This window comes from Nocardia sp. NPDC004340 (genome assembly GCF_053602575.1).
This window is the reverse complement of record NZ_JBSGDW010000004.1, coordinates 799,304-854,646: the sequence shown is the minus strand read 5'-3', so window position 1 is coordinate 854,646 and position 55,343 is coordinate 799,304. Positions and strand designations below refer to the sequence as shown.

Here is a 55,343-nt window from a genome sequence, read left to right as displayed (position 1 = left end):
CTACGATCGAACGATGCCGGCGTCGCAGGAGCGCTCGACCATGATCGAGGGCCGGGTCGTGCACAAGCTGAACAACGCCCTGGAGATCACCTTCAGTGTGGGGCCCGAGGACGCGCTCGCCACCGGGGTGCAGGGCGCGGGCAACGGGCTCGGGGCCAAGGCCGCCATCCTGTTCGGCTTCAAGAACGGCGGCACCGGCAGGCATCGCATCACCTACGCCGACGGATCGGTGGTGTGGGTGGAGTCCAAGGAGTCCGCGCCAACCGTCATCAGCCGCGGTGACGGCACCTCCATCGGCTCGATCCAGCGCGCCGACACCTCCACCGCCGTCGGATCCACGGCGGGAACGCTTTTCCATTTCGTGCCCGACCCGGACGAGCCCCGCACACCCGAACTGTTCCGGCTGCTCGTACTCGACCGCATGGGTGTGGAAGTCGGCCGGCTCGACGTGGTGCGCACCGCGGGCGGCTGGACCGTGGGGCGGCTGGTGAACGACCTCTACAACGAGTCGTTCTGGTGGGATCGAGCGGGCCAGCCGCTGCCGGTACCCATCCTGGGCACCCGGCTGTGGCTGAAACACCCGCTCGACCCCGTGGAACGCGATGTGCTGCTGGGGGTGTGCGTGGACATCGCGCTCGGGCTGCGGCCCTACATCAGCGCCATGCGCTAGGTGTCAGTCCGCGACCTTGATGATCAGCTTGCCGACGTTCTTGCCGGTGAGCAGACCCTGGAACGCCTCGACCGCGTTCTCCAGGCCGTCGACGATGTCCTCGAGGTAGGTGAGCTTGCCCTCGGCGATCCACTGCGCCGCGGTCGGCTGGAACGCGCCGATCTGATCCCAGAACTCCGACACGATGAAGCCGCGCACGGTCAGGCTCTTGCGCAGGATGTTCGAGGTGAGCAGCGGCAGCCGGTCCGGGCCGGGCGGCAGATCGGTGTCGTTGTAGTTGGCGACCAAGCCGCACAACGGAACCCGGGCATAGGTGTTCAGCCGCGGCAGCACCGCGTCGAACACCGCGCCGCCGACGTTCTCGAAGTACACGTCGATGCCGTCCGGGGTGGCGGCGGCCAGCTGCTCGGCGAAATCGGGTGCGCGATGGTCGATCGCGGCGTCGAAGCCGAAGCGGTCCCGCAGCAGCGCCACCTTCTCCGGACCGCCCGCGATGCCGACGGCCCGCGCGCCCTGGATCTTCGCGATCTGGCCGACCGTCGCGCCGACCGGGCCGGTGGCGGCCGCGACCACCACCGTCTCGCCCGGCTTCGGACGGCCGATGGTGAGCAGGCCGGTGTAGGCGGTCAGACCCGGCATGCCGAGCACGCCGAGCGCGGTGGTGAGCGGCACGGCGGCCGGATCCAGCTTCTGCAAGGCCTGCACGTTCTCCACCGAATGGGTCTGCCATCCGGCCCAGCCGAGCACGATATCGCCGGGTTGCAGTGCCGGATCGGTGGATTCGATCACCCGTGACACCGCGCCGCCGCACATGGTGTCGCCGACCTCGACCGGCGGCGCGTAGGACGGCGCGTCGCTCATCCGCCCGCGCATGTAGGGGTCCAGCGACAGATACAGCGTCTGCAACAGCGCCTCGCCCGGCCGCGGCGGCTCGAGCTCCACGGTCTCGGTCCGGAAGTTCTCCTGCTCGGGCATCCCGACCGGGCGGGAGGCGAGCACTATGCGGGTGGATTTCATGCCTACATTGTGGCGATTTCGTGGGGATTCGCGCCCGGGTTCCGCGTGCCCGTCCTCGTCACCGGGATTCGCCAGCATGATGGGTGGCATGGCTGAACAGATGAACACATGCGCGGACTGCTGATCCTGCTGGTCGTGCTGGCGATCGCGCTGATCGTCGGCGACCGCGTCGCGGTCGGCATGGCCCAGAACGAGATCGCCCGCCAGATCGCCGCCGACTACAAGCTGCCCGAGCAGCCCAAGGTCACCATCGGCGGATTCCCCTTCCTCACCCAGGCCGTGGATGGGACCTACTCCGACATCGGCATTCGGATCGGCGACTGGAGTGACCCCGACATCTCCGTCCGCGACCTGGACGTCAAGCTCACCAATGTCTCGGCGCCGCTGGGCGACGTCGTCAACAAGCGCACCGAGAACCTCACCGCCGAGACCGCCACCGCCACGGCCCGCGTCCCCTACGACACGGTCCAGCGCTACGCCCCGGCGGGCGTCGAGTCCATCTCCGACAGCCCCGAGGGCCTCCGCGTCGCCGGAACCTTCACCGTGGCCGGTATCCCGGTTCCCGCAACGGTCTTCGTCACCGTGGCTCTCGCCGACAACGGCATCGTCGTGACCCCGACGTCCATCCAAGCGGCGGCGGGTGGCCCCACCCTGTCCCTGGCGGCGCTCAGCGAATCCCTGACCTTCACCATCCCGCTGGAGAAGCTGCCCCTGGGCGCCCGCCTGACGTCGATCACGCCCGCTTCGGACGGCCTGCACGTCACCGCCGTCGCTCGCACCGTCCACTTCTCCGACCTGTCCTGAGCCGCTGCCCGGACCGGCCGGAGTCACCGGCTCAGCGGCCGAACAGCTTGTTCACCCACGCCGGAGCGTTCAGCTCCGGGGTAGGTCGGCCCAGTCCGGCGGGAGGATTTCGCAGGACACGTCGGCGATTTCGCCGAGGCGGGCTGCGGGGACGCCGATCCGGCTCAGCTGGATGAGGCCCTGGGTGGTCATGATGACGCTGGCGCCGAGGGCTGAGAGCAGGGCCTCGTCGGGCTGGGGCATGGCCGGGCGGAGCCGGTCGGCCACAGCGGTTTCCATGGCCGTGGTGGTGCGGGTGGCGATGGTGGCCACCTCGGGAATGCGAGTGGCGAGGTGGGCGATGCTGTTGATCATCAGGCAGCCGCGGTGGTCGGGGTGGGCGGCGCAGTCGTCGATGACCGCACGGCACAGGGTGCGGACGGCGTCGCGCGCGGAGCCGGGAGCCGACTCGACGGTCTCGCGCACGAAGTGGGCGCGCTGCTCGCAGTAGTGCTCGAAGGCGGCCAGGAACAGCCCGCGCTTGCTGGTGTAGGCGGCATAGATGCTGCCGTTGCCGATACCGGTCGCGCGCGAGACGTCTTCGACCGACGTGGTGTCGAAACCCTTCGCCCAGAAGAGTTCCACCGCGGCGGCGAGCAATGCCTGCTCGTCGAACTGCCGTGGTCTGCCCATGGGGTCACCGTATCAATATCGATCTGCGATCTCGCACACTCGACTTGTTCTGGAGGCTGGCCTCCAGAATACTAGTGGACATGTCAGCCAAATCTTCCGATACGAACCGCCGCAGGGTGGGGATCCTCGTCTTCGATGGTGTGAAGATGCTCGACTTCGCCGGTCCCGCCGAGGTCTTCATGGAGGCCAATCAGGCGGTGCACGGCTACGACGTGGTCTTACTGTCCCCGGACGGGCGGGAGGTGCAGACCTCGATCGGTGCGAAGGTGGCGGTGAACGGGGCCGCGGCCGAGGCTGGAACCTTCGACACCGTGGTGATTCCGGGCAGTGAGCTGCCCGCCTCGGTGTTCGTGACGCCGGAACTGCGGGCGGCGGCCCGGCATCTGTCCGTGCGCACCCGGCGGCTGGTGTCGATCTGCAGCGGGACCGCGGTGCTGGCCGAACTGGGCCTGCTGGACGGGCGACGGGTGACCACGCACTGGAAGTTCGCACCGGACCTGGCCCGCCGATACCCGGCGGTCGAGGTGGACGCCGACGCCATCTTCGTGCGCGACGGAAACCTGTACAGCTCGGCCGGAGTCGCCGCGGGCGTGGATCTGGCGCTCGCGCTGGTGGAGGAGGATCACGGCGCGGATGTGGCGCGGCGGACGGCGCAACTGCTCGTGGTCTACATGCAGCGGGCGGGCGGACAGTCGCAGTTCTCGGCCTCGCTGACCGGTCCGGTGCCGCGCAGCCCGCTGGTGCGCCGGGTCGTCGATCTGATCTGCGCGGATCCGGCCTTCCCGCACACCGTGCAGACCCTGGCCGCGCACGCGCAGGTCAGTGTCCGGCATCTGACCCGGCTGTTCCGGACCGAACTCGAACGCTCCCCGGCCGAATACGTGTCCTTCATCCGCTTCGGCGTCGCCCGCGATCTGCTGCACGCCGGGTCCACGGTGACCGAAGCGGCCATGATCGCGGGCTACGGCAGTGGTGAGGCGCTGCGCCGGGCCTTCGTTGCGCGCCTGGGCGTTTCGCCGCGCAGTTACCAGCAGCGGTTCCGGACGACCGGGTCCGCTAGCTGGGCGGATGACCAGGAATCGGCGGTCGCGGCCGTGTCCTGAATCGTGGATTTCGCGGCCGGTAGGGCGGGGCGGCGCGAGGTGTTTCCGGACGAAAATGACTAGCAGTGGCGCCTGCCCCCATTCCCGGCGTCGCGGAAAGGATCATCATGTCCGGAAACCCGCACCACCTCTCGCTCGAACCGGCCGCCCAGGAGTTCGTGGACGCCACCTCCCAGCCGCCGTTCCTGTACCAGCTGCCCCCGGAGGAGGGCCGCAAAGCCGTTGACTCGGTGCAGGATTCGCCCATCTTCAAGCCCGAGATCGACGAGGAGTGGATCACCGTCGAGGGCGGTCCCACCGGGTCGGTGCGCGCCCGCATCGTCAAGCCGCAGGGCGTGACCGAGCCGCTGCCGGTCATCGTCTACACCCATGGCGCGGGCTGGGTCTTCGGCGACGCGCACACCCACGACCGGCTGGTGCGCGACCTCGCGGTCGGCGCGCGGGCGGCCGTCGTGTTCCCCGAATACGATCGCTCGCCGGACGTGAAGTACCCGGTCGCCAACGAGCAGTCGTATCGAATCGCGCAGTGGGTCACCACCGATGGCGCGAGCAAGGGTCTCGACGCCACCCGGATCGCCGTCGCCGGCGACTCGGTCGGCGGCAATATGGCCATCGCGCTGACCCTCATGGCCAAGGAACGCGGCGACGTCACCTTCGCCCAGCAGGTGCTGTTCTACCCGGTCACCGACGCCAACTTCGACACCGGCTCCTACCAGCAGTTCGCCGAGGGCTACTTCCTGACCCTCGACGGCATGAAGTGGTTCTGGAACCAGTACACGACCAGCGCCGAGGACCGCGCCCGCATCGACGTCTCGCCGCGTCGCGCCACCGCCGACCAGCTCGCCGGACTGCCGCCCGCCCTGGTCATCACCGCCGAGGCCGACGTGCTGCGCGACGAGGGCGAGGCGTACGCCGCGAACCTGCGCGCCGCCGGCGTCCCCGTCACCCAGGTTCGCTACGGCGGCATCATCCACGACTTCGTCATGGTCAACGCCCTGCACGACACGCACGCCGCGAAAGCCGCTGTGGCCCAGGCCGTCGCGACCTTGCGCGCGGCGCTGTACCCGGCCTGACCATCGACCTGAGCTCAGGAGCACACCGAATGACCACAACCCCGACCGTCGTCCTGGTGCACGGGGCGTTCGCCGATTCCTCCAGCTGGAACGGCGTCATCGATACCCTTGCCGCCGAGGGCATCCCGGTCCTCGCGGCCGCCAACCCCCTGCGCGGACTCACCTCCGACGCCGACTACATCGCCTCGGTCGTCGACAGCGTCGACGGCCCGGTGGTGCTGGCCGGGCATTCCTACGGCGGCAGTGTCATCAGCGTTGCCGCCCAAGGGAAGTCGCAGGTCACCGCGCTCGTCTACGTGGCGGCCTTCATTCCCGAGATCGGTGAGAGCGCACTGGAACTGACCGGCAAGTTCCCGGGCTCCACCCTCGGCCCGACCACCCGCCCCGCGACCTATCACCGGGCCGACGGCAGCGAAGCCACCGAACTCTACATCCGCCGGGAAGAGTTCCCCCAGCAGTTCGCCGCCGACGTCCCCGCCGCCGCCACCATGGCGGTGACCCAGCGCCCGGTCGCCGTCGCCGCCCTGGAGGAACCGGCCGCGGCCGCCGCCTGGCGAACCATCCCGGCCTTCGCCCTGCTCACCACCGCCGACAAGAACATCCCCGTCGAGGCTCAGCGTTTCATGGCCGAACGCGCCGGGGCCGACACCACCGAGGTCGACGCCTCCCACGCCGTCAGCGTCTCCCGCCCCGACGTGGTCGCCGACCTCATCCTGCGCGCGGTCCGCCACCACCGCTGAGCCCCCTTCCCGACACGAAGCCTGCCTACACTGGGCCCGGTGTCAGCACCCACCTTGTTCGATACTCCGGTCCTGCATCGTCTACGGGACTGCGAGCGGGTTCTGATCGCCGGGGCCGGTGGGGGTTTCGACGTGCTCAGCGGGTTACCGATCGCGCTGTCCCTGATCGAACGAGGGTGCACGGTATTCCTCGCGAATCTGACCTTCACCGCCGCGAAGCGCACCTCGGCGGTGGAGGTCGGACCGGGTGTTTTCGAAGCGCGCCCGGATTCCGATGGGCCGCAGTCCTATTTCCCGGAGAAGCACCTCGCCGCCTGGTTGGCGGAGCGGGGGAATGGGGACCGGGTGTACATGATCAAGAAGGGTGGGACCAAGGCGGTCCGGGCCGCCTATCGCTGGCTGGCAGACGAATTGGGCGTCGACGGGGTCGTCTTGGTCGATGGGGGAACCGATCTGCTGATGACCGGGGACGAGGCCGGGCTGGGGACGCCGGTCGAGGACATCACCAGCCTGCTGGCGGTGCAAGCCCTGGATGTGCCGGTGAAGACCGTGGCGTGTGTCGGTTTCGGGGTGGACGCGCATCACGGGCTGTGCCACGCGCATTTCCTCGAGAACGTGGCGGCGCTGGCCCGAATGGGCGCCTACCATGGGGTTTTCGCTTTGACGCCGGGGATTCGGGCCGTGGACGAGTGGCTCGAGGCGGTGACGTACGTGCAGGGGAACACGCCCGATCGGGAGAGCATCGTGTGTGCGTCGATCACCGATGCGGCGCGCGGCGAGTTCGGAGATCACCGGTCGGTGCCGCGGACCCGGAGCGGGGACTACGAGTTGTTCATCAACCCGCTCATGTCGATGGTGTGGGGGTTCGACCTGGACGCGGTCGCGGGACGGGTGTTGTACCGCAACGAGATCGAGGACGCGGCGACTCCGTACGAGGTCGCGGCCGCCATCGAGGCGTTTCGGGATCAGATTCCGCTACGGGCCCGGCGCGCGATTCCCGGCTGAACGACGCGGGGGTCACGGCTGTGGTCGGTCCGGTTGGCGGTCGCTGCGGGCGCGCCGGGCGCGGAGCCAGCGCCTGGCTCGGAAAGCCAACCAGCCCAGGAAGATGAGCAGCAGCAGGATGGCGGCGAAGGCGAGGACGGGGACGGCCAGGGCCAGGACGGTCAGCAGCAGGGAGGTGCCGTCCTCGGCGGTGGAGACCACCGGGTTGCCCACGCCCGCAGTGGTTCCCGTGACGAAGGGGCGCGCCACGGTGCGGCCCGCGTGGACGCTGCCGGCGGTGACCGCGCCGAGAATGGCGGCGACGGCGGGCGGGAGGTTGGAGGAGATGCTGGTCTCGGCGGTGAAGAGGATCGCGCCGGAGGCGGGGGCCACGAGGGTGCCGATGGCGTGCAGGACCGAGTCGATGGCGGGGATCTTGTCACCGATGAGGTCGAAGACCAGCAGCAGGGCGATCACGATCAAGGCGGGGGTGGAGGAGAGCCAGCCGTAGGAGGAGCCCAGGTCGATCCAGCCCATGCGGTCGGCGGCCCCCACGACCAGCAGGGGGAGCCAGGCATTGAGCCCCGCCGCGCCCGACAATCCGAACGCGCCGAGGATCGCTCCGACGGCCGATGTGATCTCCATAGGACCAGTGTGCAGGCACCCGGGGAAGGCGGCCGGTATTTGGGGGCGGTCGCGGGTCCGGTTGCGGGACTGCGCGGTTCATTTGAACGGGGCGTTACGGTTTCCCCCAACCGGGCGGGATCGGGTGGCGGGGTGGGTGGTGCGGCGAGAGAATTTCGTCGTCGACCCGGGGTGCGCGGTCGGGGAGAGAGGGACCGCCATGGCGGATCGGCGACACCTGGGTGGCGCGTTGGTCGGACGCGTGCGGGCGAAGGTGGCCGAGGACGGGCTGCTGTCGGTCCTGCGGGACATCGGGTTCGTCAGTCTCGGGAAGTACGGGCAGTTCCTGGTGACCGCGGTGACGGTGCCGCTGACCGCGCGGACGCTCGGGGTGAGCGGCGTCGGGCTGCTGGCCATCGGGATGTCGGCGTACTTCCTCGGATCGCTGGTCGTGGATCTCGGGATCAACACCTTCATGGCCGCGCTGCTCGGGGACGACGGACTCGACGAACTGCGGGGAAGTTACCTCGCGGTGCGGGCGGCCGGGCTCGGCGCACTCGGGGTGGCCCTCGCGGCGGGACTGTCTTTCGAGGCCGGGGCGCACCTGCGGATGATCCTGCTCGGATTGTTCGTGGGCGGGTTCCTGTCGATGTCCGAGGACTGGCTGCTGGTGGGGCAGGCCAGATTCGGGGCCTCGATGTCGTATCAGATCGCCGGGCGGGTGGTGTATCTCATGCTGCTGGTCGGGGTATTGCCGCGGCTGCCGCACGCCGAGATGGTGCTGGTGTGCCTGCTGCTGTCGTCCGTCGTCACGGTCGCGCTGACCTGGTGGGATGCGAACAAGCGGTTCGGGAAGCCGGGGCGGCCGAGCAAGGTGGTGATGATCCTGCGCAAGGGCGCGCCCGTGCTCGCCTCACGGCTGCTGGTCACCAGTTACGGGCAGGGGACGGCCACCGTGTACTCGTCGGTGCTCGACGCCGCCTCGCTCGGGTTGTATTCGGCGGGTGACAAACTCGTGCGCGCCACCCAGTCGCTGCTGGATCCGATCGGGCTGGCGCTGCTGCCCCGGATGGCGCGCGAGCGCACCGATCCCGGCTTCTGGCGGCACGAGCTGCGCGCCCTGGCCGCCTGCGTGATCGTGGCGGCCGTCGCGGTGGCGGGGATCTGGATCGCCGCGCCGCTCGCGGTGCAGGTCATCTACGACGACGAGTTCCGCGCGGTGGTGCCGATGCTGCGGGTCGAGGTGTGCATCCTGGTCGCGACCGCCACCACCTCGTTCGTCACCACCGCGATCCTGCCGGTCCGCCAGGACACCGTCGGCATCATGATCGGCGCGGTGATCGGGACCGCGGTGGCGGCCACCGCCCTGCTGCTCACCCTGCGCACCCACTCGGTGTGGACGCTGGTGTGGGGCACGGTGGCCGCCGAATTCTGTGTCGCGGCCTGGTATCTCGCGCGCACCGGGCAACTGGCCGCGCGCGAGCGGCGTCAGCCGGCGCTACCGGCCAGCCACTGATCCCACGGCAGCGTCCAGTCGCCGTTCTGCCACACCTCGAGCTGCGCGCCGCCGGTATTGCGCACCTCGACCACATCCCCGGGCTGCGCGAAGTTGAAGAACCACTGCGCGTTCTCGAGATTGAGGTTGAGGCAGCCGTGCGAGAGGTTGGTATTGCCCTGCGCCCACACGGTGGAGTCGAGCTGATGCAGGTAGATGCCGTCGGTGCTGATGCGGGTCGCCCAGCCGATGGTCTCCTTGTACCCGAGCCGCGAGTTGATCGGCAGCCCGTAGGACGAGGAGTCCATGATCACCGGGTTGGCCTTGTCCATCACCGTGTAGGTGCCGGGCATGGTCCAGAACGTGAACGTCTTGCCCGCCACGGTCTCGGAGCCGCCGCGGCCCATGGAGGTGGGCATGGTGCGGATCAGCTGACCGTTCTCGAACACCTGCACCTGTTTGGTGTTGTCGTCGGCGATGGACACGTGCGAGGGCCCGATCACGAAGCGCGACTTCGCGTCCTCCTGCCCGAACAGCCCGTTGCCGACCTCCACGCCGTACAGGTTGGCCGCCACGTTCACCTTGGTGCCGGTCTTCCAGTACTCCTTGGGCCGCCAGTGCGCATTGCGGTTGTCCAGCCAGTACCAGGAGCCCTCCACCGGCGGATCGGTGGTGACGACCAGTCGCTTCTGCGCGGCCGCCCGGTCCGGGATGTCCTCGTCGAAGTGCGCGACGATGACCATGCCCACGCCGTAGCTGTTGCCGTCGACGATGGCCTGCCCGCCCGTGGTGTTCAGGTACACCTTGGTCTGGTTCTTCGGGTTGATGGTGGTGAAGGTGGAGGTGACCGGCCCGGTTGGACCGGTCACATCGACACCGGAAGCCTTCAGCGTGTAGGTGCGGCCGTAGCCGAGCTGGTCGTTGGGCTTCCACGCGGTCTTGTCCGGCGTGTAGGTGCCCTCGATGACCTTGCCGTCCTCATTGCTGAGCACGACGTCGGTCAGCACGCCCCCGGTGGTGCTCACCTTCACCGGCGCCGACGGATCCACCTTGTCCGAGCCCGGCGCGGGCGACACCACGATGGACTGCTCGACCGGCGTGCGCGGACCGACCTTCCCGCTCGGGAGATTGGACGAGCAGGCCGCAAGCACCAGCGTGAGCGTGACCAATACGCTCGCTGCGGCGTTCGTCCGAAAACGGCGGGGTGGCATGGCTTCCCTCCTGTAATCGCCGTGCGCCGCATCGCTGCACAGCATCTTGTTACTGCCCAGCGTAGTAGATTACTCGCCGCTTTCGATCTTCCATCACCAGGTCATCCCTGAGAAATGACACCGATGTGAGACCCGCGAGCGACACGCCGGTCGGCAGTGGTCATTTCAGCGTCTGTTCCTTGATAGCGAGTTGCTGTTGCCCCTTCTGGAAGGTCACCTCGCGAATTCCCAGCGCCTCGTGCAGCTTGCCCGCGGGCAGGGTCACCGGTTTGGGCGCGGGCCCGTCGCCGGGCTTGGGCAGGGGATAGGCGGTGGTGGTGCCGCTGTAGAAGGTGACATTGCCCTCGGTCTTCGTGAACAGCTGGTGCACATGGCCGTTGAGGCAGGTGACCGATGAGAACCGTTTCAGGTAGCTGAGCGCCTGTGTGGCATCGTCTGTGCCCCATCCCCATTGGGGGTACATGGCGAACAGCGGGATGTGGCTGAACACGATGATCGGTGTGTCACTGGACAACCCGGCCACATCCTTCTGGACGAAGTCGAGCTGATCCTGCCCGAGATGGCCGAGGTTCTTCAGGTTGAGCGTATTGACCAATCCGATCACGTGCACGCCCGCGATGTCGAAGCTGTACCAGCCGTCGCCGCGCGTGCCATTACCGAAGACCGACCGGTATCGCGAGCCGCCGTCATCACTCGAATCATGTTCTCCTGGAACGGTGAACACGTGCGGCGTCGACAGCCCGCCCATCATCTGCTTGACCTGATCGAACTGCTCCGCCGTGGCCAGGTGGGTCAGATCGCCGGTGTGGATCACGAAATCGGGCTGATAGCCCAGCGAATTCACCTGCGAGACGGCCTCGGAGAAGGTGTCGGTGACACTGGTGTTCGCGGTCCCGGTGAACCCGATATGGCTGTCGCTGACCTGTGCGAACCGCAGCGTGGGCCGGGCCGGGGCGGCCGGCGCGCTGCCGGCCACGTGCGACACCACCTCGCCGCCCACCACCGCCAGGCCCACCGCCGCGCCGAACCAGGCGCTGTGACGCATGAGCTGGCGGCGGGTCATCCGCTGCGGATCGCGGGAGTCTGCCTCGTAGTCGTCAGCGGGAAGATCGGTGCTCACGGCGTCACCACCACGGTCGCGTGCATGAACGGATGGATCGAGCAGACGTAGGCGAAGGTGCCCGGCTTGGGGAATGTGAACGTGTAGGTCGCGCCCGTCCCCAGCGTCGGCGACCGGAAGCTCCCGTCGTTCGCCACGACGGTGTGCGGCTCCTCGTCCTTGTTGGTCCAGGTCACGGTGGTGCCGGCCGTGACGGTCAGCGAGCCGGGACCGAACGCGAAATTGTCGATGGCGACGGCATCGGGCCCGGCCGGCACCGCGGGCGCCCCGGCGGCGGAGGTGCCCGCCGCCGAGGTCATCCCGGGCATGGCCGGGCCCCCGCCGTCCGGCACCATGCCGGGCGTGGCGGTGCCGGAAACGAAGGTGAATCCGGGCGCGGCCGGATCCGCGGCTTCTCCGCCGCCGGTGGAGCCGCACGCGGTCGCCGTGAGCAGGGCCGTCGTGGCGACCCCGACGGCGACGGCTACGCGTCGCGGGCTACGGGTGGGTCTCATGAATCCGGTCCTCCGTCCGGGATGGGTCCGTTCGCTGCTGCGAACCGGTCATCCATGGATAGGGGAGCGGGTTACACGGGAACCGTTGTGCCCGAACGCTATTGATCGTCAGGCGGGCTCGGTGGGTGCGAACACCTCGATGGTGCCGTTGTTCTCGCGCACCTGGACCAGCGGCAGCGGCGCGGGCGCCACCGGCAGCTGATGGGTGACCACCTGACCCTCGATCGAGAACGACGTCGAATGGCAGGGGCAGCGCAGCCGTTCGGCCGGGGCGTCCAGCCACAGTTTGCAGCCCTGATGCGTGCACACGCCCGAGACCGCGACGGGATTCCCCTTGTCGCGGCGCACGAATCCGTTCACCGTCCCCACGTCGAAGGCCACTGTCGCGCCCTCCGGCAGATCCGCGGACCGCGCGATCGGCAGCCACGCACCGGAATTGGGCGACAGCGGCGTCTGCCGCGCGGCGGGCGGCGCACCCTCCTGACCGTGCCCGAGCAGGGTCCGATCCACGACCGCGCCGACCGTGGCGGCGGCCGCGGCGGCGGAGGTGCCGATCAGCAGATTGCGGCGGCGATACCCGGTGGGCGACGCCGATTCCGGCTCCGGCTCCGTCATCTCGGCGGCAAGCCGCCGGTGCAGGCCGCTCAGGAACTCCTCGCTGGGCGCGTCACTGCCCAGCCGGGCGGCGCGCAATTCGATGGCCGCGCGCATCTCCTCGGCCTCGGCCTCGTCGGGGGTGAATCCCGTGGACCGCTTGCCCGCCAGTAGTTCGTCGACGAACCGCCGCACATCCCGCCCGCTCACCGCACACCTCGCTCATTCAGCTGGGCCGCCATCCGCACCGCCCGATGCTGCAACACCTTCGCATTCGCCACCGTCACCCCGAGGGTCTGCGCCGATTCCCGGATCGAGAGACCTTGCAGGAAACGCAGTTCCAGGATCCGGCGGTAGCGGTCCGGGAGTTCGGACAACACCGCCTTCGCGCGCGCCTCGGCGCCAGAGTCGTGGAACTCCTCCGGCGGATCGTCGGCGATGTCGCCCTCGATCGTGGTGATCTCCCGGCCCATGCGGGCCTTCCAGTGCGCGGCCAGCACGGTGCGGGCGGTGGCCCGCAGGTAGGCCCGCACCTCGGGGACGCTGGCCGTCATGCGCAGCGGTTTCAATGCCGCGGTGAACACCTCGGCGGTCAGATCCTCGGCGTCGGGCCGGTTGCCGACCTTGCCGAACATCAACGCGTACACCCAGGTGGCGTTGTCCCGGTACACCGCTTCCCAGCCGGGGTAGCTGTCACCGGACACCAGCCGCAACTCCCGACCCGCGCCGGAACTCGCGTCCGGCTGCGTCCGGCGCTCGGATTCGACCCGTCGCACCATGAACCGCCGCTTCCCGCATCCATCGAAGAACTCGACGCGTGTCCACGTCTGTCAGTACATAGCGGGCGGGGTTACAGCGCGGCCTTTTCGACCGCATCGGGCACGATCGGGCCGGACCGTGCCCTAGTGGGCGGGCCGCAGCAGCTCGCCCAGCACCAGCCCGCGGACGGTCTTCGCGGCCACGACCAGCCAGGCGGCGACCAGCAGCGCGTACAGGGCCACCGCGGTGACCGCGAACAGATCCGCGCCGGTGTGGCCGTAGAGGGCGGTGCTGCCGGTGACACAGCAGCCGAGCGGGAAGGTGAAGCCCCACCAGGTCAGGTTGAACGGCATCGAGGTGCGGGCGTGCCAGGTGACCGCGACCGCCAGGGCCAGCCACAGCATGGCGAATCCCCAGGTGGGAACACCGAACAGCACGGTGAAGACATCCATGCCGGCGGCGGTGCGCTCATCCACCACGCCGGGGGCGACCGCGGCCAGCGCGCTCGCGGCGGTCACCGACTGGCCCAGCGGGCCCAGCACCAGCCACACGGTCGCGACCATCCCGGCGGGCGGCAGCCCGTGATGCAGCAGCCGTGACCAGATCAGGGTGGTGGTGACCAGCGAGGCGATCAGGCTCAGGCCGAACATGGCCAGGCACGCCACGAACATGGTCAGCCGGGCCTGCCCGGCGGGAGTGTGCGGCACCAGCAGCGCGCCCAGCGCCGCCGACACCATGGGCGGCACCACCGGCATGAGCCAGCCGCCGAACGCCGAATCGGGATCGAATTGGTGCCGGGTGATCATCCGATAGGGGATGCTCGCCGCGGTCAGCAGCCCGAGAACCGTTCCCGCCGACCACAACACCCAGTCCACGGTCACGGCGGCCGACAAGCCGATGACGTCCTTGCCCAACAGCAGGGTGCCCGCGCCGACGGTCATCAACGCCATGGGCGCGGCGCCGTAGAACTGCATCATCACCGGGTGCATCCCGTGGCCGCGGGCCTCCTCGGGATAGCGCCGCCAGTGCAGCACCCACGCCCCGGCCAGGACGATCAGGATCAGCGAGGCCAACGCCCACGCGACGGTCGCGGCGCCCCGCAATCCGGGGAACTGCGTCGGCAGGGTGGCCGCCGCGTTCCCGATGATCCCGGTCCCCATCACCACGGCGAACCAGTTCGGAGCCAGGTACCGCAGCGGCTCCCGGCCACCGGAATGTTCCGCGGTCGCCGTACCCACGCGGGCGGCGGTCGCGGCGGGAACGGTTCGGCGGAAGGTCACTGTGGTCATGCCTCAACCTTGGCCCGACCGCACTTCCGCCGGTAGCGGCCACATTCCGATGGATGCATAGACTCGGTCTATGCCCTGGTTCAGTGAACCGATGGGGCCGCCTTGCGCAGGACCTCCAGGAACGCGCGCATCCACTGCGGATGGTCGGGCCAGGCGCGGCCGGTGACCAGATTGCCGTCGACGTGATCCGGGCTGTCGACCCAGCGGCCGCCCGCGGCGGCGATATCCGGTTCCAGCGCCGGGTAGGCGCTCGACGAGCGGTCGCGCAGCACCCCGGCCGCGGCGAGGATGAGCGGGCCGTGGCACAGGGCGGCGATCGGTTTGTCGGCCTGCGCGAAGTGCTGGACGATGCGACGGCAGTCCGGATCGCCGCGTAGATACTCCGGCGCGCGGCCGCCGGGCACGACCAGGGCGGCGTACTCGGCCGGATCGACCTCGCCGAACGCCAGGTCGGCGGGCCAGGTGCGGCCGAGCTTCTCGGTATAGGTGTCGAAGCCCGCGGTGAAATCGTGGACCACGAACTGGAGTTGTTTGCGTGCGGGAGCCGCGATATCGACCTCGTACCCCTCCTCCAGCAGCCGCTGGTAGGGGTACATGACTTCGAGGTCTTCGGCGGCATCGCCGGTGATCAAGAGCACCTTCGTCACGGCGCACCTCCCAGTCGATGGTATCGGGATCGGCTGCGCGCCTACGGGTTTTCGGTTCAGCCGACGATCCGGGCGCGCCGATCGTTCGGCGCCGGCCGCAGGTGGCGCACCACCGCCAGGTCGGCAGGATCGGCCTGGCGGGTGTCGTAGCGGTCGAACACCGCGGCCAGTTCCGGTGACCAGCGGGCGAATTCGGCGCGGATCGGGCCCTCGGTCTCCAGCTGGCACACCACGCCCAGCGCGGTGAGGAAGCAGCGCGCGAAGGGGGTGAAGTAGGCGGGCATGTCCAGTTGGCGGTGGACGTTCGAGAGCCGGGGCGCCAGCACCGAGCGGACGTGGCCGCGCAGCCAGGCGGTGGTGAGGCGGAAGGTGGGCACGGTGAGCGGCTCCCCGACGGCGTCCAGCCCCTCGGCGAGCGCGGCCACGTCGTAGTCGCGGCCGGGCCGGACGAAGCCGTGGCGGCGGACCGCCGCGTCCAGTTCCGGGATGCCGCCGTTGAACGCGGCGTCCATCACCTCGCCGACCAGTTCCTCGAACCCCGGGGGCGGCCAGGGCGTGCAGGCCCCGAAATCCACCACGCCCAGCCGCCCGTCCGGGAGGATCCGGAAATTGCCCGGGTGTGGATCGCAGTACAGCAGGCCGGTGCGGGTCCACGCCGAGAGCAGGAATCTGATGATCAGCATGCCGGCCCGGCTGCGCTCGGCGGGCGTGCCCGACTCGATGATCCGCGAAACCGGTGTGCCGGTGAGCCATTCGGTGACGATCACATCGCCCTGCTGGACGATCACGTCCGGGACGGCGAAGTCCGGGTCGCCCGCGTAGGCCTGCGCGAAGCGGCGCTGATGTTCGGCCTCGGCCACGTAGTCGAGTTCGTCGGCCACGCAGGTGCAGATGGCCTCGGTCACCGCGGGCACGTCCGCGCCCGGCGCGAACACCGTGGCCAGCACCGAGAGTCGGCGCAGCTGTTCGAGATCGGCGAGCACCGCGGCGTGCGCGCCCGGATACATGACCTTCACCGCCACCGGGCGGCCGTCGCTCCACACCGCGCGATGCACCTGTCCGATCGAGGCGGCCGCCGCGCGGCGGTCGTCGAATTCGGTGAACCGCGAACGCCACTGGTCGCCCAGGCCCGCGACCATCGCCTCGTGCACGGTGGCGGGCAGCATGGTGGGCACCGATTCCTGTAGCTGGGTCAGCGCGGTCCGGTAGGGCGAGGCGATCTCGGCGGGCAGGGCGAGTTCGTAGAGCGAGAGCAGCTGGCCGAGTTTGGTTGCGCAGCCCTTCAATTCGCCGAGCACCTCGAAGATGTGCTGGGCGGTGCGCAGCCGGATCTCGGAATCCACCTCGGCGGCCGAACGGCCCAGGGCACGCTTGCCGACGCCGGCGGCCTGGCGGCCCGCGAATGCGACCGGGAGACTGGCGATCCGGGCATTGCGGACGGCAGCGCGGATCGGCGGGCCGCCGGGGTCGCCCGCTGTCCGTTCCCGGATTCGCCGAATCGACATTGCTCACCCCATTGTGTGCGCGGCAGGGCCATCGAGTGCACGGCAGCGTCAGGGTCTGCGGAATAGCCCATGCACGTGCAGTTTGGCACACCAGAGCTTAAACTGTCTGGGACGTATCCGAAAGTTGTCGAAAGGTGACGGGATGGGTGCCCAGACGGTCGTGGCCGATGTCGCCGACGAGCTTGCTCGCCGCGTCGCGACCGGGGAATACGCACCCGGAGACCTGATGCCGTCGGTTCGCCAGGTCGCCGAGGAATTCGAGATGAACCGGGCCACGGCGCAATTGGTGCTGGGCCGGTTGGAGTCCTACGGCTTCGTCGACGCCCACCGCGGCCGCGGGTTCAGCGTGCGCGACGTGCGCCGCGCCGGCGGGGTGGACGTGTACCGGCGGCTGTTCCGGCTCAGCCTGCACGCGCCCGAGGTCGCCTCGGAGATGTTCGGCAATATCGTGGCCGCCGAACGCGCCATCGTGCTCGACGCCCTGCTCGACTACACCGCCGCCGAGCGCGGCATCGCGCCCGCGGAACTGACCGCCCGGGTCGACGCGCTCGAAACCGAGGCCCGCGCCCCGGAACCCGACCGTGCCCGCCTGCTCGACATCGAACTCGGCTTGGTGCGCGCGATTCTCACCGACCTGGGCCACACCATGCAGCGCGCGGTGCTGAACTCCGTGGGGGAGATGCTGTTCGAGGTGCCCGAAGCGGTTGACGCGTACTTCGCGGTCGCCGCCGATCTGCACGTCCTGATGTGGCGCGCCCTGCTCGCGGTCTGGGAAACCGAGGGTGGACCCTCACCGGCCCAATTGGCGCTGTTCGAGGACCTGTTCGCGATGTACCACGACAAGGTGCTGGCCCGCTTCGACGAATCGGCGGGGCTGGACCCGGATGCGGGGATCCGTCCGCACAGCGCGACGGCTTGAGCGTCGCGCTGCGCCGGACTCCACACTGCGCCGACCCACGAAATGGGCCGGGATCTCGGGCAATACGGGCAGATGTCTCAGACGATCAGCCTCCGGCGAGCATGGCCGCCGCCACGAGTGCGCTGATAATGGCTAGCGCCAGCACCGCGAGGATCACCCGGGCGCTCTGGGTGGGTGGTTCGGCGGGCGGTTGGTCGGCCATGCGTTCATCTCCCTCGTAGGTAACGGGTCGTGCGCGGCTATCGTATTCCGGCGGCTCCCAAGATGTTTGGTGTCCCCCGGGTTCCGGCATAAACACTGCCATTTCCCCGGCCACGCCGGGGAAACCGGGGTGGCTGAATACGAAACGCACGACCCGCTGACCTACGGCCCGCCGGACGCCCGTGGCGCCCGACTGTACCGGTCAGTAACGACCGAACAACACCGCCGCATTGTGCCCGCCGAATCCGAACGAATTGTTCAGCGCGAACTCGACTCCGGTCTTGCGTGGCTGTGTGTGCACCACATCCAACTCCACGTCCGGATCCTGATTCTCCAGGTTCAGCGTCGGCGGAATCACCTGATCACGCAGCGTGAGCACCGAGATGATGGCCTCCAGTGCGCCGACCGCGCCCACCGAATGCCCCAGCGCCGATTTGGGCGCGTACACCGACGGATGCGTGCCCACCGCGGACGCGATCCCCTTGGCCTCGGACAGATCCCCGATGCTGGTTCCGGTGGCGTGCGCGTTCACGTGATCCACTTCCTCGGGCCGCACGCCCGCGGATTCGATGGCCCGGCGCATGGCCCGCGCGCAGCCCGCGCCCTCGGGGTCCGGGGCGACCATGTGATAGCCGTCGGCGGTGAGACCGGCGCCCAGCAAGCGGGCCAACGGCTTCGCGCCGCGCGCCCGCGCGTGATCCTCGGATTCGACCAGCAGCAGCGCGGCCGCTTCGCCGAAGACGAAACCGTCGCGGTCCCGATCGAAGGGGCGGGAGGCCCGTTCGGGTTCGTCGAGCCGGGTGCTCAGGGCGCGCGCCATCGAGAATCCGGCGATGGCCACCGGATTGATGTAGCCCTCCACGCCGCCCGCCACCACCATGTCGGCCTCGCCGAGCACGATCGAACGCCAGGCGTGCACCAGCGCCTCGTTGCCGGAGGCGCACGCCGAGACCGGGGTGACCAGGCTCGCGCGCGCCCCGATCTCCAGGCCGACCACGCCGGAGACGCCATTGGGCATGGACATCGGCACCGCGAACGGCGAGACCTTGCGGTAGCCGTGGTCGCGCATGGCGTCATTGGCGTCCACGATGGTGTCCGCGCCGCCGAGCCCGGTGCCGATGCACACGCCCAGGCGGTCCTTGTCGACTTCGGGGTTGCCCGCCGTGTTCCACAGGCGTTTTCCCATCACGTACGACATCTGCTGCACGTAACACATGCGGCGCTTCTTGACCCGATCGAGTTCGCCGGTCGGATCAGCCGCGAGTTTGCCACCGATGGTTACCGGCAGGTTCAGCCTGGTGATTTCCGGGTCGTCGAGGGTGCTGATGCCACTGGCTCCGGACAAAAGTCCCTGCCAGGTGCCCTCGGTGTCGGGCGCGATCGAGGTCGTCATCTCCACGGCGGTGACCACGACATTTCGGAATCCGCCATTCCGGGTGGAGAATTCTGCGAGGCTATTCACTTTTCGCGTGTCCTTTTCGGCCAATTGGCATGTCCTGCAGAGAATTCGCGAGCGACTGCGAGGTTAACCCGAGAATCGCCAGAGTGTGGCACCGACACTCAGAACCGGTAAGTAACCTGCGTGGGCCTCCGATCGAAATGCGACCGACCGGATTCGGACGGATTTCCGGCCGCCCGCTCGACTGTCGCGGCCCGGCGGCTCCGGGTACATTGTCTCAGACGGAGATTCGCTGCAAGGAGACCGATCGCATGACCGAGGCCCCGCACCGGCCCACCGTGACCAGCCCGCCCGTGATCGCCCGCCGCTGGACCATTCACGACATCCCCGACCAGACCGGCCGCACCGCCGTGATCACCGGCGCCAACAGCGGACTCGGCCTGCGCACCGCCGAAGCCCTGGCCGGCAAGGGCGCGCACGTCCTGCTGGCCTGCCGCAACGAGATCAAGGCCGCGGCCGCCCTGGAACAGGTCGGGGCCGCCGCCACCGGACCGAAACCCGAAGTGCTGCCACTGGATCTGGCCGACCTCGCCTCCATCCGCCGCGCCGCCGACCACCTCGATGTCCGCGGCACGCCGATCGACATCCTGGTCAACAATGCGGGAGTCATGGCCCTGCCGCGCGACCAGCGCACCGCCGACGGATTCGACGCCCAGTTCGGCACCAATCACCTGGGCCACTACGCGCTGACCGGATCCTTGCTGCCGCTGCTGCTGCGCGCCCCCGAACCGCGGGTGGTGACCGTATCGTCCATCGCGGCGTGGGGCGGGATGATCAACTGGCTGGATCCGAACTGGCGGCGGGTGTACGTGCGCTGGCTGGCCTACAGCCAATCGAAACTCGCCAATCTGCTGTTCACCGCGGAACTGCACCGCCGGGCCGGGGCGGCGGGGGCGAATCTGACCGCTGTTGCTGCGCATCCGGGTCTGTCGGCGACCAATCTGTATACGTCCACACCGGAAAGGGGTGCGGCGGCGGCCCTTGCGGCGGTGCAGCAGCGAATGCTGTTCTCGCTGGCCCAATCCGACGCGAAGGGCGCGCTGCCGCAGCTCTATGCCGCCACCACGCCGGGGCTGGCCGGAAACTCCTACTGCGGGCCCGCGTTCGAGACGTTCGGGTATCCGCGCCGGACGCTGCGGAATCCGCTCGCCTACAGCCGTTTCCAGGCGCGGCGGCTCTGGGAGTTGAGCGAGAAGCTGACCGGCGTCACGTACGCCTGGTCCTGATCGTCACGCCCTCCGGCCCGGAATCGACCCCCACGAATTGCCTGGTCCTCCCCAGTCCGCCGGCCCCGCACCATCGAGTCGGCGTCGTCGCGAAACAATGTGCCGCAGAACTGGATTGGTGACCGCTCACCGGCGGCGCAGGAGCATTCCCCTTACGTAGGCGGCTTGGCCCGCGTGCTGGATGTCGTCGTCGACGACGCTGATGAGACGGACTCCGAGGGTGACCGGGGGATCCCAGCGGGTGTCGACGATGCGGGGGAGATCGGCGTCGGTGAGGGTGGAGACGTAGGCGATGGTGGCGGCGTGCACGGCGTCGTAGTAGGCGAGCAGGAGGTCGGCGGGGACGTCGGCCAGGGCCGCGACGTCGGTGGGGTTCTGCGCGTAGCCGGTCGCGGTGTCGTCGAAGGGGAGAGCGAAGCGGGTCGACCAGCCGCCGGCGGTCCAGAGTTGGTCGGTGGCGGCGACGTCGGCGATGTGGTCGTCCTGGACGCGGGTGAGGTGCCAGATCAGCCAGGCGATGGAGTTGGCGTCGCCGTCGGGCTGGATGCCGAGTTCGGCCTGGGTGAGGTCGGCGACGGCGCCGTGGACGTTCTCCTTGATCCGGCCGAAGGCGTCCACCAGCAGGTCAGCGCTTGTCATGGTGCGATCCGATCGTCGAGGTACGCAGGATGTTCCGGGGCTTGCTAGAGGCTGAAAGCGATCGCGCGCAGCACCAGCACGGCGATGAAGACGACCGTGAAGGCCAGGTCGATCTGGACGCCGCCGAGGCGAATCGGCTTGAGGACCCGGCGGACCGGGGCGATCACCGGCTCGGTCAGGCGGTGCACGACATCGCGGGCCTTGCGCAGCGCGGGCGGGGTGTCGCCGAGGACGCCGATCCAGTCGATGATCAGGCGGGCGATCAGCAGCAGCATGAACAGCGTCAGGGCGAGCCCGAGCAGTGAACCTAGGAAAGACATGGCGGACTCCTTCTTCGTGGCCGGCCTTACGTCGATCAACGCCCGACGTGGGTCGAAAGTGCCCCCATCGTCGACCATGACCGTCCGGTTCGCAGGGCGGGCTCGCCGGAGCCGTGCGAGAATCTGGGCTGCTGTTCGCCCAGCTCACCCGCGATCGCACAAGGAGTCCACGTGCGCATGAAGTATCTGGTCGGCCTGCCGGTGGCCGTCCTCTCGCTGACCCCGGTCGTCACCGCCGTCGACGCCGCGACCGCCCAGGCCGCCGCGCTGACCTGGACCTGCAATGCCCAGACCTGGGACGGCCAGACCCTGCCCACCCTCACCGTCGACGCCAAGCGCGGCAAGCATCAGGCCGCGGGCGTCGCGCAGACCAAGTGGGGCGGCATCGCCAAGTACGCGACCATCGACTGCAAGCCCAACAACTGAGCCCGGACCCGTCGCGTCAGATGGCGCGGCGGTGGTTCAGATAGGCGAAGGAGGCGAGACCCAGCGGGATCTGGCACCAGAAGGTGAGGAGCCGGAACCCCAGGGCCGCGCCCACCGCCACCCCGGCGGTCAGTCCCGCGACCGCGGTGAGGCCGGCCGCGATGGTGATCTCCTTGGTGGCCACGCCGTTCGGGGACGGCAGCAGCGGCGCCAGCGCCACGGTCACCAGTTCCACCACGAAGGTGTCGGGCAGACTGAGATTCGCCCCGACTGCGTGCAACACCGCCCACAACGCCACCACCATGAGCAGCGGCTGCACCAGCGCGCAGATCCACAGCGCCGCGGCCCGGCGCGGCCGGAAAGCGGTGGTGGCCACGGACTTCCACGCGAACTCGGCATCCGAACGGGCATGCCGCAGCCGTGCGGGCAGTCGCCGCCAACCGCCCTGTGTGGCCACTCGGCGATGCAGGACCAGACCCGCCACGGCCGCCGCCACGCCGGCCGCGATCAGCGTGACGATCATGATCAGCGCTGTGCGCCAAGGATTCTCGCCCACCAGGTGATGCCACGTACCCGACATTCGCGCACCGAGGTCGTGCCAAGGGGGTTGTGCGCCATTGCGACTCATCAGACTCGGCGCGGCCAGCACCGCGACCACCACCAGGGGCACCCGGACCATGAGCGCCGCGAATCCCATCAACCCCATGGACGCCATCGCCCCGGTATGACTGAGCCCGGTCCGGCGCAGGAATCGCAAGCGCAGCAACAGTGAGGCCGCGGGCACCAGCCCGATAGCGGGCACCGCCAGCTGCAGGGCGAACAACTGCCCGGTGGTCGGCCGCGCCGGGATGGAGCCGCGCGCAACATGGAAACCGAGGTGGGCCACAGGGCGAGGGTGGCGAGCGCGGCGACCAGCAGCCAGCGCGGGTCCGCCGCGGCGAGGGCGTGCACTCCGGTCAGGACCGCGTCCCGCTGCCAGACGGCCGCGGCCGCCACCAGCAGGGTGCACACGACGGTCGGCAGGGCCTTCCTCGCCGCTGCGGGAACGGCCGCCATCCGCCTCTCCTCAGGTATCGCAGACGTAATTTCCCCGGTGAATCGCATACGCGGGGGTCAACATTAACGCGGTCGGAGGGCCGTGACCAGGGTTGTCCGAATAGTCCTGTGCGCCATCGGCAACGGAACGGTCGTCTTGTGAACGCGCTCCGGTGATACGCCGTATACCCGAGTAGGCTCACGAACGGATGGGGAGACAAGTCGTAATACAGGGACACGACATGACTAAATCCATGATCACCGAGACCCCCGGGGCCGGCTCGATGACTCCGGTGGAGTTGCTGGTCGAACTCGAACCCGTGGCGGAAGCGAATCTGAACCGGCATCTGGGGCTGGCCAAGGAATGGCATCCGCACGATTACGTGCCGTGGGACGAGGGCCGCAATTTCGCCGCCATGGGCGGAATCGATTGGGAACAAGATCAATCTCGGCTCAGTCCGGTCGCGCGCGCCGCCATGGTCACCAACCTGCTCACCGAGGACAATCTGCCCTCCTATCATCGGCTGATCTCCCACGCCTTCTCCCGCGACCGCGCGTGGGGCGCCTGGGTCGACCGCTGGACCGCCGAAGAGAATCGCCACGGCATCGTGATCCGCGACTATCTGATCGTGACGCGCGCCGTCGATCCGGTCGCACTGGAACAAGCCCGCATGATCTGCCTCTCCCAGGGCATCGACGACCCGACCGGCACCGGCGACAACACCATCCTGCACGGCGTCGCGTACGTGACGTTCCAGGAGCTGGCCACTCGCGTCTCGCACCGCAATACGGGCAAGGCCTGCCACGAACCCCGCGCCGACCGCATGCTCACGCGCATCGCCGCCGACGAGAACCTGCACATGGTCTTCTACCGGAACATCTGCGCGGCGGCCCTGGACCTGGTTCCCGACGACGCGCTGGCGGCCGTCGCCGCGGTCGTCGAGAACTTCCGGATGCCCGGCGCGGGCATGCCCGAGTTCCGGCGCAACAGCGTCCTCATCGCCAAATACGGGATCTACGACCTGCGCCAGCACCTCGACGAGGTGGTCATGCCGGTGCTGCGCCACTGGAACATCTTCGATCGCACCGACTACTCCGGCCGCGGCGAGCGGATCCGCGACAACCTGGCCGCCTACGTGGAGCGGCTCGGAAACGACGTCCTGCGGTTCGAGGAACAGCGCGACCGCGCCCTGGCGCGCGAGGCCGCCCGCCGCGAGAAGTGAGCTCCCGGCGCCGAATTGTGAACAGCCACCGCGCTGTCCACAGCGCGCCGTTCTCACCGAGCCCACCCGGTCGCCCGCCGCTAGGGTGTGGTGCACGGACGACAGGGGGAAACATGGCGGACATGCTGCGCGCCGACATCACGGCGCTGCGCATCATGGCGGCGGGTCTCAGGGGTGAGGCCGACGCCGTCACGAATATCGACCCGGTGGATCTGATCGCGAAAGTCTCGCAGGCCATGCCCAATTCGGCCATCGGCGCGGCCGCGGTCACTGTCGGCGAGCCACTGCTCGCCTCGCTCGGGCACACCGCGGATCGGCTCCGATCCTTCGCCGATACGGCCGATCAGGGCGCCACCACCTACGAGGCCACCCAGCTGGCGCTATCGGCCGAGCTGGACGGGTACCTGCACGCCACCTCCTGACCGTCGGCGTCCAGCCTCGACCGGCACGCATTGCCATGAAGCAGGTTCGGTAGGGGATCCGGTCACGGGCAGGAGGGACAGTGGCGCGAGCGAGCCTGTCCCAGGTGTGCGGGTGGGATCCCACAGCCGCCGACCGTGCGAGTGCCGCTGTGGTGGAGGCCGATTCGTCGTTCTCGGCAGCGCAGACACGGGTGGCGCGGGCGGTCGACACGGCCATGGCCGGGTGGCTGGGCGCGGCCGCGACTGCCGCGGCGGTGCGGGCCTTGGCGTCCCAGCTGGCGGCGAACCATATCGGCGCGGCGCTCATCGAGGTCGCGGACGCGTTCGCCGAGGCCGGCGCACTCGATCGGGTGTGCGCGCTGGTCGGCCACATCCGCGATGAGGCGCGCGACACCGGATGCCGGATCGCCGAGGACGGCACGGTCACCGGACCACACTCCCAGATCGGAGACCTGGCGCTGGACTTCATCTTCCAGGCCGGGTTCGACGCGAAGGCGCTGGCCTTGCAGGCGAGGCTGGTGCCGCTGCTCGACACCGCCGGGGAGATCGACGAGCGGGTCGGCACCCGGCTCGCCACGGCCGCCATGGCGCTGGCGGAACTGCGGGCGGATCCGAGCGGCGGTGGGCCGAGTACCCGGATCAGCGGGTTCCTCGACGGGACCGCGCTGCTGCCGGAGGATCCGCAAGCGCTGGGTGCGCTGTGGAAGTCGCTCGGCCCCGCGGATCGCGATGAGCTGTTCGCGGCCGATCCGCTGATCGGGAGTCGGGACGGCCTGCCCGCGCTCGTCCGCGACCACTACAACCGGGTGGTCCTGCGGAAACTGCGCGCGGACGCGGTGGCGGGGGACCGGCGGTTGGTTGACCGGCACCCCGACTGGTATCGCGGTCGGAATCTGCCCACCAGCAGCGGGGATTGGACGCGGCTGCGGGCATGGGAGGCGGCGCGTGCCGAGGCGCTCACCAGGGTCGCGGGATACGAGGCGCTGGAGCGGCAGCTCGGTCCGGTGCCGGGCGGCCGCCTCCTGCTCGCGCTCGATACCGCCGGGCACGGCGCGATCGCGCTGAACAATCCGGACACCGCCGCGAATGTGGCGACCTTCGTGCCGGGGACCGGCTCACCGCTCACCGCCATCGGGGTCGGGGTGCGGCGGGTCCGAGCGCTGCTGGGCGCCGCCGAACGGTCCGATCCGTCTGCCCGAACGTCGGTCATCGCGTGGTACGGCTATGACGCACCGCCGGATCTGGCCGGGGCGCTGGGGGATCGGCGGGCTGGCGCGGGCGCGCTCGCACTGGATCGGTTCGAATCCGGACTGCGGGCAAGCCATCTGGGCCTCGCGTCCCATCAGACCGTTCTCGGCCACAGCTATGGGAGCACCGTGATCGGTGCGGCCGCCAGTGGAGCGAACACGCTGGCCGCCGATGACGTGGTACTGGTGGGAAGTCCTGGGATAGAAGTTGACAATGTTTCAGAATTGCGTCTGATGGGTATTCCGGCGGGCCACAACAGCGGGCATGTCTATGCCACTGCCGACCCCGCAGACCCGGTTCCCGTGTTCGGTCAATTAGTACACGGTGTAAACCCGGTCGATCGCGAATTCCGCGCAACGGTTTTCACATCTTCCGGGGCCACTCTCGGCCTGCCCGTGTTGCGGGCCTTGCCATTCGATGTGCTGTCACACGGAAACTACTGGGAGCCGGGCAATCCGGGCCTTCGCATCCAGGGTGACGTCATTGCGGGCCGCTATCGCCAATGAGGCCGAGCGGCCTGTTCGTTGCGCCGAGATAGCCGCAACTGCGGGTAGCGGATTCGTTGCGGACCATGCCGTACCACTACTCTGGGCGGCCGACCAAACTAGTTTGAAACGGTTGGGTTCATGCTAGGGTTTCGTGAAGTTGGAGTGGGAAGTCGGAGACAAATGCGCACTGAGAACATCAATAGGAAGTTCAAACTGCATGACGAGCGCAGGATTGCCGCCCAACTTCCTGAGCAACTTCTTGGTTTGGATGTTGTCGGATTTGGGAAACCGGATGAGTTTCCGGGCGAGTTGCTGAACTACTTCGGCGAATTCGCGAACGGCTCGATCCCGCCGCGCTCGCGCATCTACCGCAATGCCCAGCCCAATCTCATCGATGCCTGGCTGCTGGAGCTGTTGCGCGGCGCCCGGATCGGTGACCGCTTCTACCTCCGCACCGGACTCGAGTACTTCCCGTGGGCCGACTGCCGCGTGCTCGACCACCGCTGGCTCGAATCCCTGCGCCGGGTGCTGGGTACCAATCAGGGTTACATGGCGCACGACAAGAGCTCGGCCGTCATGACCCTCGGCACGCAGTACGAGGTGCTCGGCTTCGTGGCGGGCGCGGGCCTGCCCGGCGCCGCCGACGCCGGCCCGGCCGAGGATGTGCCGACGCGCCGGATCGTGCACGCCCCCGCCGTGGTGGCCGTCCATGATCTGACCCCCGCCGCCGCTCTCGCGGGCCCGCCCGACGTGGCCGCCGCCGCGGTGCCGGATCTATCGATCCCGCAGGTCACCGAGGTGATTGCGGCTCCCGAACCGGTCGTCGCGCCCAGCCCGGAGCCGGAAGCCGCAGCGCCGCGCGCCGCCGAATCGGCGGCCGCGGAATCGGGGGCTCCGGCCGACGAAGCGCCCACCCAGCTGCTGACTCGCATCGTGGAGCCGGTCGAAACCGACTGACCGCGCGGCTCGCGATCGAACCGGACGGGCCCGGCGAACGTTGTACTGAGTACGCCGGGCATTCACCGAGTTCGAAAGAGCCGCTCTATGTCGACAATCAATGGGCTGCCCGCCCATGTCCTCCTCGTGCACGCGGTGGTGATACTGGTCCCGCTGACGGCGGGCCTGTTGATCCTGTGCGCGGTGTGGCCCGCGGCCCGCACCCGGCTGATCTGGCTCGTGGTCGTGCTGACCGTGCTGGTGACGGTGCTGACTCCGATCACCGTCGACGCGGGGGAGTGGTTCCAGCGCCAGCTGGGAATGCCGCCGCTGCTCGATGAACACGCGCGGCTGGGGAAGCAGATGCCGTACTTCGTTGCGCCACTACTGGTTCCGGCCGCGCTGCTCGCCTTCGTGCAGCTGCGGTCCCGGCGGGAACGGCCGGTGGGCAAGGCGCTGGTGGTGGTGATCGCGGTGATCGCGCTGGCCGCCGGCGGGGCCGCCACCTGGCAGACCTTCCGGGCCGGGGATTCGGGCGCGCACGCGGTGTGGAACGGCGTGGTGAATCACTGAGTGAGCGACTGTCGTGACCCGGCGGCCGGTCTGCGGGGCGGCCACCGAGTCACGGCAGTGCGGCACGGTCAGATCTTGCGGATGACCGTGACGACCTTGCCGAGTACCTGGGCGTCATTGCCCGGGATCGGCTCGAACAGGGGATTGTGCGGCATCAGCCACACCTGGGAACCGGTGCGCTTGAAGGTCTTCACGGTGGCCTCGCCGTCGATCATGGCCGCCACGATGTCACCGTTGTCGGCGACGTTCTGCTGGCGCACGACCACCCAGTCGCCGTCGCAGATGGCCGCGTCGATCATGGACTGACCGACGACTTTCAGCAGGAACAGCGAACCCTCGCCGACCAGTTCGCGCGGCAGCGGGAAGACGTCCTCCACCGCCTGCTCGGCCAGGATCGGGCCACCGGCGGCGATCCGGCCCAGCACCGGGACGTAGGTCGGGATCGGGTGATCGTCGGAGGACTCCGCCTCCGCATTGACCGCGCGAAGTTGCGACACGCCGCCCGCGGCGCGCACCGCCGTCTCGTCCAGGCCCCGGACGTCCACGGCGCGTGGACGATTCGGGTCGCGGCGCAGGTAGCCCTTGCGCTCGAGGGCTCGGAGTTGATGCGCCACCGAGGAGGTGGAGGTGAGGCCGACGGCATCGCCGATCTCTCGGATGCTGGGCGGGTAGCCGCGGTCGTGCACCGAGCTGCGGATGACCTCCAGGACCCGGCGCTGGCGCACGGTCAGATCGGCGCCGACGCCGGACGATTCGGACAGGGGGCCGTTACCTTCGGGACCAAGGGGTCCGTTCTCACCGTCCACGCCGCCGTGTTCGCTCACCGCCGCCGTCCTCCGTTCACTGCTGTCGCTCACCGGAATTCGTTCCCGCACGCGCCGTGTCGTACGTCCGGGCAACTCGTGACTCGACTGTAGACCGTGTGACGCGTGTGATCAAACATCTGTTCGACGCATGTCGCGGAAATCAGTGACATTGCCGGTCCGCCGTGGTAGAAATTCGAACATCAGTTCATCGAACACATGATCGAGTCAGTTGTCCAGCACTCTGCGGCCCGCCCTACCCTGGAGGTTACTTCGATGCGCGCCATGGTCAGCGAGATCGACACTCTGGAAAGCGATTTGGGATTCGACAGCCTCCCGTCGGAGCTGCGTTCCGATCGGTCCCCGGTCACCCCGTCCGGGGCTTCGGCACACCTCGTCCGGAACCGCCGGCCCTGTCGGGCGCGCGTGCGGCCGATGCCTCGCGCGGGTGTTCGAACCGATCATGTCGTCGTGCGACACGCCGCGGGACGCGCCCGTGGATTGCATCCGCTGGACCGGGTGCAGCGGGCCCAGAATGGTCTCGCCGCGTTGGCGATCACCGCGCTCGTGAGCGCTCTCGCTGTGGCCGGACTGATCGGTCTCGCGCAATTACGCTCCGGTGACTTCGATTCGCAGACCACGCCGCCCACGGTGCAGCTGGTGCAGCCCCCGGTTCGGTAGCAGTGGTGATGCTCGGCCGATTGCCCGGTCGTAGCCGGTTTCCGGGATAGGGATCCCCGGCCATGACGTGGCCGAAATTGCAGATTGAAAACTGAAACGTGTTGCTACCGTCCCCCTGAATGTGACAGAGGCTACATCCGCGCGACCGCACGGCGGCGCGCGAGCGACAGGGGGCGTAATGCCGAGAGTTCGAGGGTTGGTCCGGGTGGCCGGAGTGCTCACCTGCCTGATGATCGGGTTGGTGACCGCCCCGGCGGTGCACGCCGAAGCCGGGTACGCCGAATATCTGGACCTGCCATCGGTGAACGGGGACGGCGCGGCGGGCGGCGGCTTGAATCCCGCCCTGCCCCTGGACCCCGACACCCTGCGCGGCGCGCTCGACGCCGCGCGGGCGGCGGGGGTGCAGCCGCGGCACTACGCCACGCTGCTGCACCAGTACTGGCTGGTGGTCGCCACCCGCAATGCCGAGATCGACCTGGCCGGGTGGGATCCCGGGCTCGGCGTCGCGGCCAATACCGCCACCTTCACCCAGGTGTACGTGAACTACCTGCGGCTGAACAACTCTCACCCGGATTACTGGTGGACCGGCCTGGCCGGATTGGCCGGCGGCTCCTTCGCCTCGGGCTTCTTCGACATGGGCGACGTGTCCGCGATCGTCAGCGTGCCGGGCATCCATCAGCTCGGCGACGCGGTCGCCGACCTGTTGCGGGGCACACCCGCGCCGCTGCTCGACATCCTGCCCTCCGACATTCGCACGCTGGGCACCGAGGGGGAGCGGCTCACCGCCGACGACCTGGCCTGGTATCAGACCCGGCTGATGATCATGCAGAAGCACATCTTCATCGACCAGGTGCCCATGCACGAGGCGTACGCCGCCGCGGGCACGGCCGGGGTCGAGGAGATGTACCAGGCCGGGGTGCTCGACGAGAACGCCATCACGGCCTGGCGGGAACTGGCCGGTGGCACCCAGGAAGGGCTCGCCGACGCCGCGCTGCGCATGACCGACCGGGAACAGAACCAGATCATCGCCGACCAGTGGGATGTCACCTCGCACGGTCGCGGGGCCATGGGCCGGGTGCTGACCTACGTCAGCACCATCGCCGGAAAGGCCGCCGTCCCCGGCGTGCGGGCTCCCGGCGTGTTCGCGCCCACCAGCCTGACGTCGGGAACCATGTCGCTGCGGGCCCCGCTGCCCGACTTCAACTGGGCCGACCGCGACACGCGGTGGAACTACATCACCAACGACCTGCTGCCCCGCTACCTGGAGCTGTGCGCGAACCCGGCCGTCGCGAGACCGGTTCTGGCCGAACCGTTCTCCGCCAAATTGGTCCAGGGACGGCTCGTCCAGCGGCTGCCGGACCTGCTGGCCGACATGACCTCGCAATGGCGGTTGACGGCCTGATTCGGCGACGCCGACCCGGGCGGACGCCGCTGACGGCGTCCGTCACGGTATCCTCGAGATTGCTCGAGGTTGCTGTGGAACCCAGGCATCGACGAAGGATCCCGGATGCATTGCCCGTACTGCCGCCATCCCGATTCGAGGGTGGTCGACTCGCGTGAGGCCGAGGAAGGCACCGCCATCAGGAGGCGACGTGCCTGTCCGGAATGTGGGCGCAGGTTCACCACCGTCGAAACCGCCATCCTGTCGGTGGTCAAGCGCAGCGGTGTCACCGAGCCGTTCAGCCGCGAGAAAGTGATCCGCGGCGTCAGCCGCGCCTGTCAGGGCCGTGAGGTCGACTCCGACGCCCTGAACCTGCTCGCCCAGCAGGTGGAGGATGCCGTGCGGGCCAAGGGTTCCCCCGAGGTGCCCAGCCACGAGGTCGGTCTGGCCATCCTCGGACCGCTGCGCGACCTGGACGAGGTCGCCTATCTGCGCTTCGCGTCGGTGTACCGATCCTTCAGCTCCGCCGAGGATTTCGAGCGCGAGATCGCCGATCTCCGCAAGCACCGCGACGAGCACGCGGTCGGGGCGGCCGCGGAATAGCCGATCGTCCCCGCGGGGCACCGGCCCCGCGTCCCACCGATTCACGGTCCGGCCCCGAGCAATTCGGAGCCGGACCGATCTATATCCGACCGCGCTTCCGAGCTGTGTTCGTCAGCGCTTCTGCGGTGGGCGGCGTGCGGCGTCGATCGCCTTCTCGATCCGCTTCGCCGAGACCGGATACGGGGTGCCCAGCTGCTGGGCGAACAGGCTGACCCGGAGTTCCTCGATCATCCACCAGATCTCGACGATGTCGCGGCCGCCGCGACGGCCCTCGGGGAGGTTGGCGACCAGCCGGTCGTAGGCCGCGTGCACGCGATCGAGTTCGATCATGCCCGCGCGGTCCCGGTTGGCGGCGGCGGGCAGCGCCTCCAGCCGCAGCCGGGCGGCCTCCAGATACCGTGGCAGTTCCCGCAATCGGGCGCTGCCCCACTCGGAGATGAAGCCGGGGAAGATCAGATCGTCGAGCTGGTGGGTCACATCGTCGGTGGCGTCGCGGTCACGCGAGTCGGCGAGCGCGGCGCGCACCCGATGCGCCTCGGCCAGCACCGGAACCACCGAGCGAACGATATTCGCCACCGCCGTGGTGAACCGCGGGCGGACCTTCTCCACCAGGGCCTGGAACTGCTCGGGGCTGCGCACCGGCCCGCCATGGGCGGCGATCAGTTCGTCGGCCGCGCAGGCGCGGCAGTCCTCCACCAGGGCATCGAGGGTGCCGTACGGATTCTGGCTCAGCGCAAGCCGATCCGTGGGCGGCAGGCCCGCGGTGACGGCGCGGGTGCTGGTGGTGATCGCGCCCAGCAGCAGGGCGCGGGTGCCGGTGCGCATGGCGGTGGCCTGCTCGGCGGGGGAGCTGAGCACCCGCACAGCCACGCCCTCGGACTCGGCGACCAGGGCCGGATAGCCGGTGATGGTCTGCCCGCCGACCTGCCGCTTGACCGCGGACGGCAGCGTGCCCAGGGATTCGGAGGTCCACACGGCGGCCGGGGCCCGCTCGGCGGCATTGTTGGCGCGCGCGACCGACTTCGAGACCTGTTCGGCGAGACGGGTTTTCAGCTCGGCCAGACTCTTGCTACGGGCCACGATCGTGCCCGAGGGGTCGACGGCGGCGAAGGTCATGCGCAGATGGTCGGGCAGGCCCGCCGGGTCCAGCATGGCGGCGGCGATGGTCACCGAGCCGAGCTGGGACAACTCCCGCGCCAGGCCGGTGCGCAGCGGTTCGGCGCGCGGGGTGAGGCGGTCCAACGCGGCCTTGGCGAAGTCCGGGGCCGGAACCACGGTGCGGCGCAGCTGTTTGGGCAGCGTCTTGATGAACGCCGCGGCCAGCTCCTCGCGCATACCCGGCACCAGCCAGTCGAAGCCGACCGAGCGCACGTGCGCCAGCTGGGCGATCGGAATGTGCACGGTGACACCGTCGTCGGCCTGGCCCGGCTCGAACTGATAGGTGACCGGGAAGGTCAGCTCGCCCTGACGCCAGCTGTCGGGGTAGGAAGTCGGATCCAGCAGGGCCGCATCCTCGTTCACCACCGTGGAGGCGGTGAAGTCGAGCAGGTTCGGGTCGGTGCGCTGGGTCTTGCGCCACCAGCTGTCGAAATGCCGCACCGAGACGATGTCCGAGGGAATGCGCTTGTCGTAGAACTCGAACAGCACCTCGTCGTCGACCAGGATGTCGCGACGCCGCGCCCGATGCTCCAGATCGGCGACATCCTCGAGCAATTCGCGATTGCGCGCGAAGAAGTCGTGCTTGGTCTGCCACTCGCCCTGCACCAGCGCGTGCCGGATGAACAGTTCCCGCGACAGCTCCGGATCGATGCGGCCGAAATCCACCCGGCGCTGGGTCACCAGCGGAATCCCGTACAGCGTGACCCGCTCGTAGGCGGCCGCCGCACCCCGCTTGGCCGACCAATGCGGTTCCGAGTAGGTGCGTTTCACCAGATCCCCGGCCAGCCGCTCGGCCCACTCGGGTTCGATCCGCGCCGCCGTCCGACCCCACAGCCGGGAGGTCTCCACCAGCTCGGCCGCCATCACCCACCGCGGCGGCTTCTTGGCCAGCGACGACCCGGGGAAGATCATGAACTTGGCATTGCGGGCCCCGAGGAACTCCCGGCTCTCGGCCTCCCGCACCCCGATGTGCGACAGCATGCCCGCCAGCAGCGCCTGATGGATCGACGTCACATCCCAGGGCAGCGAGTCATCCGCGAGGCCGGCCTTGGCTGCCAGCGATTCCGCGAGGCCGCGCCCGCCGGAGCCGGATGCGCCGCTGCCGGAGCCGCCGCCGCGCCCGGACCGTGCGCCCCGAGCCGCGTCGCCGGCGGCAGACGAATCGCCCACGGTCCTGCCGCCCGCGCGCCCTCCGCGCCCACCGTCACGACCGCGCTCGCCATCGGCGCGCTGTGTGCCGCCGGACCCGCGTCCGCGGCGACCACGGGTGGCCTCGCCACCATCGTCGGATCCGGTTGCGGTGCGGTCGAATTGGGTGTCGGAGCCCTCGGTGTTCCAGCCCAGGCCACGCGTGATGGTGCGGAGCTGGCCGTGCAGGTCCTGCCATTCGCGGATGCGCAGGTAGTGCAGGAACTCGTCGCGGCACATGCGGCGGAACTGGTTGGAGGACAGGGCATTGCGCTGTTCGCGCAGGTAGTCCCACAGCCGCAGGGAGGACAGGAAGTCCGAGCCCTCGATGGTGAAGCGGGCGTGCTTGGTGTCGGCGGCCTGCTGATGCTCGACGGGCCGTTCGCGGACATCCTGGATCGACAGGGCCGCCACGATGATGAGGACCTCGGCCAGGCAGCCGCCGCTATTGGCCTCCACCAGCATGCGGGCCATGCGCGGATCGACGGGGATCTGCGCCATCTCGCGGCCGATGGGGGTGAGGACGAGCCCGGCGTCCGGGATCTCGCGCCGCGCGGAGGCGTCGGCCTCGGCGCGGGCGAGCGCGCCGAGCTCCTCGAGCAGGGCGATGCCGTCGCGGATGGCGCGGCCGTCCGGCGGTTCGACGAACGGGAACCCCTCGATGTCACCGAGTCCGAGCGCGGTCATCTGCAGGATGACGGCGGCCAGATTGGTGCGCAGGATCTCCGGTTCGGTGAACTGCGGCCGGGATTCGAAGTCGTCCTCGGAGTACAGGCGGATGGCGATGCCGTCAGCGACACGGCCGCAGCGGCCCGACCGCTGTCGTGCCGAGGCCTGCGAGATCGACTCGATCGGCAGCCGCTGGACCTTGGTGCGCATGGAGTAGCGCGAAATACGCGCCGTGCCAGGGTCGATCACGTACCGGATGCCCGGCACCGTCAGCGAGGTCTCGGCCACATTGGTGGCCAGCACCACGCGCCGCCCGGTGTGCGCCTCGAACACCTTGTGCTGCTCGGCCGCCGAGAGCCGCGCGTACAGCGGCAGGGTCTCGGTGCGCGGCAGGCGCAGGTCGCGCAACGAATCGGCGGTGTCGCGGATCTCGCGTTCGCCGGACAGGAAGACCAGGATGTCGCCGTCGCCCTCGGCCTGCAGTTCCCGCACCGCGTCGCCGATGGCGTCGGTGGGGTCGCGGTCGACGATCGCGGTGTCCTCGTCGTCGGGATCCTCGGAGGTGACCGGAACCTCCAGCGACAGCGGCCGATACCGGACCTCCACCGGATACGACCGGCCCGAGACCTCGACAATCGGTGCGGGCGTGCCGTTCTCGTCACTGAAGTGCCGCGCGAACAACTCGGGGTCGATGGTCGCCGAGGTGATGACGATCTTCAGATCCGGCCGCTGCGGCAGCAGCTGCTTGAGGTACCCGAGCAGGAAGTCGATATTGAGGCTGCGCTCGTGCGCCTCGTCGATGATGATCGTGTCGTAGCGGCGCAGCAGCCGGTCGCGCTGGATCTCGGCGAGCAGGATGCCGTCGGTCATCAGCTTCACCAGCGTGCGATCCGACGCCTGATCGGTGAACCGGACCGTGTAGCCGACCACATCGCCGAGCTCGGTGTTCAGTTCCTCGGCGATGCGCTCGGCGACCGTGCGCGCGGCCAGTCGCCGCGGCTGGGTGTGGCCGATGGTGCCGCGAATCCCGCGCCCGAGCTCCAGGCAGATCTTGGGCAGCTGGGTGGTCTTGCCGGACCCGGTCTCACCGGCCACGATCACGACCTGGTGCGCGGCGATGGCCGCGGCGATGTCGTCGCGGCGCGCGGAGACCGGTAACTGTTCGGGGTAGGCGATGGCCGGGACGGCGGCCCGGCGGGATTCCACCCGGCGCTGGGCGGCGTCGAATTCGGCTTCGAGGGAGGTGAGATCGCCGCCGCGGGCCTTGTCGAGCCTGCGACGCAAGCGATGTTCGTCGCGGATCGAGAGATCGGCCAGGCGGGAACGAAGCTCGCGAGAGGTGGCGGCGGTCCTGGTCATTGCACTGTCAACGATAGCGAAGAGTTGGTCCGGACCGGTCGCCGCGGTCTCGGATCGCCCGGCCGGGGGCTTGCCGGAAGTGTGCCGCATCGGCGTATCGTCCGCATTCGCGCGGTTCCCCGTGCGACGATCTGGGCCATGGTCGTCAGAGGTGGTACGCCCTTGTGGATCCGGGCGCTGCGCATCGTCTTCGCAATCGTGGGCATCGTCGCGCTGGTCTGGATCCCGCTGCGGAACCTGGATAATCCGAACTACTCGTACCTGAACTTCTTCAGCTACTTCACCATCCAGTCCAACATCATCGGCGTCATCGTGCTGCTGGTCGGCGGCCTGCGCGACCCCGAGGGCCGCGGCTGGGAACTGGTGCGCGGCGCGGCCACCCTCTATCTGACGATCACCCTCATCATCTACGCCGTGCTGCTGTCGGACATCGACGTCCAGCTGACCGAGAAGTGGATCAACGACATCCTGCACCGGCTGATCCCCATCGTGCTGATCGCGGACTGGTTGCTGGTGCTCGCCCCCGGTATCAAGCCGACCGTCAAACTCATCCTGGGCTGGCTCGCCTTCCCCTTGGCCTACGGCGCGTACGTCCTGATCCGCGGCCCCTTCGCCGACTGGTACCCCTATCCGTTCATCGACCCGCGCGAGCAGGGCTACGGCTCCCTGACCATCGGCCTGGTGGTGATGGCGGTGGTCTTCGCCATCCTCGGCGTCATCGTGGCCGCGGTGACCGGCGTGGTACCCCGGGCGGTCGCCCGCCGCTGACCCCGTGGACTCAGAGCGCGCGGGTCATGAACACGCTGTGCGGATCCTCGGCGTAGTCCGCGAACGGCCCGCAGTGCTCGAACCCGTAGCGCTCGTACAGCCGCACCGCGGGCCGATAGAACTCCGACGATCCGGTCTCCAGGCTCAACCGCGCGTACCCGCGCGCCCCGGCCTCGGCGAGGATGTGCCGCAACAACTGTGACGCGACCCCGCGCCCGCGATACCCGGGCGTGGTGCGCATGGACTTGATCTCCCCGTGCGTGGGGTCCAGCTCCTTGATCGCCCCGCACCCGGCCAGCTCGGTCCCGTCCCACGCGGTCCAGAAGGTGATCTCGGGCTTGCGCAGCGCCGCCACGTCGAGCGCGTGCATGCTCTCCTCCGGCGAGTTCGCCAGCATCTCGGCCACATGCGCCTCGAGCAAACCGATCACCTCGGGCCCGGTCAGATCATCGACCACAATCCGCATGTCGTCAGGCTAGCGAGCCTCCGGCGGGGCCCGCGCGTCGACTGACCTGGCGCGCCAACCCGCCGACCTGGCGTGCCGTCGGCCCCGATATGTCCTGTACGCCTCCTTCGGCTCAGCGACACTCGGTGTGACCGGATGGGTTTCGTGATCACCTCGGGTTACCCGGCCGGTGTTCGGAGCGTCGTGGGGCGAACCGTGAAGTGCACATTTCCGAGAGTGCCGGCGCGGGGCGTCGGATACGTGCACGGCGGCCCGAAGCTTGAAGACGGCCCGGCAGCCGCAAGGCTCCGGGCCGTTGCCATGTCCGCGACCGCGTGGTTCGGTCAGCGCTCGGCGACTCCGGCCTCGAGGGCGCTCAGACGCGCGTCGAAGCTGCGCATCTCCTGCAGGATGCCCTTCATGGCTTCGGTCATCTGCTCGACGGAATAGCGCAGCAGGTTCAGGCTCGCGCGGAGATCGGCGATCGGGTCGACGGGATCGTCGGTTCGGCGCGGGCGGTCGGCTCGGCTGTGACGCATGGAGTGACTCCTCTGTTCATTCTCTCGATACGAACGTTTCAGGGGAGCCGGGCGAGTGAATCGGCCGGGCAATCGGTCACGAGTGGCGGTGCGGGGGCGGGGGATTCGGCAGCGCAAGTTCCGGGCTGTGAGCGCCGAGGATGTCAGCATGGAAGGGGGAGCCGGTCGCCGCGGTGAGAGGTGGTGGGGCGTGGGGTTGTTCGTGGAGCAGTACGGGCTGGTGCGGTGGAGCGCGGTGATCGCCTTCTGCGTGGCCGCCGCCCTGGTGGTCGCCAGGCTGGCGCGGGTGCGGCCGGTCGGGTGCGACGGGCCGCGCGCGGATCGCGAATCCGATGCCGCGCATCTGATGATGTGCCTGGTCATGGTGGGAATGCTGGTGTTCCCGACCGCTGTCGACGTGCACGCGGTGCGCGGGGTGCTGACGGCCATGGTGGTCGTGTACACGCTGGTGCTGGGTGAGCGGATCCTGCGGTGGCGCAACGGGATCGGAGACGCCGGGGCGGGGACCGCCGGGGCGTTCGCGTATCACGTGCTGGCGGCCGCGGCCATGCTGTACGCGATGAGCGGGCACGGGGCGCACGAGCACGGCGGGCCCGGGCACGGGGGACCCGCGCCCGCTCCGCTGCTGGCGCTCGCCGCGCTGTTCGCGCTCGACGCCGTCGTCATGCTGACGCCGGGCCTGCGCCGCCGTTTGCCGGGAGTGTTCCCGCACCCCGGCGGCACGGCCGGAGCCCCGGCCGTGGTGCCGCACCTGGTGATGGACCTCGGCACCGTCTACATGCTCGTGGCGGCCGCCGCCGGCTGAGCCCGCTGCCCGTTCCGGCGCAGCCGGGGGCCGTTCGACCTGTTCACCGTCCTTCGGGGTTAGATAGTGAGCAAAGGTCGGTTCGCCCGGTTGGGGGTGGCCGGTATCGGGTGATGGAGGTGCTCTGGATGGGTTCGCTGTGGCATGGCTTCGCCGATATGGGTGCGGTCGAGCGGGACGGGGCGTTCGTGGTGGCGCGGGGCGAGGGCGCCCGCATCTGGGACGAGGGTGGCACGGAGTATCTCGACGCCACCGGCGGACTCTGGTTCGCCAATGTCGGCCACGGCCGCCGCGAGATCGCCGACGCGGTGGCCGCCCAGCTGACCCAGGTCGCGCACTACTCCAACTTCGGTGACCTGGTCTCGCCGGTGACCCGCGATCTGGCCGAGCGGCTCTCCGCGCTCGCCCCGGTGCCGGGCAGCAAGATCTTCTTCACCTCGGGCGGCTCCGACGGCATCGACACCGCCGCCAAGCTGGCCCGCCGCTACTGGCAGGAGATGGGCCGCCCCGAGAAGACCATCCTGGTGGGACGGCAGAAGGCGTACCACGGCATGCACGTCGGCGGCACCTCGCTGGCCGGGATCCCGGTCAACGGCGAGGGCTACACCGGCGTCTTCATGCCCGACACCCGCACCATCGAATGGGATCAGGCCAAGGCGCTGACCGCGCTCATCGAGGAGCTCGGCGCCGAGCGCATCGCGGCCTTCTTCGCCGAACCCATCATCGGCGCGGGCGGTGTCTACCTGCCGCCGGAGGGCTACCTGGCCGAGGTCCGCCAGATCTGCCGCGACAACGACATCCTGTTCGTCGCCGACGAGGTCGTCACCGGCTTCGGCCGCATCGGCGGATCCTGGTTCGCCTCCTCGCGTTTCGGCCTGGAACCGGATCTGATGACCACCGCCAAGGGCCTCACCTCCGGCTATGTCCCCATGGGCGCGGTCTTCATCGCGCCCCGCATCGCCGAGCCGTTCTTCTCCGGCGGCGTGTGGTGGCGGCACGGCTACACCTACGGCGGTCACGCCGGCGCGGCCGCCGCGGCCATGGCCAACCTCGACATCTTCGAGCGCGAGAACCTGCTGGAAGCCAGCAAGAACCTGGAAGCGCTGCTGCACGAGCACTTCTCGCCGCTGGCCGACCACCCGCGCGTCGCCGAGGTGCGCAGCGGCCTGGGCGCGGTCGCCGCGGTCCAGCTCGCCGACCCGGCCGAGGCGCTCGGCATGGTGAAAACCCTCCGCGCGCACGGCGTCTCGACCCGCGCGGCCGGTCAGGGCGCGCTGCAGATCTCGCCGTCGTTCGTCATCACCGAGGCCGAGGTCGCGCAGATGGCCACGCGGTTCGCCAGCGCGCTCGGCTGAGCGGCGACCGATCAGTGATCGTGCCCGCCGGACAGTTCTCCGGCGGGCACGTGGCGTAGCCGGGCCACGGCCAGCGCCGCCACCAGCAGCGCGCCGACCGCCGCCACCCCCGCGGTGATGTGCACCCCGTGGATGAAGGCCGTGCGGGCCGCCGCCAGCACCGACGCGCCGACCCTGTCGGGCAGCGTCGCCGCCACCTGGACCGCCTCGCCGAGGGTCTCGCGCACCGCGTCCGCGCCGGGCAGCCCGTGCGGCAGCGAGTCGTCGAGATCGGCTCGGTAGATGGCCAGGCTGATACTGCCGAGAATCGAGATGCCCAGCGCGCCACCGAGTTCCGCGCCGGTCTCGGACACGCCCGAGGCGGCTCCGGCCTGCTCGGGCGGCGCGGAGCCGACGATCAGTTCGGTGGTGATGCCGAAGACCGGCGCCAGCCCCAGCGCGATGAGCAGCGAGGCGACCACCGCCGCGACCGGCCCGCCGTCCACCGTGAGCCGGGTGAGCATGGCCAGACCGATGGCGGCCAGCACCATTCCGGCCCCGATCAGATACGCGGGCCGCACCACGCGCACGATGCGCGGGGCAGCCTGCGAGCCGATGATGAACCCGACACTGGACGGCGCCATGGCGATGCCCGCCGCCATCGGCGTCATGTCCAGCACCAGCTGGAAGTACTGGGCCACGAACAGGAAGTAGCCGAACGCCACGAAGATGGCGATCACATTGATGCCCAGCGCCGTCCGGAACGCGCCGAGCCGGAACAGTCGCAGATCCAGCATGGGATCGGGCCGGGTGAGCTGCCGCCGCACGAACAGCGCGCCCGCCATCAGCCCGACCGCGACGGCCACCAGCGGCACCGGCCCGAGGCCGTCCTGCGCGATCGTCTTCATGGCCAGCACCAGCGACACCATGGTGACCACACTCAGTGCGGCACTGGTCAAGTCGAGCCGCCCGGCCTCGGGATCGCGGAACTCGGGCAGCACCCGGGGCCCGAGCACCAGCAGCAGCGCCATCACCGGGACGGCCAGCAGGAACACCGAGCCCCACCAGAACCGTTCCAGCAGTACGCCACCCAGCAACGGCCCGACCACGCCGCCCGCGGAGAACGCGCTCACCCAGGTGCCCACGGCCAGTGACCGCTGCCGGGGATCGCGGAACATGTTGAAGATCAACGACAGTGTCGAGGGCGCGATGGTCGCACCGGCGACACCGAGCAGCGCCCGGCACACGATCAGGAACTCGGCGGTGGGGGAGAAGGCCGCCACCACCGACACCACGCCGAACAACGCGCCGCCGACCAGGAGCAGACGTCGCCGCCCGATCCGGTCGCCGAGCGTGCCCATGGTGATGAGCAGACCGGCCAGCATGAAGCCGTAGACGTCGATGATCCAGAGCAGTTGGGTGCTGCTCGGGTGCAGTGTCGAACTGATCTGCGGCACCGCCAGATGCAGCACGGTGAGATCCATGGCGTAGACCAAGCAGGCCAGCGTGAGCACCCCGAGGCCGATCCACTCCCGGCGCCCCGCCAGCTCCGGCCGCTCGTGGGCGGCTGTGACGAGGGCGGTATCCACGACGAATCGTCCTTCCGGTGGGGGTGTGGCCGCGGGGGCGACGGCGCGCCCTCCACCATCTCACCGCCCACCGACAGCCGCGCAACCGAATTTCCCCTACCGAACGCGCGAGTGCTCGGCCCACGGAAAGCAGGTGAATCTAGATCACGATGGGGTGGTCGGCGGCTACACGCCCGCCGATGCGGGCCCAGCCGTCGGAGTCCCATTCGGTGAAGAGTTGCGAGCCCTGTCCCTGGGTGATGTGCAGGCCGCGGGTGAGCAGCGCGGTCAGCTCGATGGCCGCCGAGCCGGTGGCCTCGTCCTCGGGAATTCCCAAGCCGGGGGAGAACATTCGGGCGCGGACCGCGGCACGCGGTTCGTCGGTCCAGGCCCAGCAGTAGTGCTGGCCGCTGGGGAAGTCGGCCGGGTCGAGGGTGGCGATCAGTGTCGGATCCTCGAACTGGTGGAATTCGAACGACGGCGACCAGGCGGCGCGGGCGCGGGCCCAGGCCAGCCCGTCGGTGAGCGTGACCTCGACGGGCCCGGCCGGGACGTCGATGACCTTCACCGGCGTCCGCTGCTCGTTGAGCCACCACGCCGCGCCGATGCTGGGCCGCCCGGCGAAGGACAGTTCGACGGCGGGGGTGTAGATGCGCATCGCCGCCCGCCCATCGACCGGGTCGTCGATCACCGCGGTCAGCGCCTGGCCCACGCGGGCGGCGAGCGCCTGATGGTCGATGTGCTCCACGGCGGAGCGGCGGACGATCCCGAGCGGGCTGCCGAATCGACCGGCCGCGTCGGTGAACACACGCAGGACCTCGATCTGGGCGCTATCACTTTCCGGAACGGTCATGTCACGCGAGCTTACCGACAGTTATCGATTCGCGGGAGGTGCACAGGTATCGAGCATGTCGACCAGGGCGCTCTTCTCGGTGGGTTGCACGCTCAACCCCCAGCGCTCCTTGACGCTCACCCAGCGGCGCGCGTACTCGCACCGGTACGCCTCCCGCGGCTGCCACTGATCGGGCGACTTGGAGCCCTTCTCCTGATTGGCCTGCTTCTGGACCGCGAGCAGATTGCCGACGTCGTTGGCGAACGTCTGGCGCTGCTCGGGCTTCCACCGCGAGGCCCCCGAGCGCCAGGCGTCGCCGAGCGCGACCACGTGGTCGATCTCGATCTCGGAGGATGCGAAGCGGTCGTAGGGAATTCGCTCCCCGGTGTAGGGATCGTCGAGCGTCCCCGACAGCACCAGGCACGAATTACTGTCGCCCACACGGGCTTCGGTGAGGTCGCGCTTCATCACCTGTTCGCGCGCGGTGCACCCGCCGGTGAGCGCCGGCTCGCCGCCGCGCCCCGACCAGCCGGGGCCGAAGGCGTTGCGGTCGTAGTTCTCCCAGTTGCGGTTCCACGCGACGGGCAGACGGTCCAGTCCGGCCCGGGCCCGGGCGGCGTCGAGGATCGGGGTGCCCGCCTGCTCGGGCGGCGGGGGCGGTTCGGCGGCGGGGGTCTCGTGGCGATTCAGATACAGTGCCAGGCCACCCGCGGAGAGCGCGATCAGGAGCACGGAGGAGGCGAAGAGTCTGCGCCGGCGACGCCGGGCAGGGGTCCGGGAGCGCGGAGGCATGCCGGGCAGTCTAGGTGGGCAATCCGGATGTTCCGGGCATTGTTGCTGGATTGCAGCAATCTAGTGGCAAATACGCAGGCGGATGTGACGAGGGGCCGGACACCCGTGGTGTCCGGCCCCTCGCCGAGAATCCGCGTCCCGGGCAGCGCCCGTGATCGACTAGACGGCGGCCGTGGCCAGCGCCTCGGTCGACGCCACGGCCTGGCCCACGCCCGCCACGATCGCGGCCGCGCGCAGCGCCTCGAAGATCACCTCGCGCGACACGCCCGCCTCACGCAGCGTGTGCTCATGCGCCTCCAGGCAGTGCTGACAGCCGTTGATCGAGGAGACCGCGAACGACCACAGCTCGAAATCGACCTTGTCCACGCCCGGGGTGCCGATGATCTGCATGCGCAGGCCCGCGCGCAGATCGTCGTAGCGGCCGTCCAGGAACGCCTTGCCGCGGTAGAACACATTGTTCATACCCATGATCGACGCGGCGCCCAGCGCGGCGTTGTACGCCTCGGCCGACAGCACGTCGGCCGCCTCCTCGGCGATCTCCCGCAGCGTGGTCGCGGACTTGGTGGCCGCGGCCGAGGCCAGCAGGGTGCCCCACAGCTGCTGCTCGTTGAGCACGGTGCTGCGCGCCATGGACGACAGGTTGAGCTTGAGGTCCTTGGCGTACTCGGGCAGCGAGTTCTTCAGGTTATCGATGGTCACGACGAAATTCCTTACGAGCCTTGCTCTTACACCGACGCGGTCATGAGCTCGCCGGCCTGGATGGTCGGGTCGCCCTTCTTCCAGTTGCAGGCGCACAGCTCGTCGGACTGCAGGGCGTCCAGCACGCGCAGCACCTCGTCGACATTGCGGCCCACCGAACCGGCGGTGACCGACACGAACTGGATCTCGTTGTTCGGGTCGACGATGAAGGTGGCGCGGTCGGCGACGCCGTCGGCATTGAGCACGCCGGTGGCCGTGGCCAGTTCCCGCTTCAGGTCGCTGAGCATCGGGAACGGGAGGGCCTTGAGCTCCTCGTGCTGCGCGCGCCACTGGAAGTGGACGAACTCGTTGTCGACGGAGGCACCCAGCACCTGCGCGTCGCGATCGGCGAACTCCTCGTTCAGCTTGCCGAAGGCGGCGATCTCGGTCGGGCACACGAAGGTGAAGTCCTTGGGCCAGAAGAAGACGATGCGCCACTTGCCGGCGTAGTCGTCGCTCGAGATCTGGGTGAAGTAGTCGTCGGGCTGCTGAGCGTTCACCTTCGAGAGATCACCGCCGATGACAGCCTTCAGGTTGTACGCGGGGAACTGATCGCCGATGGTCAGCAGTGCCATGAATGCTCCTCGTTGTAGTCATGCCGATTGTGTCGAGACTTCTGTATACGATCCTGGCCGAACAGCGGTGAGAGGTAAAGGTGATCGGTCGCACTACACTCATAGGCGTGACTGATCAAACTTATCAGCCCACCCTGTCACAGCTGCGTGCGTTCGTGGCCGTCGCGGAGTACCGGCACTTCGGCACCGCGGCGACCCGGCTCGGCGTGAGCCAGCCCACGTTATCCCAGGCGTTGGCATCACTGGAAAACGGACTGGGGCTGTTGCTGATCGAACGCAGTACGCGTCGTGTGCTGGTCACCGCCGACGGCAAACGTTTGCTGCCGCAAGCCATCGCGACCCTCGAGGCCGCTGACCGATTTGTCGCGTCGGCCGCCGGGGAGGGGCTGCGCGGCACCCTGCGGCTGGGCATCATCCCGACCGTCGCCCCCTACGTGCTGCCCGCCCTGCTGCCCGAATTGCGCAGGCGGGTGCCCGCGCTCGCGCCGCACGTCATCGAGGACCAGACCGCCCGGCTGCTCGACGGCCTGCGCTCGGGCGTGCTCGACGTGGCCATGCTGGCGCTGCCCGCCGACGCGCCCGGCCTGGTCGAGATACCGCTCTACACCGAGGAGTTCGTGCTGGTCGTGCCGCGCGGCCACGAGCTGGCCGGTCGCTCCGACCTGACCCCGGCCGATCTCGACGCGCTACCGCTGCTGCTCCTCGACGAGGGCCACTGCCTGCGCGATCAGACCATGGACCTGTGCCGCACCCACGACGCGCACCCCGGCGCGGTCGGCGACACCCGCGCCGCGTCGCTGGCCACGGTGGTGCAGTTCGTCGCGGGCGACCTCGGCGTCACCCTGATCCCGGCCATGGCGGTCCCGGCCGAGACCGCGCGCGGCACCCTGGACGTGGCGACCTTCGCCGCGCCCGCGCCGGGCCGCACGGTCGGGCTGGCGTTCCGGTCCTCCACCGCGCGCGGCGACGACTACGAGCTGCTCGCCGAGATCATCCGCGAGGGCCGTCCACGCTGAGCCCGCGCGCCCGCCGGGTGCCGCGACAAATCCGGCAACCTGCGCGGTTGCGTCACTCTGGGGTGTCTGAAACGCTCGAGCCATGCGCGTCCATCACCTCAACTGCGGCACCATGGGATTCGGCGTCATCGATCACTGCCTGCTCCTCGAGACTCGCGACGCGCTCGTGCTCGTCGACACCGGGTTCGGGCTCGAGACCGTGCGGCAGCCCGGAAAGATGCTGGGTGCCAGCCGGTTCCTGATGGGCGCGAAACCGTCCGAGGGCGAGACCGCGATCCGCCAGATCCAGGCGCTGGGCTACGACCCGCGCGACGTCCGGCACATCATCCTCACCCACCTCGACCTGGACCATTCCGGCGGACTCTCGGACTTCCCCGAAGCCACCGTGCACATCCACGGACCCGAATTCCGGGCCGCCACCGCGACGCCGACCCTGTCCGAGAAGCTGCGCTACCGGGCCGCGCAATGGGCGCACGGACCCAAGTGGATGGTGAACGAGGTCGAGGGCGGCGAGGACTGGTTCGGCTTCACCGCGGTGCGCGACCTGCCCGGGCTGCCGCCGGAGATCCTGGTGGTGCCGCTGCTCGGTCACACCCGCGGTCACGCCGGCGTGGCGATCGATCACGGCAACGGATGGCTCCTGCACGCCGGTGACTCGTTCGTCACCGAATCCAGCATCCACCCCGAGGAGCCGTTCACACCGTTCTGGTGGAAGGTCTACGAGACCGGGTCCATCGTGGGGGACGCGTACCGGCTGAACCAGCGGCGGTTGCGGGAACTGCGGAAGCTGCACGGGGACACGGTGACCGTCGTCAACTCCCACGACGCGGGGCTGTTCGCGCGGATCGCCGGGCGATGAGCGACCGGTGGGCGCGGAGGCTTCCGGCCGCGAGTGATCCACTGTTCGTCTACGGCACCCTGCGGTTCGAGGCCGTGCTGACCGCGTTGATCGGCCGCGTACCGCGGATGGAACCCGCGCGGCTGCTCGGACGGCGGGCCGCCGCGCTGCCCGGCCGGGCGTATCCGGGACTGGTCGCCGCGGCCGACGCCGTGACCGAGGGCTTCATGCTCACCGGGCTCACCGCCGAGGACTGGCGGGTGCTCGACGCCTTCGAGGACGACGAGTACGACCTGACCCCGGTGCCGGTGCACGCGGGGGAGCGGGTCGGGTACGCGTGGACCTACACCTGGACCGCCGAGGTCGCCGAGGCCGATTGGTCGGCCGCGGACTTCGAGTCCGGGCACCTACCGTATTACGAGTCGAAATGTGCTGCGTGGCGGCGGGATCTGGTCCTGCTCAGCGAGACTGTATGACGCGGGACACACTCGTGCGGTAGAAGTTGGTCGCATGGATGCACAGGGCACTGATCGGACCGTGACGGGCGCGCGCTCGCAGGCGCTCGGAGATCTGCTGCGGCGCAGCGCCGCCCGGGTCCCGGACAAGACCGCGTTGGTGTGGCGCGATCGGCGCGAGAGTTACGCCGATCTGGACGTGTCCGTGAACCGGGTCGCGCACAGCCTGGCCGATCGCGGTGTGGGGCAGGGGGATCGGGTCGCGATCTACTCACACAACTGCCGCGAGTTCGTGCTCCTCTACTTCGCGCTGGCCCGGCTGGGCGCGATCTCGGTGCCGATCAATTTCATGCTCACCGCCGACGAGGTGGCGTTCATCCTCGAACACAGCGGGGCGGTTGGTTTCGTCGCCGAGGACGGCCTCGCCGAACAGGCCGAAGCCGCCGTGAAACAGCTGGGTGACAGCCGGATCCGGCTGCTCGGCCGGATCGCCCTGGGTGATCTGCCCGCGACGACCGGATGGGAGGACGTGAGCGCCTGGGAATCCCACTCCGACACCTCCGCCCCCGAGGTGTTCGTCGCCGACGACGACCCCATCCAGATCATGTACACCTCCGGCACCGAGTCGCGCCCCAAGGGCGCGGTGCTGTCGAGCCGCGCGCTGATCGCGCAGTACACCAGCGTCGTCGTCGACGGCCGTATGAGCGCCGACGACATCGAGGTGCACGCGCTGCCGCTGTACCACTGCGCCCAGCTGCACTGCTTCCTCACCCCCGACCTGTGGCTGGGCGCGACCAGCATCCTGCTGCCCGGCCCCGACCCCGCGACGGTGCTGCGCACCATCGAAACCGAGCGGGCCACCAAACTGTTCTGCCCGCCCACGGTGTGGGTCTCGCTGCTGCGCCACCCCGACTTCGACAGCTACGACCTGTCGTCCCTGTGCAAGGGCTACTACGGCGCGAGCATCATGCCCGTCGAGGTGCTGCACGAACTGGCCGAACGACTACCCGGCGTCGGCCTCACCAACTTCTACGGCCAGACCGAACTCTCGCCGCTGGCAACGGTTCTCGCACCCGAGGACCAGCTCACCAAGCCCGGGTCGGCGGGCCGCCCGGCGCTCAATGTCGAGACCCGGGTGGTCGACGACGACGACAATCCGGTCGGCGTCGGTGTCGTCGGCGAGATCGTGCACCGGTCGCCGCAGGCCATGCTCGGCTACTGGAACGATCCCGCCAAGACCGCGGAAGCCTTCCGCAACGGCTGGTTCCACAGCGGCGACCTGGGCGTACTGGACGCCGACGGCTACCTCAGCGTGGTCGACCGCAAGAAGGACATGATCAAGACCGGCGGCGAGAACGTGGCCAGCCGTGAGGTCGAGGAAGTCCTCTACGAACACCCGGACGTCTCCGAGGCCGCCGTGGTCGGCATTCCGCATCCACGCTGGATCGAGGCGGTCGCCGCGATCGTGGTGGCGCGCACCGGAACCGCGCCGGACGCCGACGCCGTCATCGCCCACTGCAAACAGCGCCTCGCCGGATACAAGGTCCCCAAGTACGTGACCTTCGTCGAGGCGCTGCCCAAGAACCCCAGCGGCAAGATCCTCAAACGCGAATTGCGTACGCGGCACGCGGATCTGGCCGCGCAGGACTGATCAGCTGATCAGATCCACATGGGCGATGTTCGCCCGATCGCCGGGGTCCTCACTCGGAGCCCCGGCGAACCAGGCGTCGAGAATCTCGCTCAGCTGCGCGCGTGAGGTGAGGCGCAGACTCAGCGCCAGCACGTTGGCGTCGTTCCACTTCCGTGCTCCCTCAGCGGTATACGCGTCCACGCACAGCGCCGCCCGCACCCCGGCGACCTTGTTGGCGGCGATGGACGCGCCGGTGCCGGTCCAGCAGCACACGATGGCCTGCTCGGTCCGGCCGTCGGCGACGTCGCGCGCCGCCGCCTCGCACGCCCACGCCCAATCGTCGCGTTCGTCCGGATCGAGGGCCCCGTGCACGGTCACCTCGTGCCCGCGCGTCCGCAGCTCCTCGACCACGGCCGTGGCCACCCCGGTGTCCTCGTCTGCGGCAACCGAAATCCTCATGCGGTCAGTCTCCTCGACAAGGCCCGGGATCGGGGGGGACTAGCGGTTCGTGACGCGCGAGAGCGCTTCGGGATAGCGTGCCCCGGCCACCGATGCGGCCGGCGCGGCGGCCTCGATGCGGGCCAGATCCTCCGGCGACAGCACGATCTCGGTGGCGGCCACGTTCTGTTCGAGGTAGGTGCGGCGCTTGGTGCCGGGGATCGGAACCACGTCGTCGCCGCGGGACTGCACCCAGGCCAGGGCCAACTGCCCCGCGGTGACGCCCTTCTCGTCGGCCAGTTCGCGCAGGGCCGCGACGATGGCGAGATTGGCGTCGATATTGCCGTCGGCGAACCGGGGCAGGCGGCGGCGCATGTCGTCGGCGGGCAGGTCGGCGGTGGAGGTGATCGCGCCGGTGAGGAAGCCGCGACCCAGCGGCGAGAACGGCACGATGCCGATTCCGAGCTCGCGGCAGGCGGGCACGATCTCGGCCTCGATGTCTCGGGTCCACAGCGACCATTCGCTCTGCAGCGCGGTCACCGGGTGGACGGCGTGGGCGGCGCGGATGGTGTCGGCGGCGGCCTCGGAGATGCCGAGGTAGCGGACCTTGCCGGCCTGCACGAGTTCCGACAGCGCGCCCCAGGTCTCCTCGATGGGCACGTTCGGGTCCACGCGATGCTGGTAGTAGAGGTCGATGTGGTCGATGCCCAGCCGCGCGAGCGACTCGTCGCAGGACTGCTTCACATACGCGGCGTCGCCGCGCGCGCCGAGCGTGCCCTGCTCACCCCAGACGATGCCGAACTTGGTGGCCAGCACGACCCGGTCGCGACGGTCGGCGATGGCGCGGCCGAGCAGTCGCTCGTTGGTCTCCGGGCCGTAGACGTTCGAGGTGTCGAGCAGGGTGACGCCGAGGTCCAGGGCCCGGTGGATGGTGGCGATGGACTCGGCGTCGTTGTCCTGGACGCCGTAGGCGCCGCTCATGCCCATGCAGCCGAGGCCCTGGGCGCCGACGGTCAGCTCGCCGAGTTTCCTGGTCGCGATCATGCGATGAATCCTCCTCGGTTGGAATGGAATTCGCGGCGTTTCGCCGTCTGACCGAAACGCTACGACCTGGAGTGCGCTCCAAGTCAAGATCAGCGGCGGTTGGGTAGGTGGTGGTGCAGCAGGACGGTGAGCTGGGTGCCCGCGTCGGTGAAGGGGAGAGCGGATTTCAGGGCCCGGCTCTGCACGATCGCGCCCTCGATGACCGAGAGGGCGAAGCCGGACAGGGAACAGGCGGTGGCGCGTTCGATACCCGCGTCGACCAGGCCGTCGGCCAGCCGCGCGGTCCATTCGGAGAAGGCCTGACCCGCGGCCGACTGCAGGGTCGGGTCCAGTTCGTCGAGGGCGGCGGCCATCATGAACGATCCCGCGCGGAACTCGCTGGTCTCGAGCTGGCCGCGCCAGAAGCCGAGCAACTCGTCGACCCAGGCGTCGAGGGAGGGCGCGACCGGCAGCGCGTCGGACATACGGCTCACGTGGGAGTAGACCATGCGCGACACGATGCGGGCCGCGGTGGCCACCAGTTCCCCCTTGCCGGAGGGGAAGTGCTGGTAGAGCGAGTTTCTGGAGGCGTTGCTGCGTTTGAGGAGTTCGTTGAGACCGGCCGCGTGCACGCCGTGTTCCTGGACGGTGGTGATGGTGCTCGCGATCAATCGGGCGCGTGGTCCCGCCGTCATTGCAATTTCCTCCAGCCCTTGTGTGAACCGATCGGTCCATGTTAAACCTAACCCATGTGGACCGATCGGTTCATATGGGAAAAGAGGAAATCCGCGCATGTCAGCCCAGATCGCCACCGCCACCCCGGTAGCCCACGCCGCCCTGCTCGGCCTGGGCGTGTACCGGCCACGCCGGGTGGTCCCCAACGCCGAGATCGTCGACCGCATCAACTCCTCCGACGAATGGATCCGGACCCGCTCCGGCATCGAGGCCCGCCACTGGGCCGATGACGACGAGACCATCGTCGGCATGAGCGCCGCCGCCGCCCGCGACGCGCTCGCCGCCGCCGGGGTCACCGCCGAGCAGATCGACGCGGTCATCCTGGCCACCTCCTCGCAGATGGTGTTGGGACCGTCCGCCGGAGCCGTGGTCGCGACCGAACTCGGCATGCACGACACCGCCGCCTTCGACGTCTCGGCCGGATGCGCGGGCTTCTGCTACGCGCTCGCCAACGGGGCCAACCTGGTGCGCGCCGGTCAGGCCCGGCACGTGCTGGTGATCGGCGTGGAGCGGCTCTCGGACCTGCTCGACCAGGACGACCGCACCTGCGCGTTCATCTTCGCCGACGGCGCCGGCGCGGTTGTGGTGGGCGCCTCCGACGTCGAGGGCATCGGGCCGGTGGCCTGGGGCTCGGACGGCAGCCAGACCGCCGCGATCAAGCAGGACAAGGACTTCAAGACCTACTTCGCCGAGGTCGCCGCGGCGGAGGCCGCCGGCGGTACCACCGAGCGGCCCTACATCCGGATGAACGGCGCGGCCGTGTTCCGCTGGGCCGTCACGTTCTTGGAGAAGGCCTGCCGCGACGCGCTGGACCAGGCGGGCGTGAACGTGGAGGATCTGGACGCGTTCGTGCCGCACCAGGCCAACGGGCGGATCACCGACGCGCTGGTGCGGGCGCTGCACATGCCCGAGAACATCGCCGTCGCACGGGATATCGCGGAGGCGGGCAATACCAGCGCCGCGTCGATCCCGATGGCGATGGAGCAGCTGCTGCGCTCGGGCGCCTCGAAGCCGGGCGACACCGCGCTGCTGCTGGGCTTCGGCGCGGGCCTGGCCTACGCCGGTCAGGTGGTCACGCTCCCCGCGATCGCGTGACGATCGGCCCGGCGACAACGAAATCCGTTGTGTGAAACGACGAAAAACGAAGCGCCCCGCACAGCCTGGCTGTGCGGGGCGCTTCGGTTCGGAGCTGATCGACTAGACGGTCACGCTCGCACGCAGCGCGTGCGGCTCGATCGCGCCGCGGACCAGGGCCCGCTCGTCGATGGTCTCGGCCTTGTAGGGCAGGGTCGACAGCGTCTCGGTCATCTTCGCGACCGGGTCCGCCACGGCGGCCGGGGTACCGAAGATGAACGTCCACTCGTGCTCGTCGCTGACGTACGGAACGACGGTCTCGAACAGGTTGTGGAACCGGGTCCACGAACGCTTCAGGGTCTCGTTGCGCCACATGGTCTGACAGCCGGCCTGCGCGGCGAGCACGCCGCCCTCGGCCAGCAGCGCCTTACAGCGGTTGAGGAAGTCGTCCTCGTAGAGGCGATTGTGCTGCGCGTCCTCGACCCGCTCGTCCGGCAGGTCGATGCAGATCATGTCGTAGCGCACGCCCGCGGCCTCGGCCTTGGCCAGGAAGTCCCAGCCGTCGGCGTAGTGCATCTTGATCGGGCCGGTCTGCGCGACCGCCTCGGCCAGGTCGGCCTCGGAGTAGCCGTAGGGGAGGTGCTTCGCGCACAGCTCCACCTCCAGCTGGTCGATGTCGACGTGGTCGACGAGCGAGGCGCCCGCGGCCACCGACATCTGCGAGGCGACACCCTCACCGGAACCGATGATCAGCACCTTGTCCAGCTTCGCGGCCAGCGCGTACCCCGGGACCAGCATGGCCTCGTGGTAGGTGAGCTGCGAGAACTCGGTGGACTGGCGGTCGTCGTCGGAGAACAGGGAGATGCCCTGCTCGGTCTTGGCGATGACCATGTGCTGGTACGGGGTGTTGGTGTCGACGATGGTTTCCGTCGTGTTCCACACCCGGGTCAGACCCTCGCCGACCGGCTCGTGGATCCGGCGGGCGGTGTGGCCGCGCTGGATGACCTCGATGTTGACCGACCCCGGGGACAGCTCCTGCTGCAGCAGTTCGACGGCCTTGGTGGCGCCGGAACCGATGCTGCCGCAAGTGAATACGTCGACGAAGATGTCGCCGGACTCAGGGTAGGTGTGGATCGAGGCGTGCGACTCGGCGAGCAGTGCCAGGATGGTGACACCCTGCGGCTCGAACTTCTTGCGCACGACATCGCAGATGGTCACCCCCGCGGCGACCAACGATTTTCGAAGCGCGGTTTCGAGTCGTTCGAGGTCGTCGCAGAGGCCAGCGTCGACACCACCGAACTCGGCCAGCACATGCCAGCCGGTGAATTCTGCCGTGATCATGGCTAAAACTCACTCTCGCTCAGCGCCAGTGACATGGACTGTCAGTGGCGGAAAACCGTTGAAGGACACCGACGAATAGCTCGCCGTATAGGCGCCGGTCTCGAGGATCCGAACGGGATCACCGGCTCGCAACGTGGTCGGAAGGAGGACACGCGTGCGTTGATAGAGTACATCGTCGCCATCACACGTAGGACCAGCGACTACCGCCTCGTCCTTCGGATCCGAGTCCCGATCGGTTTCGAATCGGTAGGCGATGTACTCGTTCTCGGTTTCGGCCATGCCGTTGTAGCGGCCGATGTCGAGGTATATCCAGCGCCGCCCGTCCGGCGCTCGGCGAACATTCACCACTTCGGCGTGGATCACACCGGTGTTGCCCACGAGGGCGCGACCGGGCTCCACCACCAGGGCGGTGTGTTCCGGGAGATAGCGGGCCGCCGCATCGGCGATCGCCGCACCCAGCTCCGAGACCCCCGGAGCCGGATCGACATACGAAATCGGCAGTCCCCCACCGATATTCACCGCAGTGACCGGAATGTCCTTGACGGCCAGCGCTTCCGCGATGGCTCCGGCCTGCTCGATGCCGATGCCCCACGCCTTCGGATCCAGCTGCTGGGAGCCGACGTGGAAGTAGGGACCGACCACCTTCAGCCCGAGGTCGTGCGCCCGCACCAGCAGCCGCGCGGCCTCGCCCGGCGCGCAGCCGAACTTGGTGCCGAACGGCGTCTGCGACTGCGGCGCCGACGACAGGAACCGGCACTCGACCTCCGAGCCCGGCGCATGCTCGGCGATGCGTTCCAGGTCGTCCTCGGTGTCGAAGGCGTAGCGCCGCACACCCGCCGCGTAGGCGGTGGCGATCTGCGAGGCCTTCTTGATCGGGTTGCCGTAGCACATGACGGCCGGATCGACGCCCTGCGCGAGGCAGAGTTCGATCTCGCCGACGCTGGCGACGTCGAACTCGGCGCCCTCGTCATTCAGCAGCCGGATGATCTCCGGTAGCGGACTCGCCTTGACGGCGAAGCGAATTCGCGCCGCGGGTAGGGCGGCATGCAGTGCGCGGTAGTTCGCGCGCACCCGGTTCAGGTCGACGACCAGACAGGGTGACTCGGGCAGGTTTCGATCGGTCAATCTAAGGGAACTCTCCGTGGTTCGGTGGGCCGGCCGGAAAACGGCAACAGTGCGCGAGAATAGCAGCGTTCGGCCTCGAAAAACGAACCGGTGTGACGGGGGTTGCACTCACCCCGCGCTGATCGACACCTCGTCGAAGACCACTTCGCCCGCTGCGTCCGATTCCGCGAGATCCACGACGGCGTCCAGCGACCATCCGTGATCGCCGGCCGGGTCGTCGAGCACCTGGCGCACATGCCAGAAGCCGGGCCGCTGTTCCACCTGGAACAGTTTCGGGCCCCGGGCGTTCGGCCCGGTGCCGATGGTGGCGTACTCGTCGAAATAGGGGCCCAATTCGGCCTCCCAGTCCAGGTCGTCGCCCAGCTCCTCGAGCGCCGCCCAGCGTCGCAGCGCCGCCAGGTCGACCCGGCGGAACATGGCATTGCGCACCAGGACCCGGAAGGCGCGCTCATTGGCCGAGATCGGGCGCACCGTCTCCGCCCCGAACGCCACCTGCTGCTCGTCGCCCTCGGCGCCAGGATTGGTGAGCTGCTCCCATTCGTCGAGCAGGCTGGAGTCGACCTGCCGGATCAGCTCGCCCAGCCATTCGGTGATGTCGTCGAGTTCCTCGGTGCGGGCCTGTTCGGGCACGGTCCGCCGCAGCGCCCGGTAGGCGTCGGCCAGGTACCGCAGCACCACGCCCTCGGAGCGGGCCAGCTCGTAGCCCGACACCAGTTCGGCGAAGGTCATGGACCGCTCGACCATCTCGCGCACCACGGCCTTGGGGGAGGGCTCGAACTCCGACACCCAGGGATGCCCGGCCTTGTAGGTCTCGAACGCGGGCTCGATGAGTTCGGCGGCCAGCGGCTTGGGCCAGGTGACCTCTTCGAGGAGCTCCATGCGCTCCTCGTATTCGATCCCATCGGCCTTCATCTCCGCGACCGCCTCGCCGCGCGCCTTGTGCTGCTGGGCCATCAGCAGCTGGCGCGGATCCTCGAGGGTGGACTCGATGAGCGAGATCACGTCGAGGGTGTAGGTCGGCGACTCCTTGTCCAGCAGTTCCAGCGCCGCCAGCGCGAACGGCGAGAGCGGCTGATCGAGCGCGAAGTCGCGCTGCAGATCCACCATCAGCCGGGCGTGCCGGCCGTCGGCGTCGGGTTCGTCGAGCTGCTGCACCACGCCCGCGTCGCGCAGCGCCCGGTACAGCCGGATCGCCTTGAGGATGTGCCTGCGCTGCGCCGCGCGCGGCTCGTGGTTCTCCTCCAGCAGGTGCCGCATGGCGTAGAAGCAATTGCCTTTGCGCGCAATCACATTCAGCAGCATCGAGTTGGTCACGTTGAACCGCGACACCATGGGTTCGGGCGAGGCCGCCACCAGCCGGTCGAAGGTCTCCTCCGACCAGGACACGAAACCCTCGGGCGGCTTCTTCTTCTGGACCTTCTTGAGCTTCTTGGGGTCGTCGCCGGCCTTGGCGATCAGGCGCGCGTTCTCCACCTCGTGCTCGGGGGCCTGCACCACCACGGTGCCCATGGTGT

General features: G+C 69.2%; 56 protein-coding genes (1 of these 56 cut by a window edge). 26 read left to right on the top strand and 30 right to left on the bottom strand.

Going from position 1 to position 55,343, the window contains the following annotated elements; all coding sequences use genetic code 11:
• The first annotated feature begins 13 nt into the window (after window positions 1-13).
• Window positions 14-670, top strand: a complete 657-nt coding sequence (locus ACWEOI_RS20590; RefSeq protein ID WP_433672366.1) for a hypothetical protein — start codon at window positions 14-16, stop codon at window positions 668-670.
• 3 nt (window positions 671-673) lie between these two features.
• Here the strand turns inward: ACWEOI_RS20590 and ACWEOI_RS20585 are convergent, their stop codons facing one another.
• Window positions 674-1,687: an NADP-dependent oxidoreductase gene (locus ACWEOI_RS20585; protein ID WP_452360602.1), complete on the bottom strand. Its 1,014-nt coding sequence runs from the start codon at window positions 1,685-1,687 to the stop codon at window positions 674-676.
• Between the two features lie 108 nt (window positions 1,688-1,795).
• On the opposite strand from ACWEOI_RS20585, the gene ACWEOI_RS20580 reads away from it, so the two are divergent.
• Window positions 1,796-2,491 carry an LmeA family phospholipid-binding protein gene (locus ACWEOI_RS20580; protein WP_433672368.1) on the top strand — a complete coding sequence of 232 codons (696 nt, stop codon included), beginning with the start codon at window positions 1,796-1,798 and terminating at the stop codon, window positions 2,489-2,491.
• A gap of 69 nt (window positions 2,492-2,560) precedes the next feature.
• On the opposite strand, the gene ACWEOI_RS20575 is transcribed toward ACWEOI_RS20580, so the two are convergent.
• Window positions 2,561-3,163 carry a TetR family transcriptional regulator gene (locus ACWEOI_RS20575; RefSeq protein ID WP_433672369.1) on the bottom strand — a complete coding sequence of 201 codons (603 nt, stop codon included), beginning with the start codon at window positions 3,161-3,163 and terminating at the stop codon, window positions 2,561-2,563.
• Between the two features lie 80 nt (window positions 3,164-3,243).
• Between ACWEOI_RS20575 and ACWEOI_RS20570 the strand changes: the two genes are divergently transcribed.
• From ACWEOI_RS20570 to ACWEOI_RS20555, 4 genes are all read left to right on the top strand, one after another.
• Entirely contained in the window at window positions 3,244-4,266 is a 1,023-nt protein-coding gene (locus ACWEOI_RS20570; protein ID WP_452360601.1) for a GlxA family transcriptional regulator, read from the top strand.
• A gap of 107 nt (window positions 4,267-4,373) precedes the next feature.
• Window positions 4,374-5,339: an alpha/beta hydrolase gene (locus ACWEOI_RS20565; RefSeq protein WP_452360600.1), complete on the top strand. Its 966-nt coding sequence runs from the start codon at window positions 4,374-4,376 to the stop codon at window positions 5,337-5,339.
• 29 nt (window positions 5,340-5,368) lie between these two features.
• The gene (locus ACWEOI_RS20560) at window positions 5,369-6,079 is read left to right on the top strand and encodes an alpha/beta fold hydrolase (RefSeq protein WP_452360599.1); all 711 of its coding nucleotides are present in this window, start codon (window positions 5,369-5,371) and stop codon (window positions 6,077-6,079) included.
• 39 nt (window positions 6,080-6,118) lie between these two features.
• Entirely contained in the window at window positions 6,119-7,084 is a 966-nt protein-coding gene (locus ACWEOI_RS20555) for a DUF1152 domain-containing protein (RefSeq protein WP_452360598.1), read from the top strand.
• 12 nt (window positions 7,085-7,096) lie between these two features.
• Here ACWEOI_RS20555 and ACWEOI_RS20550 read toward each other — a convergent pair whose 3' ends face one another.
• Window positions 7,097-7,708 (bottom strand): DUF4126 domain-containing protein, encoded by a 612-nt coding sequence (locus tag ACWEOI_RS20550; protein ID WP_452360597.1) that lies wholly within the window; start codon window positions 7,706-7,708, stop codon window positions 7,097-7,099.
• 199 nt (window positions 7,709-7,907) lie between these two features.
• Between ACWEOI_RS20550 and ACWEOI_RS20545 the strand changes: the two genes are divergently transcribed.
• On the top strand, window positions 7,908-9,203 hold the full coding sequence (locus tag ACWEOI_RS20545; protein WP_452360596.1) for a lipopolysaccharide biosynthesis protein: 1,296 nt from the start codon (window positions 7,908-7,910) through the stop codon (window positions 9,201-9,203).
• On the opposite strand, the gene ACWEOI_RS20540 is transcribed toward ACWEOI_RS20545, so the two are convergent.
• The 8 genes from ACWEOI_RS20540 to ACWEOI_RS20505 all read right to left on the bottom strand — a co-directional run bounded on the left by ACWEOI_RS20540 (window position 9,176) and on the right by ACWEOI_RS20505 (window position 16,801).
• Entirely contained in the window at window positions 9,176-10,393 is a 1,218-nt protein-coding gene (locus tag ACWEOI_RS20540; protein WP_433672375.1) for an Ig-like domain-containing protein, read from the bottom strand. The two genes, ACWEOI_RS20545 and ACWEOI_RS20540, sit on opposite strands and share 28 nt — an antisense overlap.
• A 160-nt stretch (window positions 10,394-10,553) precedes the next feature.
• Window positions 10,554-11,456, bottom strand: coding sequence for a metallophosphoesterase (locus ACWEOI_RS20535; protein ID WP_433673301.1), 903 nt, complete (start codon window positions 11,454-11,456; stop codon window positions 10,554-10,556).
• 53 nt (window positions 11,457-11,509) lie between these two features.
• Window positions 11,510-12,007 carry a cupredoxin domain-containing protein gene (locus tag ACWEOI_RS20530; protein WP_452360595.1) on the bottom strand — a complete coding sequence of 166 codons (498 nt, stop codon included), beginning with the start codon at window positions 12,005-12,007 and terminating at the stop codon, window positions 11,510-11,512.
• A gap of 108 nt (window positions 12,008-12,115) precedes the next feature.
• Window positions 12,116-12,811, bottom strand: coding sequence for a Rieske (2Fe-2S) protein (locus ACWEOI_RS20525; RefSeq protein WP_452360594.1), 696 nt, complete (start codon window positions 12,809-12,811; stop codon window positions 12,116-12,118).
• Window positions 12,808-13,380, bottom strand: a complete 573-nt coding sequence (locus tag ACWEOI_RS20520) for an RNA polymerase sigma factor (protein ID WP_452360593.1) — start codon at window positions 13,378-13,380, stop codon at window positions 12,808-12,810. The genes ACWEOI_RS20525 and ACWEOI_RS20520 overlap by 4 nt, the downstream gene beginning before the upstream one ends.
• 123 nt (window positions 13,381-13,503) lie before the next feature.
• Window positions 13,504-14,649 (bottom strand): TDT family transporter, encoded by a 1,146-nt coding sequence (locus ACWEOI_RS20515; RefSeq protein ID WP_452360592.1) that lies wholly within the window; start codon window positions 14,647-14,649, stop codon window positions 13,504-13,506.
• 80 nt (window positions 14,650-14,729) lie between these two features.
• Entirely contained in the window at window positions 14,730-15,296 is a 567-nt protein-coding gene (locus tag ACWEOI_RS20510; RefSeq protein ID WP_433672380.1) for a DJ-1/PfpI family protein, read from the bottom strand.
• Window positions 15,297-15,352: 56 nt separating this feature from the next.
• Window positions 15,353-16,801: an ABC1 kinase family protein gene (locus ACWEOI_RS20505; protein ID WP_452360591.1), complete on the bottom strand. Its 1,449-nt coding sequence runs from the start codon at window positions 16,799-16,801 to the stop codon at window positions 15,353-15,355.
• A 142-nt stretch (window positions 16,802-16,943) separates the two neighbouring features.
• Here ACWEOI_RS20505 and ACWEOI_RS20500 point away from each other — a divergent pair, with 142 nt between their 5' ends.
• The gene (locus ACWEOI_RS20500) at window positions 16,944-17,720 is read left to right on the top strand and encodes a GntR family transcriptional regulator (RefSeq protein ID WP_433672382.1); all 777 of its coding nucleotides are present in this window, start codon (window positions 16,944-16,946) and stop codon (window positions 17,718-17,720) included.
• 403 nt (window positions 17,721-18,123) lie between these two features.
• Here the strand turns inward: ACWEOI_RS20500 and ACWEOI_RS20495 are convergent, their stop codons facing one another.
• Window positions 18,124-19,383, bottom strand: a complete 1,260-nt coding sequence (locus tag ACWEOI_RS20495) for a KasA/KasB family beta-ketoacyl-ACP synthase (RefSeq protein WP_433672383.1) — start codon at window positions 19,381-19,383, stop codon at window positions 18,124-18,126.
• A 248-nt stretch (window positions 19,384-19,631) separates the two neighbouring features.
• Here ACWEOI_RS20495 and ACWEOI_RS20490 point away from each other — a divergent pair, with 248 nt between their 5' ends.
• Window positions 19,632-20,606 carry an oxidoreductase gene (locus ACWEOI_RS20490; protein WP_452360590.1) on the top strand — a complete coding sequence of 325 codons (975 nt, stop codon included), beginning with the start codon at window positions 19,632-19,634 and terminating at the stop codon, window positions 20,604-20,606.
• A gap of 126 nt (window positions 20,607-20,732) precedes the next feature.
• Here ACWEOI_RS20490 and ACWEOI_RS20485 read toward each other — a convergent pair whose 3' ends face one another.
• Both ACWEOI_RS20485 and ACWEOI_RS20480 read right to left on the bottom strand, forming a co-directional pair.
• Complete coding sequence (locus ACWEOI_RS20485) at window positions 20,733-21,245, bottom strand: mycothiol transferase (RefSeq protein WP_433672385.1); 513 nt, start codon at window positions 21,243-21,245, stop codon at window positions 20,733-20,735.
• 44 nt (window positions 21,246-21,289) lie between these two features.
• Window positions 21,290-21,565, bottom strand: a complete 276-nt coding sequence (locus ACWEOI_RS20480; RefSeq protein ID WP_357096495.1) for a YggT family protein — start codon at window positions 21,563-21,565, stop codon at window positions 21,290-21,292.
• 171 nt (window positions 21,566-21,736) lie between these two features.
• Between ACWEOI_RS20480 and ACWEOI_RS20475 the strand changes: the two genes are divergently transcribed.
• Window positions 21,737-21,991 carry a hypothetical protein gene (locus ACWEOI_RS20475; RefSeq protein WP_452360589.1) on the top strand — a complete coding sequence of 85 codons (255 nt, stop codon included), beginning with the start codon at window positions 21,737-21,739 and terminating at the stop codon, window positions 21,989-21,991.
• A gap of 16 nt (window positions 21,992-22,007) precedes the next feature.
• Here ACWEOI_RS20475 and ACWEOI_RS20470 read toward each other — a convergent pair whose 3' ends face one another.
• The gene (locus tag ACWEOI_RS20470; RefSeq protein ID WP_452360588.1) at window positions 22,008-22,877 is read right to left on the bottom strand and encodes a lysylphosphatidylglycerol synthase transmembrane domain-containing protein; all 870 of its coding nucleotides are present in this window, start codon (window positions 22,875-22,877) and stop codon (window positions 22,008-22,010) included.
• 391 nt (window positions 22,878-23,268) lie between these two features.
• On the opposite strand from ACWEOI_RS20470, the gene ACWEOI_RS20465 reads away from it, so the two are divergent.
• The 5 genes from ACWEOI_RS20465 to ACWEOI_RS20445 all read left to right on the top strand — a co-directional run bounded on the left by ACWEOI_RS20465 (window position 23,269) and on the right by ACWEOI_RS20445 (window position 27,916).
• The gene (locus ACWEOI_RS20465; protein WP_433672388.1) at window positions 23,269-24,249 is read left to right on the top strand and encodes an acyl-ACP desaturase; all 981 of its coding nucleotides are present in this window, start codon (window positions 23,269-23,271) and stop codon (window positions 24,247-24,249) included.
• 113 nt (window positions 24,250-24,362) lie between these two features.
• Window positions 24,363-24,671 (top strand): hypothetical protein, encoded by a 309-nt coding sequence (locus ACWEOI_RS20460; RefSeq protein WP_433672389.1) that lies wholly within the window; start codon window positions 24,363-24,365, stop codon window positions 24,669-24,671.
• An 80-nt stretch (window positions 24,672-24,751) separates the two neighbouring features.
• Window positions 24,752-26,425 (top strand): alpha/beta hydrolase, encoded by a 1,674-nt coding sequence (locus ACWEOI_RS20455; protein ID WP_452360587.1) that lies wholly within the window; start codon window positions 24,752-24,754, stop codon window positions 26,423-26,425.
• A gap of 291 nt (window positions 26,426-26,716) precedes the next feature.
• On the top strand, window positions 26,717-27,364 hold the full coding sequence (locus ACWEOI_RS20450) for a hypothetical protein (protein ID WP_452360586.1): 648 nt from the start codon (window positions 26,717-26,719) through the stop codon (window positions 27,362-27,364).
• Window positions 27,365-27,451: 87 nt separating this feature from the next.
• On the top strand, window positions 27,452-27,916 hold the full coding sequence (locus ACWEOI_RS20445; protein ID WP_452360585.1) for a DUF2231 domain-containing protein: 465 nt from the start codon (window positions 27,452-27,454) through the stop codon (window positions 27,914-27,916).
• 68 nt (window positions 27,917-27,984) lie between these two features.
• Here the strand turns inward: ACWEOI_RS20445 and lexA are convergent, their stop codons facing one another.
• Entirely contained in the window at window positions 27,985-28,677 is a 693-nt protein-coding gene (gene lexA, locus ACWEOI_RS20440) for a transcriptional repressor LexA (protein WP_433673302.1), read from the bottom strand.
• A 318-nt stretch (window positions 28,678-28,995) separates the two neighbouring features.
• Here lexA and ACWEOI_RS20435 point away from each other — a divergent pair, with 318 nt between their 5' ends.
• The 3 genes from ACWEOI_RS20435 to nrdR all read left to right on the top strand — a co-directional run bounded on the left by ACWEOI_RS20435 (window position 28,996) and on the right by nrdR (window position 31,384).
• Entirely contained in the window at window positions 28,996-29,400 is a 405-nt protein-coding gene (locus ACWEOI_RS20435; RefSeq protein ID WP_452360584.1) for a hypothetical protein, read from the top strand.
• A 178-nt stretch (window positions 29,401-29,578) separates the two neighbouring features.
• Window positions 29,579-30,802, top strand: a complete 1,224-nt coding sequence (locus tag ACWEOI_RS20430) for a hypothetical protein (protein ID WP_452360583.1) — start codon at window positions 29,579-29,581, stop codon at window positions 30,800-30,802.
• 105 nt (window positions 30,803-30,907) lie between these two features.
• A complete protein-coding gene (gene nrdR, locus ACWEOI_RS20425; protein ID WP_357096465.1) occupies window positions 30,908-31,384 on the top strand; it encodes a transcriptional regulator NrdR in 477 nt (158 codons plus the stop codon).
• 111 nt (window positions 31,385-31,495) lie between these two features.
• On the opposite strand, the gene hrpA is transcribed toward nrdR, so the two are convergent.
• Window positions 31,496-35,758: an ATP-dependent RNA helicase HrpA gene (gene hrpA / locus ACWEOI_RS20420; RefSeq protein WP_452360582.1), complete on the bottom strand. Its 4,263-nt coding sequence runs from the start codon at window positions 35,756-35,758 to the stop codon at window positions 31,496-31,498.
• A 138-nt stretch (window positions 35,759-35,896) separates the two neighbouring features.
• Here hrpA and ACWEOI_RS20415 point away from each other — a divergent pair, with 138 nt between their 5' ends.
• Window positions 35,897-36,526 carry a Pr6Pr family membrane protein gene (locus ACWEOI_RS20415; protein ID WP_433672396.1) on the top strand — a complete coding sequence of 210 codons (630 nt, stop codon included), beginning with the start codon at window positions 35,897-35,899 and terminating at the stop codon, window positions 36,524-36,526.
• A 10-nt stretch (window positions 36,527-36,536) separates the two neighbouring features.
• Here the strand turns inward: ACWEOI_RS20415 and ACWEOI_RS20410 are convergent, their stop codons facing one another.
• A complete protein-coding gene (locus tag ACWEOI_RS20410; RefSeq protein ID WP_433672397.1) occupies window positions 36,537-36,992 on the bottom strand; it encodes a GNAT family N-acetyltransferase in 456 nt (151 codons plus the stop codon).
• A gap of 323 nt (window positions 36,993-37,315) precedes the next feature.
• Window positions 37,316-37,510 (bottom strand): hypothetical protein, encoded by a 195-nt coding sequence (locus ACWEOI_RS20405; RefSeq protein WP_433672398.1) that lies wholly within the window; start codon window positions 37,508-37,510, stop codon window positions 37,316-37,318.
• 148 nt (window positions 37,511-37,658) lie between these two features.
• On the opposite strand from ACWEOI_RS20405, the gene ACWEOI_RS20400 reads away from it, so the two are divergent.
• Entirely contained in the window at window positions 37,659-38,315 is a 657-nt protein-coding gene (locus tag ACWEOI_RS20400) for a DUF5134 domain-containing protein (RefSeq protein ID WP_452360581.1), read from the top strand.
• Window positions 38,316-38,443: 128 nt separating this feature from the next.
• Complete coding sequence (locus tag ACWEOI_RS20395; protein ID WP_433672400.1) at window positions 38,444-39,670, top strand: aminotransferase class III-fold pyridoxal phosphate-dependent enzyme; 1,227 nt, start codon at window positions 38,444-38,446, stop codon at window positions 39,668-39,670.
• 11 nt (window positions 39,671-39,681) lie between these two features.
• Here the strand turns inward: ACWEOI_RS20395 and ACWEOI_RS20390 are convergent, their stop codons facing one another.
• The 5 genes from ACWEOI_RS20390 to ACWEOI_RS20370 form a co-directional block, all read right to left on the bottom strand.
• A complete protein-coding gene (locus tag ACWEOI_RS20390) occupies window positions 39,682-41,238 on the bottom strand; it encodes an MFS transporter (protein ID WP_452360580.1) in 1,557 nt (518 codons plus the stop codon).
• 139 nt (window positions 41,239-41,377) lie between these two features.
• On the bottom strand, window positions 41,378-42,070 hold the full coding sequence (locus ACWEOI_RS20385) for a PhzF family phenazine biosynthesis protein (RefSeq protein WP_452360579.1): 693 nt from the start codon (window positions 42,068-42,070) through the stop codon (window positions 41,378-41,380).
• Between the two features lie 21 nt (window positions 42,071-42,091).
• Window positions 42,092-42,841 carry an HNH endonuclease family protein gene (locus ACWEOI_RS20380; protein WP_452360578.1) on the bottom strand — a complete coding sequence of 250 codons (750 nt, stop codon included), beginning with the start codon at window positions 42,839-42,841 and terminating at the stop codon, window positions 42,092-42,094.
• Window positions 42,842-43,000: 159 nt separating this feature from the next.
• Window positions 43,001-43,540, bottom strand: coding sequence for a carboxymuconolactone decarboxylase family protein (locus ACWEOI_RS20375; protein WP_357096437.1), 540 nt, complete (start codon window positions 43,538-43,540; stop codon window positions 43,001-43,003).
• A 26-nt stretch (window positions 43,541-43,566) separates the two neighbouring features.
• Complete coding sequence (locus tag ACWEOI_RS20370; RefSeq protein WP_452360577.1) at window positions 43,567-44,154, bottom strand: peroxiredoxin; 588 nt, start codon at window positions 44,152-44,154, stop codon at window positions 43,567-43,569.
• A gap of 107 nt (window positions 44,155-44,261) precedes the next feature.
• Here ACWEOI_RS20370 and ACWEOI_RS20365 point away from each other — a divergent pair, with 107 nt between their 5' ends.
• From ACWEOI_RS20365 to ACWEOI_RS20350, 4 genes are all read left to right on the top strand, one after another.
• On the top strand, window positions 44,262-45,170 hold the full coding sequence (locus ACWEOI_RS20365; RefSeq protein ID WP_433672405.1) for a LysR substrate-binding domain-containing protein: 909 nt from the start codon (window positions 44,262-44,264) through the stop codon (window positions 45,168-45,170).
• Between the two features lie 82 nt (window positions 45,171-45,252).
• Window positions 45,253-46,029: an MBL fold metallo-hydrolase gene (locus ACWEOI_RS20360; protein ID WP_452360576.1), complete on the top strand. Its 777-nt coding sequence runs from the start codon at window positions 45,253-45,255 to the stop codon at window positions 46,027-46,029.
• Complete coding sequence (locus ACWEOI_RS20355; protein ID WP_433672407.1) at window positions 46,026-46,484, top strand: gamma-glutamylcyclotransferase; 459 nt, start codon at window positions 46,026-46,028, stop codon at window positions 46,482-46,484. The genes ACWEOI_RS20360 and ACWEOI_RS20355 overlap by 4 nt, the downstream gene beginning before the upstream one ends.
• Before the next feature lie 34 nt (window positions 46,485-46,518).
• Window positions 46,519-48,114, top strand: a complete 1,596-nt coding sequence (locus tag ACWEOI_RS20350) for an acyl-CoA synthetase (RefSeq protein WP_452360575.1) — start codon at window positions 46,519-46,521, stop codon at window positions 48,112-48,114.
• On the opposite strand, the gene ACWEOI_RS20345 is transcribed toward ACWEOI_RS20350, so the two are convergent.
• The 3 genes from ACWEOI_RS20345 to ACWEOI_RS20335 form a co-directional block, all read right to left on the bottom strand.
• Entirely contained in the window at window positions 48,115-48,552 is a 438-nt protein-coding gene (locus ACWEOI_RS20345) for an RpiB/LacA/LacB family sugar-phosphate isomerase (protein WP_404204769.1), read from the bottom strand.
• Between the two features lie 39 nt (window positions 48,553-48,591).
• Entirely contained in the window at window positions 48,592-49,575 is a 984-nt protein-coding gene (locus ACWEOI_RS20340) for an aldo/keto reductase (protein ID WP_433672409.1), read from the bottom strand.
• Window positions 49,576-49,664: 89 nt separating this feature from the next.
• The gene (locus ACWEOI_RS20335; RefSeq protein ID WP_357282998.1) at window positions 49,665-50,249 is read right to left on the bottom strand and encodes a TetR/AcrR family transcriptional regulator; all 585 of its coding nucleotides are present in this window, start codon (window positions 50,247-50,249) and stop codon (window positions 49,665-49,667) included.
• Window positions 50,250-50,346: 97 nt separating this feature from the next.
• Here ACWEOI_RS20335 and ACWEOI_RS20330 point away from each other — a divergent pair, with 97 nt between their 5' ends.
• Window positions 50,347-51,384 carry a beta-ketoacyl-ACP synthase III gene (locus tag ACWEOI_RS20330; protein ID WP_452360574.1) on the top strand — a complete coding sequence of 346 codons (1,038 nt, stop codon included), beginning with the start codon at window positions 50,347-50,349 and terminating at the stop codon, window positions 51,382-51,384.
• A gap of 102 nt (window positions 51,385-51,486) precedes the next feature.
• Here the strand turns inward: ACWEOI_RS20330 and speD are convergent, their stop codons facing one another.
• From speD to ACWEOI_RS20315, 3 genes are all read right to left on the bottom strand, one after another.
• Window positions 51,487-52,701: an adenosylmethionine decarboxylase gene (gene speD, locus ACWEOI_RS20325; protein WP_452360667.1), complete on the bottom strand. Its 1,215-nt coding sequence runs from the start codon at window positions 52,699-52,701 to the stop codon at window positions 51,487-51,489.
• A gap of 12 nt (window positions 52,702-52,713) precedes the next feature.
• The gene (locus ACWEOI_RS20320) at window positions 52,714-53,814 is read right to left on the bottom strand and encodes a type III PLP-dependent enzyme (protein WP_357094069.1); all 1,101 of its coding nucleotides are present in this window, start codon (window positions 53,812-53,814) and stop codon (window positions 52,714-52,716) included.
• Between the two features lie 123 nt (window positions 53,815-53,937).
• Window positions 53,938-55,343, bottom strand: partial view of a DEAD/DEAH box helicase gene (locus ACWEOI_RS20315; protein WP_452360666.1) — the 3' portion only. It continues 1,063 nt past the right edge of the window; 1,406 of the gene's 2,469 nt are visible here — the last part of the coding sequence; its start codon lies beyond the right edge, outside the window; the stop codon is at window positions 53,938-53,940.

What these genes read in the sequence shown, in the direction of transcription:
- ACWEOI_RS20590 (WP_433672366.1), top strand. Translation starts at nt 14, where the DNA reads ATGCCGGCGTCGCAGGAGCGCTCGACCATGATCGAGGGCCGGGTCGTG.
- ACWEOI_RS20585 (WP_452360602.1), bottom strand. Translation starts at nt 1,687, where the DNA reads ATGAAATCCACCCGCATAGTGCTCGCCTCCCGCCCGGTCGGGATGCCC.
- ACWEOI_RS20580 (WP_433672368.1), top strand. Translation starts at nt 1,796, where the DNA reads ATGCGCGGACTGCTGATCCTGCTGGTCGTGCTGGCGATCGCGCTGATC.
- ACWEOI_RS20575 (WP_433672369.1), bottom strand. Translation starts at nt 3,163, where the DNA reads ATGGGCAGACCACGGCAGTTCGACGAGCAGGCATTGCTCGCCGCCGCG.
- ACWEOI_RS20570 (WP_452360601.1), top strand. Translation starts at nt 3,244, where the DNA reads ATGTCAGCCAAATCTTCCGATACGAACCGCCGCAGGGTGGGGATCCTC.
- ACWEOI_RS20565 (WP_452360600.1), top strand. Translation starts at nt 4,374, where the DNA reads ATGTCCGGAAACCCGCACCACCTCTCGCTCGAACCGGCCGCCCAGGAG.
- ACWEOI_RS20560 (WP_452360599.1), top strand. Translation starts at nt 5,369, where the DNA reads ATGACCACAACCCCGACCGTCGTCCTGGTGCACGGGGCGTTCGCCGAT.
- ACWEOI_RS20550 (WP_452360597.1), bottom strand. Translation starts at nt 7,708, where the DNA reads ATGGAGATCACATCGGCCGTCGGAGCGATCCTCGGCGCGTTCGGATTG.
- ACWEOI_RS20545 (WP_452360596.1), top strand. Translation starts at nt 7,908, where the DNA reads ATGGCGGATCGGCGACACCTGGGTGGCGCGTTGGTCGGACGCGTGCGG.
- ACWEOI_RS20540 (WP_433672375.1), bottom strand. Translation starts at nt 10,393, where the DNA reads ATGCCACCCCGCCGTTTTCGGACGAACGCCGCAGCGAGCGTATTGGTC.
- ACWEOI_RS20535 (WP_433673301.1), bottom strand. Translation starts at nt 11,456, where the DNA reads ATGACCCGCCGCCAGCTCATGCGTCACAGCGCCTGGTTCGGCGCGGCG.
- ACWEOI_RS20530 (WP_452360595.1), bottom strand. Translation starts at nt 12,007, where the DNA reads ATGAGACCCACCCGTAGCCCGCGACGCGTAGCCGTCGCCGTCGGGGTC.
- ACWEOI_RS20520 (WP_452360593.1), bottom strand. Translation starts at nt 13,380, where the DNA reads ATGGTGCGACGGGTCGAATCCGAGCGCCGGACGCAGCCGGACGCGAGT.
- ACWEOI_RS20515 (WP_452360592.1), bottom strand. Translation starts at nt 14,649, where the DNA reads ATGACCACAGTGACCTTCCGCCGAACCGTTCCCGCCGCGACCGCCGCC.
- ACWEOI_RS20505 (WP_452360591.1), bottom strand. Translation starts at nt 16,801, where the DNA reads ATGTCGATTCGGCGAATCCGGGAACGGACAGCGGGCGACCCCGGCGGC.
- ACWEOI_RS20500 (WP_433672382.1), top strand. Translation starts at nt 16,944, where the DNA reads ATGGGTGCCCAGACGGTCGTGGCCGATGTCGCCGACGAGCTTGCTCGC.
- ACWEOI_RS20490 (WP_452360590.1), top strand. Translation starts at nt 19,632, where the DNA reads ATGACCGAGGCCCCGCACCGGCCCACCGTGACCAGCCCGCCCGTGATC.
- ACWEOI_RS20485 (WP_433672385.1), bottom strand. Translation starts at nt 21,245, where the DNA reads ATGACAAGCGCTGACCTGCTGGTGGACGCCTTCGGCCGGATCAAGGAG.
- ACWEOI_RS20480 (WP_357096495.1), bottom strand. Translation starts at nt 21,565, where the DNA reads ATGTCTTTCCTAGGTTCACTGCTCGGGCTCGCCCTGACGCTGTTCATG.
- ACWEOI_RS20465 (WP_433672388.1), top strand. Translation starts at nt 23,269, where the DNA reads ATGACTAAATCCATGATCACCGAGACCCCCGGGGCCGGCTCGATGACT.
- ACWEOI_RS20460 (WP_433672389.1), top strand. Translation starts at nt 24,363, where the DNA reads ATGGCGGACATGCTGCGCGCCGACATCACGGCGCTGCGCATCATGGCG.
- ACWEOI_RS20445 (WP_452360585.1), top strand. Translation starts at nt 27,452, where the DNA reads ATGTCGACAATCAATGGGCTGCCCGCCCATGTCCTCCTCGTGCACGCG.
- ACWEOI_RS20435 (WP_452360584.1), top strand. Translation starts at nt 28,996, where the DNA reads ATGCGCGCCATGGTCAGCGAGATCGACACTCTGGAAAGCGATTTGGGA.
- ACWEOI_RS20430 (WP_452360583.1), top strand. Translation starts at nt 29,579, where the DNA reads ATGCCGAGAGTTCGAGGGTTGGTCCGGGTGGCCGGAGTGCTCACCTGC.
- nrdR (WP_357096465.1), top strand. Translation starts at nt 30,908, where the DNA reads ATGCATTGCCCGTACTGCCGCCATCCCGATTCGAGGGTGGTCGACTCG.
- hrpA (WP_452360582.1), bottom strand. Translation starts at nt 35,758, where the DNA reads ATGACCAGGACCGCCGCCACCTCTCGCGAGCTTCGTTCCCGCCTGGCC.
- ACWEOI_RS20415 (WP_433672396.1), top strand. Translation starts at nt 35,897, where the DNA reads ATGGTCGTCAGAGGTGGTACGCCCTTGTGGATCCGGGCGCTGCGCATC.
- ACWEOI_RS20410 (WP_433672397.1), bottom strand. Translation starts at nt 36,992, where the DNA reads ATGCGGATTGTGGTCGATGATCTGACCGGGCCCGAGGTGATCGGTTTG.
- ACWEOI_RS20405 (WP_433672398.1), bottom strand. Translation starts at nt 37,510, where the DNA reads ATGCGTCACAGCCGAGCCGACCGCCCGCGCCGAACCGACGATCCCGTC.
- ACWEOI_RS20400 (WP_452360581.1), top strand. Translation starts at nt 37,659, where the DNA reads ATGGAAGGGGGAGCCGGTCGCCGCGGTGAGAGGTGGTGGGGCGTGGGG.
- ACWEOI_RS20395 (WP_433672400.1), top strand. Translation starts at nt 38,444, where the DNA reads ATGGGTTCGCTGTGGCATGGCTTCGCCGATATGGGTGCGGTCGAGCGG.
- ACWEOI_RS20385 (WP_452360579.1), bottom strand. Translation starts at nt 42,070, where the DNA reads ATGACCGTTCCGGAAAGTGATAGCGCCCAGATCGAGGTCCTGCGTGTG.
- ACWEOI_RS20380 (WP_452360578.1), bottom strand. Translation starts at nt 42,841, where the DNA reads ATGCCTCCGCGCTCCCGGACCCCTGCCCGGCGTCGCCGGCGCAGACTC.
- ACWEOI_RS20370 (WP_452360577.1), bottom strand. Translation starts at nt 44,154, where the DNA reads ATGGCACTGCTGACCATCGGCGATCAGTTCCCCGCGTACAACCTGAAG.
- ACWEOI_RS20360 (WP_452360576.1), top strand. Translation starts at nt 45,253, where the DNA reads ATGCGCGTCCATCACCTCAACTGCGGCACCATGGGATTCGGCGTCATC.
- ACWEOI_RS20355 (WP_433672407.1), top strand. Translation starts at nt 46,026, where the DNA reads ATGAGCGACCGGTGGGCGCGGAGGCTTCCGGCCGCGAGTGATCCACTG.
- ACWEOI_RS20350 (WP_452360575.1), top strand. Translation starts at nt 46,519, where the DNA reads ATGGATGCACAGGGCACTGATCGGACCGTGACGGGCGCGCGCTCGCAG.
- ACWEOI_RS20345 (WP_404204769.1), bottom strand. Translation starts at nt 48,552, where the DNA reads ATGAGGATTTCGGTTGCCGCAGACGAGGACACCGGGGTGGCCACGGCC.
- ACWEOI_RS20340 (WP_433672409.1), bottom strand. Translation starts at nt 49,575, where the DNA reads ATGATCGCGACCAGGAAACTCGGCGAGCTGACCGTCGGCGCCCAGGGC.
- ACWEOI_RS20335 (WP_357282998.1), bottom strand. Translation starts at nt 50,249, where the DNA reads ATGACGGCGGGACCACGCGCCCGATTGATCGCGAGCACCATCACCACC.
- ACWEOI_RS20330 (WP_452360574.1), top strand. Translation starts at nt 50,347, where the DNA reads ATGTCAGCCCAGATCGCCACCGCCACCCCGGTAGCCCACGCCGCCCTG.